The following is a 54927-nucleotide window of genomic DNA, read 5'->3' as shown; positions in this document are numbered from 1 at the left end:
GTCGAGGTTCTCATGACGCGCACGCTTCGGTCCCGCGTCGGATACGCTTTGGGTCGGAGCGACCGCCGCGGTCGGCGGTCGCTGCGGCCGCCCCGACCGAAACGACCATTCCGCGTCCGGCCGACCGTCGCGTATGCACGTGGTCGTCAACGCGGCCCAGAGCGTCGACGGGAAGCTCGCCACCCGCCGCCGGGAGCAGCTCCGCATCTCCGGCCCCGAGGACTTCGACCGGGTCGACCGCGTCAGGGCGGCCGCGGACGCGGTGCTCGTCGGGGTCGGAACCGTCCTCGCGGACGACCCGCACCTCACGCTCGACGAGGAGGACCGCCGCGTCGAGCGCCTCCGGAACGGGCGGCCCGGCGACCCGGCCCGCGTCGTGATCGACTCGACCGGGCGGACGCCGACCGACGCCCGGATCTTAGACGACGCGGCCGCGACGTACCTGCTCGTCTCGGCCGCGACCGACCGGGAGCGCCGCGAGGCGCTCGCCGACGCCGGCGCGGAGGTGATCGTGGCCGGCGACGAGCGCGTCGACGTGGCCGCGGGGCTCGATGCGCTCGCCGAGCGCGGGGTCGACCGCCTGATGGTGGAGGGCGGCGGCGAGGTGATCTTCTCGTGTTTCGAGGCCGGCGTCGTCGACGAGCTACACGTCTACGTCGGATCGCTCGTGATCGGCGGCCGCGACGCGCCCACCCTCGCGGACGGCGCGGGCTTCACGGAGGAGTTCCCCGATCTGACGCTCACGGGCACGGAGCGGTTCGACGACGGGATCGTCCTCTCGTACGCGGTGGGGGAGGACGGCGACTCGTAGGCGAGTCGTGTGAACGGTAACCACGGAAATCGCGGGGTACACGCGCCGTGGCACCGGTACGCACGAAAATCACCGAAGTATTTATGTATCGCCCGGGGGTAGTTGCGGGTACCAGAACGCCTCTGGCGCTGGTGGAATCGCACGCTGAAATGAACGGGAGTTCTTGCAGACGGCCCGACGCACCACAGCGAGCGTCCGCTATCGCCGGAGCGGTGATGGAGAGATAACAAATGGTAACGAAAGAAGAAGTCATCGAGCAGTACGACGTGGAAGCGATGGACGAGGCGGACAACGTGGACCTTTCTGAGGACGACCTGGAGAACGGCTCCAAGGGTCAGCTCATCAAACGCGCCGGCCAGCTGCGAGACCGACGCAACGAGCTGAACCAGATGGCGTCCGAGCGCGCCTCCAAGCGCGACGACCTCAACGCGAAGACGCGAGAGAAGGTCGACGAGGCCCAGGAACACCGCGAGAAGCGCGACGAGCTCAACGAGCAGGTCCAAGAGCACAAGGACAAGCGCAACGAGCTCAACGCCGAGGCCAACGAGCTGTTCGACGAGGTCGAGGAGCTCAAACAGGACCTCGAACTCGGCTCCGGCAAGTCCATCGAGGAGCTCGAAGAGGAGATCGAGGACCTCGAGTTCCGCCAGCAGACTGAGGTGCTCGACGCGGAGGACGAGCGCGAGCTCATCGAGAAGATCGACGACAAGCGCGAGAAGCTCGCCGAGAAGAAGGAGAAGGTCGACGACACGAGCGAGCTTGACGAGCTCGTCGAGAAGGCCGAGGAGGTCCGCTCCGAGGCGTCCCAGCACCACCAGAAGGTGACGGAGCTCGCCGACAAGGCCCAGGAGCACCACAACCAGATGATCGAGGCCTACCGCGAGGCCGACGACATCCGCGACGAGGCCGACGAGATGCACGAGCTGTTCGTCGAGGCCCAGGAGGCGGCCGACCGCCACCACGAGGACTTCGTCCGCGTCCAGAAGCGCCTGCGCGAGCTCGACAAGAAGGAGGAGGAAGAGCGGCAGGACGAGCGCGCCGAGAAGCGCGAAGAGGAGAAGGAAGAGGCCGAGGAGATCTATCAGAAGTTCAAGGAGGGCGAGACGCTCGACACCGAGGACCTGATGAAGCTCCAGAAGACCGGCCTCCTGTAAGCCGGGCGAGACGCGGTCCGCGGTTTTCTGCGGTTTTCCACGGTCGACAGCGTCGCGTCCGTCGAGCGCGGACGGTCGGTCCCGGCGACCGACGGCGCCCACGACAGCATATAAACGGGTGCGCCGCCAACCGTCGGTATGGACGACGCGCCGGCGAACGGACGGAAGGGGTTGCTCGCGGCCGCCGCGGTCGGCGCGGCGACGACGATCGCGGGCCGCGCGGTTCTCGCGCGGCTCACGGGCGGGCGATTCGGTGACGCGGACGAGTACAACGTCGCGAAGGTGACGGTCTCGGGCCCGATCCGCCGGAACCAGGGGCGGCCGTCGCCGCTTTCCGGCCCCGGCGGGGCGACCGCGGACGACGTGGTCGAGCAGATCGAGGCGGCCGACGAGGACGACGACGCCGAGGCGCTGCTCGTCGAGCTCAACACGCCCGGCGGCGAGGTCGTGCCGAGCGACGACATCCGGCGGGCCGCCGCCGACTTCGACGGGCCGACGGTCGCGTACGCGACCGACACCTGCGCCTCCGGCGGGTACTGGATCGCGAGCGGCTGCGACGAGCTGTGGGCGCGCGAGGCGAGCCTCGTCGGCTCCATCGGCGTCGTCGGCTCGCGGCCGAACGCGAAGGGGCTCGCGGACAAGCTCGGCATCTCCTACGAGCAGTTCACCGCCGGCGAGTACAAGGACGCCGGCGTCCCGCTGAAGGAGATCGAGGAGGACGAACGGGAGTACCTCCAGGGGATCATCGACGGCTACTACGAGCAGTTCGTCGAGACCGTGAGCGAGGGCCGCGACATGGACCCCGAGGCGATCCGGGAGACCGAGGCGCGCGTGTACCTCGGCGACGACGCCGCCGAGCTCGGCCTGGTCGACGAGCTGGGCACCGAGGACGACGTGGAAGACCGGCTCGCCGACCTGATCGGGGCCGAGCCCGAGGTCCGCGAGTTCACCCCGGAGCGCGGGCTCGCGGAGCGGCTCGGCATCGGCGCCGAGCGCGTCGCGTTCGCCGCCGGGAGCGGGGTCGCGGGCGTGTTCGCCGACGACGGCGGCGACATCGACGTGGAGTTCCGGTAGCGGCGGGCGGACTGCCGCCGAGACGAAGGGGCGGCCGGCGACCGACGGGGAGGATTTTTGTCCGGCCGCGGTGTGAGACGACACGTGACGACGCTGGTCATCTGCGTCGACCGCTCGGGGGCGATCGGTCGCGCCACCAACGTCCCGATGCCGGTCGCCGGCTGGGAGGCCGTCCGGTCGCTGGTCACGGACGCCGGGCTGGACGACCCCGAGGACGCCAGCGTGAACTGCCTGCTGGAGTCGCTGCGCGTCGCGCGCGACCTCAGGGACGAACGCGAGGAGTCGGTGGTGGCGGTCGTCTCCGCCGAGAGCGACACGGCGGTCGGTGCCGACCGCTCCATCGCCTCCCAGCTCGACGACCTCGTGGAGCGGTACGACCCCCGGGCCGCGATCGTCGTCGTCGACTCCGCGGAGGACGAGCGCGTCCTCCCGGTCGTCGAGTCGCGGATCCCGGTCGACTCCGTCGACCGCGTCGTCGTCCGGCAGGCCCGCGACATCGAGTCCACCTACTACCTCCTCAAGCAGTTCCTCGCCGACGAGCAGCTACGGTCGACGGTCCTCGTGCCGTTCGGCGTCGCGCTGCTCTTGGTCCCCGCGCTGTTCTACTGGTTCTCCGCCGGCGAGGCGGTCGCCGGCGTCGCCGGGCTGCTCGGCGCCGCGCTGCTGTACAAGGGGCTCGCGGTCGACCGGCTCGTGGCCGGGCTGCCGGAGCGCGTCCGCGAGGCGCTGTACGCCGGCCAGGTGTCCGTCGTGACGTACGTCGTCGCCGGCGGGCTCGCCCTCGTCGGCGGGTTCTTCGGCTTCCTCGCCGCCTCGAACCTGACCCCCGGATCGGCGCGGCTCGTCGAGGTCGTGGAGTTCACATACGCCGCGGTCCCGTGGTTCGCGGTCGCGGGCGTGACCGCGGCCGTGGGGCGGCTGCTCGACGAGCTGATCCGCGACGAGGGGATCCGGACCCCGTACCTCAACCTCCCGTTCGTCATCGCCGCGGTCGCGCTCGTCGTCCGCGGGTTCGCCGGGTACTTCCTCGCGCAGGAGGCGATCCACGAGCCGCTGTCGGCGTACGGGATGACGCTGACGCCGGTCCAACAGCTCGCGGCGTTCATCGTCGGGGGCATCGTGGTGTCGCTCGTCGGCGTCAAGGTCGCCAGCGACGTCGGCACCGAGACCCTCGAAGACGTCATCGACGCGGAGCGGGACGCCGACGGCCGGCGGGAGTGAGAGGGGCGAGGCCGGCGGGAGCGACCCGACGACCGACCCGCTTTTGTCGGTCGCGGCCGCGTGAGCGGGCATGGACGTGTACGGACTGATCGGGAACCCGGTCGGCCACTCGCTGTCGCCGCCGATGCACGAGGCGGGCTACGAGGCGCTCGGGATCGACGCGCGCTACGTCGCCTTCGAGCCGGACGCCGACGCCGCGGCCGCGGCGATAGCGGGCGCGGCCGACCTCGGCGTCGCGGGGCTCAACGTGACGGTCCCGTTCAAGCGGGACGTTCTCGACGCGGTCGACGCCGCTCCGCTCGCCGAGCGCATCGGCGCGGTCAACACGGTCGACTACGGCCCGGTTCGGGCGGGCGAGGCCGAGCAACCGCGCGGCCACAACACCGACGCCGCCGGAGTGACGCGGGCGCTCGAACACCACGGCGTGACGGTCGACGGCCGCGACGCGCTCGTGGTGGGCGCGGGCGGCGCGGGGCGGGCGGCCGCGTTCGCGCTGGCGGACGCCGGCGCGTCGGTCCACGTCGCGAACCGCACCGCGGAGCGGGCGGTCGAACTCGCCGAGGAGGTGCCGGGAGCGACAGGCGGCGGCCTCGACGACCTCGCTACCCGCGTCGCGGCCGCCGACCTGCTCGTCAACGCGACGAGCGTGGGGATGGAGGCGCCCGACGAGACCCCGGTGCCCGGCGAGCACCTCCACGGCGACCTCGCCGTCCTCGACGCGGTGTACGCGCCGATCGAGACCCGGCTGCTGCGGGAGGCCGCGGCCGCGGGCGCGACGACGGTCGACGGCGCGTGGATGCTGCTGTACCAGGGCGTCGAGGCGTTCGAGATCTGGACCGGCGAGGACGCCCCGGTCGACGCGATGAACGCGGCGCTGCGGGCGGAACTGGAGTGAACGGCCGGAGGACCCGGCGGCCGCTCAGAAGAGCGCCGGGCTCGCGAGCAGCCCGGCGGTGACGATCAGACCGAGGGAGACGGCGGACGCGCCGTAGAGGAACGGCTTGGCCTCGCGGGCGGGCTCGCGGAGCTTGTCCGCGTCGAGCCCGTCGGCCAGCTTCGAGCCGGCGACCTCGACGAGCCCGGTGCCGACGAACCACAGCCCGAGCATCGTCAACACGAGGTGGCCCCGGGGCGTGCCCGTCAGCGCCTCGAACGTGTACAGCGTCCCGGCCATGTGGCCGCCGGAGAGGACGAACGCGACCGCGCTGATCCGAGTGATCCAGCGCAGGCGACCGACGACCGAGCCGAGCGCGGTCGTCCCGATCTCGCCGCGGAGCGCGGGCGGGAGGACCGCGAGGGTGACGAACAGCACGCTGCCGACCCAGAGGACGGCGAAGCCGACGTGGACCGACCACATGACCGGGTTGATGACGTTCATACGACCGCGACGGCCCGGCGTCACTTATAAACAGGCGTGACGGGGCCGGCGGTCGATTGCGGCGGAGAGGGTTTTTAAATATCTCGCACGTGTAGCCGCCGGCAATGGCTCTACTCCAGAAGCTCAAAGAGAAGCTCGGATTCGGGAGCGGTTCGGGCGAGCGCGAGGCCGGCGAGACGGAAGTGACGGTGGAGCGCGAATCGGAGCCGGCGGCCGAGCCGCCCGCGGCCGACGAGCCCGCGGCCGGCGATTCGGTCGAGCCGGACGACGCGGATCCGGCGGAAAGCGAGTCGAGCGACCCGGAACCGGCGGAGAGCGGGGCGGACGACGGCGACGAGGAAGCGGTCGCCGCGGAGACGGAGGCCGCCGCCTCGACGGAGTCGCTCGTCGACGACGAGGGCGCGGGGGCGGACGAGGCGGCCGAGCAGGCGGAGGCCGCGGCGGGCGAGGCCGACGACGTCGCGGTCGACGACGACGACCGCGGGCCGAGCGTCGAGGAGATCAAGGGGATCGGCCCGGCGTACGCCGAGCGGCTCGCCGAGATCGGCATCGAGACGGTGGCCGACCTCGCCGACGCGGACGCCGCCGAGGTGGCGGAGGGCACGAGCGTCGGCGAGAAGCGCGCCGCGACGTGGATCGACCGCGCGGGCGAGTTCTGACGGCCCGGTCGGGCGACCGCAACTGTTTCGTCGCGCCCGCCGAACGGAGTCCCATGAGGCGAACGGTACACACCGACCGGGAGCGGTTCCGCGCGGTCGCGGCCGCGGCGCCGGACGGCGCGCGGGTCCCGGTCGAGCTCCGGGTCGCCGTCGACGACCCCTTCGACGCCTACCGCCGGGCGCGGGACGGCCCCGGCGGCGTCTTCTACGAGACGACGGGCGGCCAGTCCGGGTGGGGGTACTTCGGCGTCGACCCGGTCGAGCGGCTGACGGTCGCCGGCGAGGCGGTCGTCGCCGGCGCGGGCGACGCGGACGGAGCGGAGCGCGGCAAAGGGGCGAGCAGGGCCGTCGACTACCGGCGCCCGTCGGCCTCGCTTTCGGCCCTGGAAGGCGTCCTCGACGGCGAGACGCTGGCGCGCGGCGACTGCGAGGTGCCGTACCCGTGCGGCGTGTTCGGCTGGCTCTCCTACGACGTGGCGCGCGAGTTGGAAGCGTTCCCGCCGGCGCCGCCCGCGGGCCCCGGCGCGGTCGACGACCGCGGGCTCCCGCGGCTCCAGGCCGCGCTCTTCGACCGGATCGCGGCCTGGGAGTGTCCGGTGGACGCCGAGGACGGCGACGACGGCGACGGGACCGTCACGCTCCGCGTGACCGCCTGCCCCCGCGTGCCGGCGGGGCTCGACGACCCCGAGGCCGACCGCGAGGCGCTCGACGCGCTGTTCGACGAGGGCCGGGCGCGGGCCGCCGACCTGATAACCCGGATCGAGACCGGGGACGCGGCCTCGGGGGCGCCGCCCGACCCGACCGCGGAGAGCGCGACCTTCGAGAGCGACGTGGGCCGCGAGGGGTACGCCGACGCGGTCCGGCGGGTCAAGGCGTCCGTCCGCGACGGCGACACGTTCCAGGCGAACGTCTCGCAGCGGCTGACCGCGCCGGCCGCGGTCCATCCCGTCGAGGCGTACGACGCGCTCCGCGAGGTGAACCCGGCGCCGTACTCCGGGCTGATCGAGTTCGGCGACCGCCCGACCGGCGGCGACCTCGTGAGCGCGAGCCCGGAGCTCCTCCTGGCGCGCGAGCCGACCGCCGACCCCGACCGCGGCGCGCGCCTCGTCACGGAGCCGATAGCGGGGACGCGGCCGCGGGGGGACACGAAGGCGGCCGACGCCCGGCTGGAGGCCGAGCTGACCGGCGACGAGAAGGAGCGCGCCGAGCACGCGATGTTGGTCGATCTGGAGCGCAACGACCTCGGCAAGGTGTCGCGGTTCGGCACGGTCGAGGTGAGCGAGTACCGACGGGTGGACCGCTACAGCGAGGTGATGCACCTCGTGAGCCTGATCGAGGGCGAGGCCCGCCTGGACGTGGGGCTCGCGGACGCGGTCGCGGCCTGCTTCCCCGGCGGGACCATCACGGGCGCGCCGAAGCCGCGGACGATGGAGATAATCGACGAGCTGGAGCCGACGCGCCGGGGGCCCTACACCGGGTCGATGTTCGCGGCCGGGTTCGACGGCCGCGCGACGCTGAACATCGTCATCCGGACGCTCGTGCGCCACGCCGCCGAGTACCACCTCCGGGTCGGCGCGGGGATCGTCCACGACTCGGACCCGGACGCGGAGTACGAGGAGACGCTCGCGAAGGCCCGCGCCCTCGTGAGCGCGGTCGACGAGGCGCTCGCCGCCGGCGACATGGCGGTCGAGCCGGAGGACGGGCCCGCGCCGGAGGAGGTGACCGAGCGATGACGGGCGACATCGACGGCGGCGGCGTCGACGCAGCGGCCGACGGCGGGAGTAGCGACGCGGCGGCCGCGGCGGCCAACGCCGACGCGCGGGGCGGCTGGCGCCCCGGCGCGGGAGACGCCGACGCCCGGGTCCTCGTGGTCGACAACTACGACTCGTTCGCGTACAACCTCGTCCAGTACGTCGGCGAGGTCGCCGGCGCGGTGACGGTCCGGCGGAACGACGCGGTCGACCTCGCCGGGATCCGCGCGCTCGACCCGGACGGCGTCGTCGTCTCCCCCGGCCCGGGGACGCCGGCGGAGGCCGGGGTCTCGACCGCGGTCTTCGAACTCGACCGGCCCGTGTTCGGCGTCTGCCTCGGCCACCAGGCGCTGTGCGCGAGCGGCGGGAGCCGCGTCGGCCACGCGCCGGAGGTCGTCCACGGGAAGCCGTCGACGATCACCCACGACGGCGAGGGCGTCTTCGCCGGGCTCCCCGACCGGCTTCGCGTCGGACGGTACCACTCGCTGTGCGTCGAGCGCGAGGACCTCCCCGACGAACTCGTCGAGACCGCCCGCACCGACGAGGAGCGCGAGGTCGTGATGGGCGTGCGCCACTGCGAGAAGCCGCACGTCGGCGTCCAGTTCCACCCGGAGAGCATCCTGACGCCCCGCGGGAAGCGCATGGTCCGGAACTTCGTGGAGGTGTGTGAGGATGCGTGAGGGAGGCGAGGGTTCGGACCGCCTGTACCACGTCGACGGCGACCTCGTCCCCGCCCCGGAGGCGACCGTCTCCGTGGAGGACCGTGGGTTCGCCTACGGCGACGCCGCCTTCGAGACGATGCGCGCGTACGGGGGCGCCGTCTTCCGGTGGGACGCGCACGCGGACCGGCTCCGGGACACCTGCGAGACGCTCGGGATCGACCACGGGCTCGCCGACGCGGACCTGAAGCGCCGGGTCGACGAGACCCTCGCCGCGAACGACCTCGCGGACGCGTACGTGAAGCTCTCGGTCACTCGCGGGGTCCAGCCGGGGACGCTCGACCCGAAGCCGGCGGTCGACCCAACGGTCGTCGTGATCGCGAAGCCGCTCGCGCGCGGCGGCGTCGGGAGCGACCCGGCCCACGACGGGCCGGCCGCGCTCCAGACGACGAAGACGCGCAAGCCCGCCGACCGCGCGATCCCGGCCGCGGCCAAGACCCACAACTACCTCAACGGAATCTTGGCTCGACTCGAACTCCGGGTCACGGGCGCCGACGAGGCCATGCTGCTCGACCCGGACGGCAACGTCGCGGAGGGCGCGACCGCGAACCTCTTCTTCGCCGACGGGACGGCCCTGAAGACGCCGTCGCTCGACGGCCCGATCCTCCCCGGCGTCACCAGGGCGACCGTGATCGAGGTCGCGGAGGAGGAGGGGATCCCCGTCGAGGAGGGGACGTACGCCCCCGACGCGGTGCGCGAGGCCGACGAGGTGTTCCTCACGAACTCCACCTGGGAGGTCCGGCCCGTGGCGACCGTCGACGGCATCGCGGTCGACGGCGACGGCGAGGGGGTCGCCGGCCCGCTCACGACCCTCATCTCCCGGCTGTTCGACCGGCGGATCGAGGAAGCTCACTACGACGGCGAGCGGCTCTGAGGTCGGCGGGGGACCACAGCGTTCAAATCGGCCCCATCCCACCGGACGATATGGACGAGAGCCGCCGGATCGCCGGCGTCGAGGAGGTCCCGGAGGAGAGCACGCTGCTCGCGACCCTGCGCCCGGTCGACCCCGAGACGGTCGACGAGGGCGAGGGCGACCTCGGCGAGGGCGAGGACGGCGCCCCGGAGGTCGAGGCGATCCTCACGCGGGCCGCCGGAGAGGTGCGCGCGTTCCGGAACTACTGTCAACACTGGACCGACGTGCGCCTCGACAAGGACGACGGGGCGTTCGTGCGCAACGGCGAGGTGTTCTGTCAGACGCACGGCGCCACCTTCGAGGCTGACGGCGGCTACTGTAACTTCGGTCCCTGCGAGGGCGCCGTCCTCGAATCGGTCGGCGTGACCGTCGCGGACGGTGCGGTGTACCTCGACGACGACGCCTACGAGTTCGTCCGGCTCGGCCCCTCCGCGGGGAAGGGCGACGGCGGCGGCTCGCGGATCGACTTCACCGGGAACTGAGCGCGGCCGGGGGCCGCGACCGCGCCCCTCGCCGGCGGTCAGAACCGCGTGCGACCGCTCCCGCCGCCGGCGTCCTCGCGCCCGAGCGCCTTCTTCAGGAAGTTCATCCAGCGCTTCTGGTCGGCGGCCTCCTGGCGCTTGGCCTCGGTCTCCGGGTCGGGGGCGTCGAGCCCCTCCAGCGCCTCCAGCGCGCGGTCGATGCCGATGATCGACGCCGCCAGCCGCTCGCCCTCCTCGTAGCTCACCTCGTTGTCCTCGATCGGCGCCAGGCGGTCGAGCCGCTCGCGGCGGAGGTTCCGCTTGGCGCGCTCGACGCGGTCGCGCTCGCCGGGCGGGACCGAGTCGCGCCGCTTGATCTCGAAGACGAACGACCGGAGGTCGATCGCCTCCCCCTGGATCTCGATCGACTCCGGGATGTCGACGCCGATCGTCGACGACTCCCGTTCGACCCGCTCCAGGAGCTGTTTTCGCTCGAACTCCTTCACGCTCGATCGGTAGGTCGCGGGCGCACTTCGCTCCTTCGCCGCGGGGCGGGCGGGGCGGCTTCAGCGCAGGGCGAAACGCCCCGTTCGCCCGAAACATCGCGTCTAGATACGGTTATCACCTCACGTCGCCTCCAGACGGATCGAATGCGTCTGCGAGGAGTTATCACGTGGGAGGTTGCCGCGGTGCTGTCGCTGATCGCGGTCGCCGTCCTCGGGCTAGCGCTGCTGCTCCCCCGGGAGCTGCTCACGCTCGTCCTCGCGGTCGGCGCGATGTCGGTCGTGTACTTCAGCGGCGCCGTCTACCTGCTCGGTCGCCCCGCGTGGATCCCGGACCGGCTCGACTGGCTCCCGGTCGCGCTCGGCGTCGGTTTCCCGGTCGTCGTCGTCGGCGTCGTCGGCTACTCCTACCGGGCGCTGCTGACGCCCACGGCCGTTGTGTTCGCGCTCGGGCTGCTGTTCGTCTTCCTCTACTACTGGCTGGTGGTGCCGCTGGCGCTGTTCCAGAAGATACGACACGCGAGCGAGACGCCCGCGCCGGACGAGTGGCCCCCGGTGACGGTGCTGGTCCCCGCGTACAACGAACAGCACTACGTCGGGGACTGCGTCCGCTCGATCCAAGCGTCGGACTACCCCGGCGCGCTGGCGGTCCTCGTCGTGGACGACGGCAGCACCGACGGCACCTTCGCGGAGGCCGCGGCGGCGGCGGACGACCGGACCCGCGTGGTTCACACCGGCAACGGCGGGAAACACGCCGCGTTGAACCTCGGCCTCACCTACGTCGAGACGGGCATCGTCGTGTCGGTCGACGCCGACTCCACGATCCATCCCTCCGCGCTCGCGGAGTTGGTCCGTGACTTCGAGCGTCACGAGAACGTCGGAGCGATCGCCGGCAACGTCAAGGTCGTCAACCGCGGGTCGCTGGTGACCGACCTCCAGGCGCTGGAGTACGTCGTCGGGATCAACACGTTCCGACGGGCGTTCGACCTGTTCGGCGCCGTGACCGTCGTCCCCGGCTCTCTCGGGGCGTTCCGACGGGACGTCCTCGAAGCGGTCCAAGGCTACAGCGCCGACACCGTGACCGAGGACTTCGATCTCACGATCGCGATCCTCAAAGCCGGGTTCTCGATCCACGCCAGCGAGGGGACCGTGTACACCGAGGCGCCGGACACCTGGCGCGACCTCTACGCCCAGCGCCGCCGGTGGTTCCAGGGGAACCTCCAGACCGTCGTCAAACACCGGGACGTGTTCACCGACAGCGGGTACGGGCTCCTCCACCGGGTCGCGTTCCCGTACGTGTTCCTGTCGATGTCAGCGCTACCGCTCCTCGGCGTGGTCATCCTGGCGTTGATTGCGGTCTCGCTGTTCACCGGCGGCACCGGACTGCTCATCCAGTTGGCGGGGTTCTTCGTCATCCTCCAAGTGCTGCTATCGGCGCTCGCGGTCCTGATCGAGGACGAGGACCTCCGGCTCGTCCTCCTCGCCCCCTTCTCGCTTTTCGGGTACAAGCAGTTCCAAGACGCCGTGCTGCTCCGGAGCCTCAGTGCCCTGCGCCCCGGTCGCCGGAACGAGTGGCTGAAGCCGACCCGCGTCAAGCAGCGAGCGACCGACGAGCCGGCCGAGACGGCCGTCGCCGAGGCGGACGGGTCGGGAGACGAACGCGACGTCGACGCCGGCCGCGAGGAACGGTGTTAACACGGTCGACCGCGTTCGATCGGGCATGAAGTCGCTCGAAGCCGATCTCGACGCGGCCCGCGACCTCGCGGTCGCGGACCTGGCGGACGCCATCGAGTCCATCGGCTTCGAGTGCACGCGCTGCGGCGGCTGCTGTACGGGCTACGCCCCCGACGAGCCGGGCGGCGCGCCCGCGGGAGCGGGGGCGGACGAGACCGGAGCAGATGCGGCCGGAACGGACGGCGACGAGGGCGACGCCCCCGACTGCCACGACGGCGACGACGCCGACCGCGAGCCGCACACCGCGACCGTCTTCCCGGACGAGGTCCGGCGCGTCGCCGACGCCGCCGAGGACGAATCTGGCAAGGCGTACGACTGGCGCGACGTGGCGCGGCCGATGCCGTTCGGCCTCGACGCCGACGGGGACGGCGACCCGGTCGGCGAGACGTTCGAGTGGGCGCTCGCGACAGACAGCTGCGGCGACTGTACCTTCTACGAGGAGTCGGGCGGGGAGGGCGCCTGTACCGTCCACGACGCGCGCCCGCTCATCTGCCGGACCTACCCGTTCAGCGTCGCCCTGGAGGGAACGAGCCAGCCGATGGGCGAGGCGGTCGACGAGGCGGGGGTCGTCCGCGCTCACGAGTGCGAGGGGCTCGGCCGCGACATCTCCCGCGAGGACGCCGAGGAACTGGCCGCGGCGCTGAAGGAGCGCGCGGTTCGCGAGCTTGAAGAGGCCATCGGCGTGCGCGACGGCTACGACCCGACGGCGCGCGAGCGGGCCGACGGGGACGTCGTCGTCTTCGACTCCGAGGGCCCGAAGGAGGCCGACGGGACCCCGATCGGCGGGGAGTAACGGGAGCGGAGACGGGTCTCGGTCGGGGCGTTCTCAGACCACGTCCAGCGCCGCGTCCACGTCGTCCCGGATCGCCTCGCGGGCGGCCTCGTCCGGGAGCGTGAGCGGCGGGCGCACCGCCGGGTCGGGGATGAAGCCGCGGTGGGCCGCCGCCACCTTCGTCGCGGGGGCGAAGCCGTGGTCGGCGCAGCGGGCGAAAAGCGGCGCGACCGCGCGGCGGTGGAGCGCCAGTGCCCGCTCGTCGTCGCCGTCGCGGATCGCCTCCCCGAGCGCGTCGAACACCTCCGGGATCGCCTGCGAGAGCGCGTGGATCCCGCCGTCGACGCCGAGGCTCGCGCTCGGGTACAGCTGGGCGTCGACGCCCTGGAAGACGGCGAAGTCCTCGGGCGTGCCGCCGATCTTCGCCTCCAGGCCGGTGAGGTCGCCGGTCGTGTCCTTCATCCCGATCACCGACTCGTGGCTCGCCGCGTCGGCGAGCGCGTCGAGGTCGATGCCCTCGCCGACCGTCGCCGGGATGTCGTACAGCAGGATCGGGAGGGGAGCGTCGTCGGCGACGGCCTCCAGGAACGCTCGCTGCCCGTCCGGGTCCGTCGACGTGTGGTAGTAGGGAAGCGTGACGAGCCCCGCGTCCGCTCCGGCCGCCGCGGCGGCCGACAGGTGGTCTCGGACCCGCGAGACGGCGGTGTCGGCCGCGCCGGCGATGACCGGGACTCGGTCGTCGACCGCGTCGACGACGGTCTCGATCACGGTCCGTCGCTCGCCGTCGTCGAGGCTCGCGAACTCGCCGGTCGTTCCGCAGGGGACCACCCCGTCGATCCCGGCCTCGACGAGCGCGTCGACGTGGCTCGCGAGGGCGTCGGTGTCGACTTCGCCGCCGGGGGCGTCGGCGCCGGCGGCGAACGGCGTCACTATCGGGGGCGAGACGGCGGCGCGCGGGAGATCGAGGATCGGCATAGGCGGGCCTTCGACCGATGGAGACAAAGTCGTTGGTTCCCGCCGAACGCTTGCCGCCCGGCGCCCTAACAGTGTCGGCGGTACAACTATACTGGCCCGCTTCCAGTCTTCGATGGAGTCTACTATGGAAATCTCCGAGAAGCTCCTCTGTCTGTTCAGCGCGGAAGTTCGCGAGGCCGACGACGGCGAGTACGTCGTCGACGTGCCCAACCGAGAGATCGAGACCGGGTCGCTGGAGCCGGGCGAGACGTACCGCGTCGCGCTCGTCGCGCGCGACGGGGCCGCGGCGTCGACGGACGACGCCGACAGCGCCCCCTCCCGGAACGACGACGGACCGCAGCCGCCGGTCGAGCCCGGCGAGATGCGGTACGTCGAGATCGAGGACCTCGGCAAGCAGGGCGACGGGATCGCCCGCGTCGAGCGCGGCTACGTGATCATCGTCCCCGACACCGAGGTCGGCGAGCGCGTGAAGATCGAAGTGACCGAAGTGAAGTCCAACTTCGCCGTCGGCGAAGTCGTCGAAGAGGCGGGCTGAAGCGACGGCGAAGCGCGGCGGCGGTTTCTGACGGCGGGACAGGCGACGAGCGGCGGCGCGCCGCTCACTTCCCGTCCGGTACCCTGGCGTCCCAGTACGACACCGAGGCGACGTAGTCGCCGGGGATCGTGTCGCCCGCGAGCTCGTCGAGCGCCCGGAACGGCCGCGCGACCGCGCCCGGCAGCTCGCGGTAGAAGCCGTACGGCAACACGAAGTCGTGCTCCTCGTTCGCGAGCGTGAGCCCCGCGTCGCCGAGCATGGCGGCGACCTGCCGCTCCGAGTAGAGCCGCGATCCCATCGGGAGCAGCCAGGTGTACAGCGTCCGCAGGCTGCGGCTGTTGAACGTGTCGAAGAACACCTGGTCGCGGCTGACCCGACGGAGCTCCTTCGCGAACGGGACCGGGTCGTCCATCAGGTGGAAGAATCGCATCGCGACGACCGTGTCGAAGTGGTCGTCCGGGAACGGGAGCCGCGAGGCGTCGCCGCGGAGGAACTCGACGGCGTCGGCGTGCCCGGCGGCGGCGACTTTCTCGCGGGCCTGTTCGAGCATCTCGCGGGAGACGTCGAGCCCGACGACGTCCGCGCCCTGGTCGGCGAGCATCGTCGTGAACCGCCCGGTGCCGCAGGCGACCTCCAGCACGCGGTGACCGGGATCGATGGGCCCCAACGCGGCGAGGACGGCCTCCTTCTCCCGGCGGTCGATGAGCTGTCCGCCGCCGGAGAAGCGGACGTCGTCGTACTCCTCGGCGACCTCGTCGGCCTGGTACCAGTCCTGTCCCTTCACGTTGTCCGTGGTGGACGCCGGACCGACAAAACCGTACTGGAAGCGGTCCGACGGGGACCTCGGTTCGGGCGGTCCGAGCCGTTCGGACGGCGGTCGTCGGTCACCCGCTCGTGGCGACGTTCTCGGCGGGGATCTTCACGATCACGCGGGCGCCCTCCTCCTCGTCGTGGTGCGGGTACTCGTCGACGCCGAAGTACCGGCGGGCGAGCTCGTCGATGTGGTCGCGCGCCCCCTCCTCCGTCAGTTCGGCCTCGCCGCGGACGGAGACGTAGCGGTACGGGTCGTCGGGGTCGAGCACGCTGACGCCGACCTTCGGGTTGTTGCGGACGTTCCGCTCCTTGCGTCGCCCGCGGGCGGTGTTCACGAGGACGTACTCGCGGTCCTCGTGGTCGACCCAGACCGGCGTGACGTGGGGGAGGCCGTCGGGCCCGACAGTCGCGAAGTGCGCGTACGACTCGGCTTCGAGGATGTCGACGTGGGACTCGGGGATCACGAGCCGGCGTACGGGCCGCCGCCGGAAAACACGCCTGATCGATCGTGTATGAGAGCGAGCCGAAGAGTGATATTAACACATTATATTATCACAGGCGGATTCCCCTATATGTAGCCAACCTTTACCACTACCCACGGGATTCGTGTGAGACATGAGTACCAGTCCCGCGGAGACCGCTGACCAGGACCGCCTGTCGGAGAGCGAGTATCGCGACCGCCTGCGCGAGCTGCCCCCGAGCGCGAAGCTCGTCGCGAAGGTACTGGAGGGGGACGCGCCCCTCTCGCAGGGCGGCCTCGCCGAGGAGTCGCTGCTGCCCGACCGCACCGTCCGCTACGCGCTCAACCGCCTCGAGGAGGAGGGCCTCGTCGACTCGCGGTACAGCTTCAAGGACGCGCGCAAGCAGGTGTACTACCTGACGATCTGAGCGGCCCTCGGACCGTTATCGCCGGCCGCGGCGTCGGGTCGGGCCGATCGAACGCACACGTTGCCCTTTTTACCTCCTCGCCCCGATAGCGGGTCGTATGGACCTCTCGGTCGTCGTCCCGACGCTCAACGGTCGGGACCGGTTGGCCGCCTGCCTCGACGCGCTGGCGGCTAACGCCCCCGACGCCGAGGTGATCGTGGTCAACGGTCCCTCGGCCGACGGCACGACCGGCATGGTTCGCGACCGCGACGACGTCGACGTGCTGGTCGAGATCTCCGACCGGACGGTGAACGTCGCCCGCAACGCCGGCATCGAGGTGGCGACGGGCGACGCGGTCGCGCTGGTCGACTACGACAACCGCATCGAGCCGGGGTGGCGCGACGCGGTCGCGGACGGCCTCGACGCGGCCCCGGTGGTCTCGGGCCCGGTGACCCCGATTCCGCCGAGCGAGGCGGACGCGGACCGCGCGGCCGACGCGGCGGTCGACGACCCGAGCGAACCGGAGCGCAACCGGATCGCCGGCCGGGACGTCACCTACTTCGAGGGCGGGAACGTCGCGTTCCGGCCCGAGGCCCTCCGCGACCTCGACGGCTTCGACGAGTACCTGCGGGTCGGCGGCGCGCGCGACGCGGCCCACCGACTGGCGCGCATGGACCGCGAGGTGGCGTGGCGGCCGGAGATGGCCGCGCGGAAGGAACTGCCGACCCCGACCGCCGCGGACGGCGGACGCAGCGCCCACGAGTGGGGCTGGAAGTACCGCGGGCTCGCCTATCGCCTTCTGAAGAACTACGGCGTGCGGCCGACCGTCCTCTTTCGGACGGGGTCGCACGCGGTCGGCGACGCCGTAGGCGCGGCGCGGGACGTCGTCCGCGGCGAGTCGACCCCCTCGCGCTGGGCCGCGACGGGTCGCGACGTGATCGTCGGGCTCACCCGGGGCGCCTCCGACGGGATCGTCGCGCGGCGGCGGGACCGGAGCCCGGCAAAGAACCCGAACGGCGTCTCGACGCGCGCGGACCGCGCCGTCGCGAAGTACGACCGACGAGGGGAGGCGGGCCGCGACGAGGACGCGGCGGCCGGCGACGCGGTCGACGCGGCCGGCGCGACCGACGCCGAGTGAGCCCCGCGCCTTTTAACCGACGGCGCGGTCTACGCTTCGCCAACGAATGGGACTCACGAAGCGCATCATCCCCTGTATCGACGTCGACCTCGACGACGACGGCGACGCCGCGGTGTACACCGGCGTCAACTTCGAGAACCTGGAGTACACGGGCGACCCCGTCGAGCTGGCGAAGAAGTACAACGAGGCGGGCGCCGACGAGTTCGTCTTCCTCGACATCACCGCCAGCGCCGAGGGGCGGGAGACGATGCTGGACGTGGTGAACGCGGTCGCCGACGAGTGTTTCATCCCCCTGACGGTCGGCGGCGGGATCCGCACCAAGGCCGACATCAAGGAGACGCTCCGGGCCGGCGCGGACAAGGTGTCGATCACGACCGGCGCCTTGGAACGCCCCGAGCTCATCGAGGAGGGCGCGGCCGCGTTCGGCAGCCAGTGCATCGTCATCTCCGTCGACGCCCGCCGCCGGTACGACGACGAGGGGGACCACTTCTACGAGGACGAGGACGGCGAGACGGTGTGGTTCGAGTGCACGAAGAAGGGCGGCCGCGAGGGCACCGGCATCGACGCCGTCTCGTGGGCGAAGGAGGCGGAGGAGCGCGGCGCGGGCGAGCTGTTCGTCAACTCCATCGACAAGGACGGGACGAAGGACGGCTACGACATCCCGCTGATGACGGCGGTGGGCGAGGCCGTCTCCACCCCACTCATCGCCTCCTCCGGCTGCGGGGGCCCCGAGGACATGTACGAGGTGTTCACGGAGGCGAACGCCGACGCCGGGCTCGCGGCCTCCATCTTCCACTTCGGCGACTACTCCATCGAGGAGACGAAGGCGTACCTCGACGAGCGCGGCGTCCCGGTGCGGCGCTGAGGGCGGACCGGTGCGGGAGTAACTACGCTCGTAGTTTCTATTTTTGCGCGACTGAAACCAACAGTTATTATCCGACCGAGCGCGAATCGTGACGTATGTCCACGTCCACGTCATCCGCGCGTGTTCACGACGGGTCGCCCGAACTCGTCTGTAAACGGACGGACGGCGACGACGGCGGCGAGGTGACGTTCTTCGAGCGGGACGTCGACCCGGACGAGCGGACCACGCGGTGGATCACGGTCCGCGAGTCCGACTGCGTGCCCCGCGACGAGTGGCGATAAGAGCGGTTTGGCTGTGTTTTTCGCGGTTATTTATGGGTCGTCGTGAGCGGAGCGGCGGCGAACACCTCCAAAGCCCCAGCCGGGAGGCGGGCGCACGCTCGCTGCGCTCCTCACTCGGTCGCTCACTCCGTTCGCTCCCTCGTTCCGGTGCTTGCGTCGCCTGCGCCCGCCTCCCGGCTGCCCCTTTGAGTCCCGCCCGACCGCAACCGTACAGCACCTCACGCCTCCCCAGCCTCGTCAGTCGCCTTCACTTCGCTCCGGCGACTGACTCCCTCGCACCGGCGGTTCACGGCCCTTCGGGCCGCTCACCGGGGCGCGCCGACCGCAACGTGGTCGGTTATAAATAGCCGTCCGAGGTCGGTCAGTCGTCGTCCGCGGCGGCGCGGTCGGCGAACTGCGGCAGTTCGTCGTCGAGCAGCGCGACCGTCGCCAGTCGGATGGCGTGCGGCCAGCCGAGCGGGGTCGCGCTGTCGGGCGTGCCGTCGTCGAAGAACTGCTCGGGGAGGTACGTCGTCGGCTCGCACAGCGAGCCGCCGGGCGAGACGTGCGCGAGCAGGTCGCGGGCCCGGGCCGTCATCTCGGCGGCGCGCGGGTCGTCGTGCGCCGCGAGCAGGGCGGCGAGCTCCGCGCAGGCGTTCGCGCCCCACGCGGTCGAGACGGTCCACACCTTCTCCGAGAGCTGGTCCGCCCGGCGCCAGCCGTCGCCCTCGTAGCGGATCAGGCCGGCGATGTCGTCGGTCTCGTGAGAGAGGCCGTCGACGACTGTCTCCACGTGTGAGACCAGCCGGTCGAGGCGCTCCTCGTCGACCGCGCCGCCCTCGCCCGAGCCGAGCGCGTCGAACGAGCGGTGCGCGGCCGCCAGCGCCAGCGTCGCGGAGTCGAGCCGGTCGTCGATGCCGCCGTCGAGCGTCTCGCGGACCGCGTAACAGCCGCGCTCGGGCACCCACAGGTCGTCGAGCGCCGCGTACACCTCGCGGGCCCGGTCGCGGGCGTGCGCGGCGAGGTCGTCCGGCAGCGACGCGGCGCCGGGCACGGCGTCGGGGTCGTCGAGCGCGTCGACCGCGAGCCCCTCGCCGTGCCGGGCGAGCTCGCTGTACGCCTCCAGGAACGTCGCGGCGGTGTGCGCGAACCGGCCCGCCGAGTCCTCCCACGCGTTCTGACAGACGACGGGGCGGCCGTCGGGTTCGAGCGTCCGGTCGAGGCCCGCGAGCGCGGCGACCAGCGTGGCGTCGAGGCCGTCCACGTCGACGCCCGCCGCCCGCGCTCGGGCGAGGTACGCGACGACGCTGCCGGTCTGGTCGGCCTGGTAGTCCACGTCCGGGCCGTCCTCGATGCGGGCGTTCGCCCACCCGGGGGCGAGCGCGCCGTTCCGCGGCCACACCCGGTGGGGCCAGGAGCCGTCCGGGCGCTGGGTGTCGACGTACATGCGGGCGGAGCGGGCGTGCCAGTCGTCGAGGTCGAGGCCGACCGCGTCGGCGGCGCCGAGCAGGAACCCGGATATCTCCGCGTCGTCGCGGAACCACGTGTAGCCGTAGCCGCCGGAGTGCTCGTAGTAGGGGTCGAAGTCGGGCCCCGCGATCCGGAGCCCGGACGGCGCGGAGAGCAGCGAGAGGACGCGTAAGTCCGCGACGACCGACTCGCGGGCGGGCGCCGACTCCGGCACCGACGGGAGCGCGTCGGCGGCCGCCTCGGCGAGCGCGTCGACGCCGTCGAGGTCGGCGAAGAGTTCGTCGAGGCGCTCGCGGGCCGCCTCGCGGTCGGTCTCGGCGCGGTCGGTCAGGAGCGTGGCGACGGTCGCGACCCCGTCGTCGAACGGCACGTCGGCGATGACCTCGCCGGAGAGGCGCTCCTCCTCGTAGCGGTCGCCGTCGCGGTCGCGCGGGAGCTCGGTGGGGTCGTCGTCGAGCAGTTCGGGGAACGTCGCCGGGAGCTGGCCTCGGAGGTCCGCGAAGCCGGTCGCGCTCGCGAGGAAGTCGTGCTCGTCGGCGTGGTACACCTCGACGGCGTCGTCGTAGCGGAGCTGGCCGACGCGGTCGTCGCGGCCGTCGGGCGCGAAGCGGGCGTAGACGACGAGCGAGGCGTCCGCCGGGTCGACGTCGCCGTCCGCGAACTCGACCGACGCCCGGGTGAGGTGCGCGTCGCCGAGCGTGAGGTCGTGGCGGGTCATCGTCGCGCGCGGCGTCTCGTGGACCGTCTCGACCAGCGCGGTGTCGCCGACGTACCGCTGGCTCGTCTCGGCCTCGTCGAGCCAGGCCACCTCGTCGCCGACGGCGAGGCCGATCCGGGATCGGACGAGCCCGGTCCGGCCGGTGAGCGGGTAGCCGAAGTCGCGGAGTTCGCCGTCGTCGCCGACGTGGACGAGCCGGCCGTTTCCGCCCGAGAACCGGCCGGAGACGGTGCGCCGCTCGCCGGGGAAGCGCGTCCCGTCGCCGGCGTGGCGCTTGTAGTCGTCGAGGGCGTCGCGGAGCTGCATTACGCGAACACACGCCACCGGCCGGTATGAACCTTTGGTGTAATTATTGTTCATTCGTTTGGGAAACGGAAACCCTCAAACCGCGGCGCGACGAGAGGCGGAGCGTGCACGAACCCGGCCCCCCGCGAACGACGAGCGTCGGCGAGCCAGTCGAGCTGGCGCCGCGGTCGCCCGACCCCGACGGCAGCTACCGCTGGACCGTCCGCGACGCGCCCGCCGACAGCGACCTCTCCCCCGGCGACGGCCCCGACCCGACGGCGACCGGCCCGCCGAGTTCGGCGACGACGGTCGCTCCCGACGGCACGGCGGCGACGGACGCACCCGCGCCCGACGGGCCGGCGGCGGTGCTGCGGGCCGGCGAGACGGGCCGCGACGACGACCCGGTCGTCCACCTCGCGCCCGACGCCCCCGGCACCTACGTCCTCGCGCTCGACGCGCCCGACGGGACCCACCGGCAGCGCGTCCGCGCCTTCCCCGACGAGCGCCGCGAGGCGGAGATCCGCGTCCCGGCCGACGACCTGGGCGTCGAGGACGGCGCGGTCGACCGCGTCTCCCTGCTGTGGCCGCACAACGAGAACCGGCTCGCGCTCGACCGCGCCGAGCGCGACGGCGACGAGTGGGTCGCCTCGGTCCGCGTCCCGCCGGGGCGACACGGGTTCGGCTTCGTCCCGGACGGCGACCGCTCGGCGGCGTACCACGGGGAGTGCGAGGTGCCCGGTCCCGGTCGGCCGCGGCTCTCGCTCGACGCGTCGGTCGTCGAGGCCGACGACCCGGCGGGGAGCGACCGGCTCCGCCTGACCGCCGCGGTCGAGCCCGCGCCCGCGGTCGACGGCGTCGAGCGCGGCGGCGACCCGGACGCGCTCGACGCGACGTTCCTCGTCGACGACCGCGACGCCGACCCCGAGACGGTCGCGGCGATCGAGTCGCGGGCGGACGGGCGGACGCTCTCGGTCCCGCTCGACGACCTCCCGGGTTCGGTCCGGATCCACGCGGTCCCGCACGGCGAGCGGTACGGGGCCGCGGAGACGGTTCGGATCGAGCGGGAGGGCGCGGAGTCCGGCGGCGACGGACCGGTCGCGGTGCGCGACCCGAACCCGGCGCCGGAGTGGGCCGAATCGCCGACGATCTACGAGGTCTTCGTCCGCTCGTTCGCGGGCGACACGCTCCCGACGACGTTCGCGGAGATCGAGCGCCGAGTCGAGTACCTCGACCACCTCGGCGTCGACGCGCTGTGGCTCACCCCCGTCCTCGCGTCGCCGACCGAGCACGGCTACCACGTCACCGACTACTACGACACCGCCGCGGACCTCGGCTCCCGCGAGGCGTTCGCGTCGCTCGTCGACGCCTGCCACGACGCTGGGATCCGCGTGGTCTTCGACCTCGTGATCAACCACACCTCCCGCGACCACCCCGCGTTCCAGCTCCACTCGGCCGGGGTCGACGCGTACGCCGACCACTACCGCCGGACCGACGCGGCCGCCGACGTGACGGGGATCGACTGGGCAGAACTCGGCGACGGGGACGCCCCGGACTACTACTTCGAGTGGGGCCGGATCCCGAACCTCAACTACGACAGCCCGGCGGTCCGCGAGTGGCTGCTCGACGTGGTCGACGAGTGGGCCGGCGTCGTCGACGGCTTCCGCGCCGACGTGGCGTGGGGCGTCCCGCACGGCTTCTGGAAGGAGGTCGCCGACCGCGTCCCCGACGACACCCTCCTGCTCGACGAGACGCTCCCCCACGACCCGTTCTACGGCGAGGGGGAGTTCCACCGCCACTACGACACGTCGCTGTACGAGACGCTGCGCGCAATCGGCGGGGGCGACGAGCCGGCGGACGCGGTCGAGACCGCCCTCGCCCGCGGCGAGTGGCTCGGCTTCGACGACCCCGCCGCGCAGATGCGCTACGTCGAGAACCACGACGAGGACCGGTACCTCGCGGAGCACGGCCGCGAGGCGCTCCGCGCGGCCGCGGCCGTGACGTTCACGCTGCCCGGCGCGCCGATGATCTACGCGGGCCAGGAGCGGGGCAACGAGACGTACCGCGGCCCGATCCGGTGGCACGACGGCGACAACGACCTCACCGATTTCCACCGCGAACTGGCCGCGCTGCGCGACGCCGAACCGCTCCTGCGCCGCGGCGGGGTGTCGTTCGACGGCCGCGCGGCCGACGCCCGCGTCGTCGACGGCGACGCCGAGCGCGTGGTCGCCTACGAGCGGACGCCGCCGGCGGGCGAGGGAGCCGGTGACGCCGCAGCGAGCGGCGACGCCGACCCCCCGCTCGTCGTCGTTAACTTCGCCGCGGAGCCGGCGACCGTCGCCGTCCCCGGACCGGTCGAGGCGGACCTGTTCGGCGGCGGGAGCGCGGTCGAGGGCGACGGCGAAGGCGAGGTCCGAGTCGCGGTCGACGCCGTCGCCGTGCTCCGATAGCGGTCGACGCCGTCGCCGTGCTCCGATAGCGGTCGACGCCGTCGCCACGCTTCGGAGAGGGTCGGGCGTCGCCGACCGGCGGCGCGGCGAGGTCGCCCGGTACCGACCCTTATAAGTGTCGCTCGGAAGAGGCGTTCGTATGGACGACCGGACGCTGACCGACCTCCTCCGTCGCTTCGGGCTCTCGGACAAGGAGGTCGACACCTATCTCAGTCTGCTGGAACACGGCGAGGCGAAGGCGAGCACCGTCGCCGACGCGGCGGGCGTCTCGAAGCGGTACGTCTACAGCGTGAGCGAGTCGCTGGCGGAGCGCGGCTTCGTCGAGGTGAACGACCACGTCGTGCCGACGACGATCCGCGCCAACCCGCCGGACGAGGTCATCGACCGGCTCCGGTCCGACGTGGACGCAATGCGGCCCGGGCTGGCGGAGCGGTACTCCCGCGTCGAGCGCCAGGCCGAGCAGTTCGAGGTGATCAAGTCGCGGGCCACCGTCATCAAGCGGATCCGCTCGCTGCTCGCGGACGCCGAGAGCGAGGTGGCGCTGTCGATCACCGCCAAGCAGCTCCCGGAGGTGAAGGAGGCGCTCGTCGACGCGGTGGACCGCGGCGTGCTCGTCCTGCTCGTCGTCTCCGACGCGGCCGCGGACCTCGACGCCGACGACCCCGGGCTGGCGGGCGTCGCGAACGTCGTCCGGACCTGGAGCGAGGCGATGCCGACCCTGCTCACCGTCGACTCCGCGGCCGGGGTCGTCTCCCCGCCGGAGCTGCTCCGCCGGTCGACCACCGACCGGCAGGCCATCGCGTTCGCGCAGGAGCAGCTCGCGCCGGTGATCGTCGGCTCCTTCCTCGGGAACTACTGGCCCGCCGCGACCGAGCTGGCCGTCGCCGACCCGGCGCCGCTCCCCGCCGAGTACACCGACTTCCGGCACACCGTCCTCCAGGCGACGCTGCGGCTCCGCGCCGGCGACCCGCCGCGGGTGACCGTCGGCGGGCGGTGGACCGACGACGACGAGCCCGCCGAGGTCGTCGGGCGCGTCGTCGAGACGAAACAGGGGATGGTGGAGCCGACGAACAACGAGTTCCCCGTCGAGCACTCGCTCGTCGTCGCGACCGACGACGGCGAGGTCACCGTCGGGGGGCAGGGCGCGTTCGTCGAGGACGTCGAGGCCGACCTGGTGCGGATCGAGCCGGACGAGGAGTAGGGCGGGAGAGTCAGTCCGCCGACGGGACCGACGCGGTCGACGGGCCGCCGTCGAGGGCGGGCGCGTCCGGGTCGACCCGGACCCACCAGTCGGAGCCGGTCGCATCGCCGGCCGCGCCGAGGAGGGCGATGCCGGCGATCCGGCCGCGCGAGTCCCGGCGGCACAGCTCCAGCGCGGCCGGGAGCGTCGCGACCCGCCCGTCGGCGGGCGACAGCGCGTACCCTGAGACCCGGACCGTCGCGTCGTCGGCCGGAGCCCCGGGTCGCGCGGCCGACCCCGCCTCGTCGGCGCGCTCGTACCCCTCGACGAGACCGACGGCCGCGAGGCGGTCGAACGCCGCGTCGACCGGGTCGGCGGCGGCCGGCTCCGACGGCTCGGGGAGGCGCTCGGCGGCGTCGGCCAGCACCGACGCCTGCGCGCCCGGGTCGAGGTGCCGGTCGAGCGCCGTCGCCATCGCTTCGAGCAGGCAGAGACAGAGGTCGTCGGGGTCGGCGACGCGCTCGGCGAGCGAGAAGTACGCGTTCATCACGGCCGACTCGGCGCGGTCGTGGCCGCCGGCGGAGAGCACCTCGAACGTCGCCGCGGCCGCCGCGTGGCAGAACTCGACGCGGTCGCGGGCCCGGCCGCGCCCCCCGGCCTCGTCCGCGCGGCGGCGGTCCGTGGGCGCGTCGCCCCCGCCGGGCGCCCGGCGGGCGGTACCGTCAACGATCCGGTCCGCCAGCTCCGCGGGCGGCGACCCGCCCTCACCGGGGGCGAACGTCGGGCCGCCGTCGTCCCGCTCCGTCGACTCCGACGGCGGCTCCGCGAACTCCTGTCTGACGATCACGTCGTAGAAGGGGAGTTCGGGGTCGTACCGCCGGAGGGTGTCGCGGTACTGCTCGGTCGCCCGGGCCGCCGCGCGGGCGGTCTCGCGGCTCTCGAAGCGCAGCCCCGCGGCCGGCACGGGCCGGTCGCCGTACCGCGCGCAGACGAGCGAGAACTCGCCGTCGTCGGCCGCGAGCGATTCGATGTGGTCCGCGATGTCGAGTAGGGTGGTTCCGATCACGTGTCGCTCCTGGTCGCTGGGTCGGTCACTCCTCTAGGCTCGGGTGCGTCTCCTGCGGGTCGGGGTGCGGCTCGGCGAACCGCTCGCGGGCCGCGTCGAGCGCGGCCGCCTCGCGCGCCTCGCGCTCCGCGGCGTCGATCTCCTCGCAGCCCGGCGGCACCTCGCGGTCGCGGTCGGTGAAGTACCCCTCGGGCGCGACCCAGTCGTGGTAGAACGGCACGTCCGCCGCCTCCAGCAGCGTCACGGCGACCTCCGCGCCGTGGCCCGCGCACACCGCCGCCTGGTGGGGCTTGCGGGCGAGCCGCCCGGCCGCGTACAGCCCGTCGACGCCGGTCCGGCCGCGCTCGTCGGCGTCGACGTACGCCTTCCCGCGGTCGACGATGTCGACGCCGTCGAGGTCCTCTAAGTACCCGACCTCGTTTTTCGTCGCCGCGACGACGTGGCGCGCCCCGATCCGGTCGCCGTCGTTGGTGGTCACGGCGAATCGGGCGGCCGCGTCCTCGCCGTCCGCGTCGGCGGCGTTGGGTTCCCCGTCCGCGAGCGCGACCCGCGTGACGCGGGCGTCGAGGCGGTCCGCGCCGGCGATCTCCGCCTGCTCGCCGAGCAGGTCCAGCAGCCGGCGCGCGTCGACGCCGAGCGGGAAGCCGGGGAAGTTCTCCAAGCGCGCGTTGCGGCGGAGGATCGAGCCGCCGGGGTCGACGACGAGCGTGTCGAGGCCCTGTCGGGCGGTGTAGACGGCCGCCGAGAGCCCGGCGACGCCGCCGCCGACCACGACCACGTCGCGGGAGTCGGTCGCGGCGGCTGGTGAGCCGTCCGCTGGTCCGGTCATCGGTCGCCCTCCGGCCGGGCGCCTGCCGGCCCGGCGGTCGACTCCTCGGACCGCCCGCCCGTCGGTTCGGTCGGGTCGATGTCGGTCTCGGCGACGTACGCGCCGATCACGTCGTCGTCGAGCGCATCGAGGAGCCGGCGCTGTCCCCGCCGGTCCCGGCGAGAGCACTCTTCCGGCGTCACGCACCGGCCCAGGAACTCGGCTTTGAGGTCCTCGCGGGCGCGCTCGACGAGGGACTGGTCGAGGTCCCCGTCCGCCGGGAGCATCTCCCGCTCAAACCACTCGTCGACGTGGGCGTCCCAGCCGTCGCCCCCGTACCGACCGTCGTGGACGACCCAGTCGACGTAGCGCTCGCCGACCGCGGGCCAGTACCGCTCACTCATGTCGTCGCGAGCGAGCGCCAGTCCGACCTGCGCGCCGTGACCCACACTCACCGCGACCTGGTGGACGGTCTCGTCGCTCATCCAGCCGGCAACGTACAGTCCCGGAACTTCGGTGCGCCCCCCATCTGTGGGGACGAACGGCTCGGGCGGCGACCAGTCGGCGTCGTCAGACGCCTCCGCGTCCGCGTGTGTGTCTGCGACCGCATCGGCAAGGGGGTCCAGCACCTCGCCGTCGTACGCGGCGGCGACGACGACGCGGTCCGCGATCAGCTCTCCGGACGTCGTCTCCACGACGAACGCGTCGGGCTCGCTGCCGTCGGAGTCCGCCGGCCGGACCGCGGTGACGCGCTCGTCCACCACCTGACCGCCCTCGGTCTCGACCTGCGTTCGACCCAGTTCGAGGAGTCTGTCGGGGGCGATCCCGGCGGGGAATCCGAGGTAGTTCTCGACGTGAGCGCACTGCGTGATCGCCGCCTTGCCGCCGTCGAAGACGGTCGTCTCCAGGCCGTACCTGGCGACGAAGGTCGCCGCGGACAGCCCCGCGGCGCCGCCCCCGACGACGGCCACGTCGGCGTCGATCCGCGAGTCCGGGTCCGCGGCTGGCGTGGTGTCGGGACGGGTCGTCATCGGCGCACCTCGACCGGTCTGTCGGCTGTGATGAACGGCTCGTCGGCGTCCGCCGCCGCGAACGCGACCGCGCCGTCGGAGCCGCGCGCCACGCGCCACTGCGGGAGGGCGGGGACGCCGTACTCCGACGGATCGCCGTACGTCGCCGCGACGGTCCACTCTCGCGCGCGCATCAGAGGTCACCCGCGATGATGTCGTTGACACGGTCGCGATCGAACAGTCGGTTCTCTTCCGGGACCTCGGGAAAGGCCTCGGGGTCGAACTGTCCGAACTCCTCGGGGTACAGCTGCTGGGCTTTCATTTCGGTTTGGAGCAGGTTGACGATCGGTCCCTGTTCACCGTACGCACCGGGATACACGCGGCCCTCGATGACGGCCGTGAGCTCGCTTCCGACCTCGTCCTCCTCCATCGGCGTCACGTACTGCTCGCGGAACGCGGAGGCGGAGAAGGAGTCGGTGTCGCCCGTCGTGCCGATTCCCCAGTGTACGACGATGATCTCCGGGTCGACCTCCAGCAGTCGCTCGTAGCCGATCGCGCCGCTCTCGGCGAGTTCCTCCGAGAAGGCGCTCTTCACTTCGAGATCGCGGTACGGCTTCATCTCGTACCCCTCGTCGCGGGTGTACAGCGGATATATCTCACCGCTTGCCGGGTTGGATCCCCCGTTAATGAGTCCGACCTTCGGCCGCTCCTCCTCGGGCGGCAGCCGAGAGGCGATCTCGGTCTGGAGCTCCTCGTGGACCGCCGCGAGCGCCTCGTAGCGCTCGCGCTCTTGGAACAGGTCGGCGAGCCGCTCGAACCCCTCGTAGAGCCCGTACAGCTCGTAGTCGTGGAATCCGCGGCGACGCCGCATGTTGTTGCCGAAGAACGGAGCGACGTTCTCGCGGATCTCGGCGGTGTCCGCTTCGCTCCACGAGCTGTCCCAGCCGGTCCCGTGGAGGTAGTTCGGGTCGATGAGGAACACGTCGGGGTCGAGCTCGTAGAAGCTCTCCTTGTCCCAGCCGCCGTCGGCCCACATGGACGGTAGCTCGTCCTGCGAGGGCACGTCGAGGTCGAACGGCTCGAAGAAGAACGACGGGATCATGTTCCCCGCGGTGAGGAACCCGTCCTGCTGGCCGAGGGCGAACGCCATGTCCGCCCAGCCCCCGTTGTACACGGCGTACGTCTCGGGGACCGACTCGAAGGTGAGACAGCCGACGGGTTCGATACAGGCCTCGTACGGGGCCGTCTCGTCGCCTGAGGCGTCACCGTCGGAGCCGTCTCCGTCGCCATCGGCCGACGATCCGTCGTCCGTCGTCGAGGGCTGTGACCCGCCGCTGTCGGACGGCCCGCCGCCAGTACAGCCGGCGAGCAGGCCGCCGAGCGCGACCGCCCCGCCGTACCGGAGGTAATTGCGCCTGTCGACGCGCTCAGACAGATCGGTCTCTTCGGTCATCTTAGTAGTCCCCGTTGATCGCGTCCGCGACCCGCTGCCGGTCGAACAGCCGCTCCGCCTCCGGGATCTCCGGGTACGGCCCCTCCTCGTAGCGGGGCCACTCGCCGAACGCCTCGGGGTACAGCTGCTTCGCGGTCATCTCCAGTTGGAACAGGTTGAGGATCGGCCCCTGGTACCGGGCGCCCTGCGGGTGGACTCGGTCGTTCCTGACCGCCGACACCTCGGAACCGACCGGGTCGTCCTCGAAGGCGGCCCGCCGGCCGGCCATGTCGGTCCCGGGCTCGAAGCCGCCGAGGTAGAGGATCACGTCGGGGTCGGCCTCCAGGATCGTCTCGAAGTCGACGACCGTGCCGGACTCGACGCTCCCCTCGAAGGCGTCGCGCGGGCCGAGCGGGCGCGTGTGCGACGTGAGGAAGCCGGGGTTGCTCAGCGTGTACGCGTATATCTCCTCGACGTCCGCGGCGGCGATCATGATCGCGGTCGGGCGCTCCGACTCCGGCGGGAGCCCCGCCTCGATCGTCGCGAGGAGGTCCTCCCGGACGCCCGCGAGCGCCTCGTAGCGCTCGCGCTCCCGGAACGCGTCGGCGACGATCTCGAACTGCTCCCACAGGCCGTAGTACTGGTAGCCCTCGGCCCACTCCGCGGGCGGCTCCTGGTGCCGGTCCGAGAGCGAGTTGCCGAACCACGGCGAGACGCGCTCGCCGATCTCGTCGATGTCGTCCCGGCTCCACGCGTCCTGTCGCGTGATCCACGCCGGGTCCGCGAGGTGGACGTCGCTGTTCAGTTCGTACAGCTTCTCCTTGTCCGGCTGCCACGAGGAATAGAGCCCGGACCAGTCGAGCGAGACGCCCGGGAGGCGCTCGACGAACTGGTTCCAGAGGCCGTCGTAGTAGTCCGGAGCGTGGAGGGCGGTGACGTCGTTCCCGCGGCCGAGCGCGAACGCCATGCCGGCGTGGTGCGTGAGCCGGGTGAACACCGTCTCCGGCGGCGACTCGAACGTCACCTCGCCCGTCGGCGAGATGGACGCGGTGTAGCTCCCGTCGTCCGCGGAGGAGTCGCCCGATCCGTCCGAGCCGCCGTCCCCCGAGCCGGCCTCGTTCGTCGCACCGTCGTCGGTCGAGTTCGGGTCCTCCGGCGACTCGCTTCCGGCGCAGCCTGCGAGCGCTCCCACGCCGGCGACGCCGCAGTACCTGATCGCGTCGCGTCGGGTCGCCCCGGACCGCTCTGCGTCTGAGTCCATGTGGTTTAGGCCACCCTAAAGAAATAAATCGGTTTCGAATCTTAGGCGAGCCTAAAGAGTTCGGCGAGTCGGGGGAAACCGCGCCGGAACCGGCCGGTCGAGGCGGTGGTCGAGCGCGGTCACGGGGACCGGTCGGGGTCCGTGGTTCGAGCGCTCTCCCCGAAGACGGGGACGGACTCGTCCGGTTCCCCGGTCAGAACGGCGGGCTGTAGTCCTCGTACTCGTCCATCTCGTCCATCTCGTCGGTCTTCGACGGCATCACCGCGGCTCGCGGACCGCCGGACCGCACGACTTCGACGTCTTCGAGACCGTCGACGCTCTCCGGCAGGCGGCGCTCGATGGCCTTCATCGTCATCGGGGCGATACCACAGCCCGAACACGCGCCGCCGATGGCGACGGTCGCCGTTCCCGCCTCCTCGTCGACGTCGCGTATCTCGAAGCTGCCGCCGTGCTGCTGGATCTGCGGGACTTCGTTGCTCAGGTAACTCCGCGTCTGCCGTTCGAGTCCTTCTGCGCTCATTGCGTTCTCACGTTCGACGCATAGTATCATAAAACTGTGGTATTAGGGTACCCTAAAAACACGCGATAGAGCCTATATATAGGATATATACCGATATCCCGCTGATAAGTAATTACGTTCTGTTATTTTTCGCACCGCCTAAAACGGGACGGCGGTCGGTGCCGGTCTGCCGGATTCGACCGGGGTGAGGGCGCGTCCGGGCCTGGGTCAAGACCGCTCGTCGTCGGTCGTCGCCGACGCGTCGTCCGCGTCGGTTCCCGGGCCATCGCTCGTCTCGACGGGGAGCGTCTCCGCGAGGCGTTCGGCGACGCTCGGACTGACGAGCCCCGCCACCCGCATCGCCTGACCCTCCGAGTCGTCGAGGTCCAAGACGCTCCGGAAGAACCACGAGACGGTCACGTAGGTCTCGTGAAGCTCCGCGGCCCGCTCGCGTCCCGCGTCCGTCAGCGTCGCGCCCTCGTACGGCCGGTACTCGACGAGGCCGTCATCGTCGAGCCGCTGGAACGTCTCGGTGACCGTGGCCGGCGACCGGTCGAGCGCCTCGGCCACCGCGCTCGTCCGGATCGGCTCCCCGTCCCGATGTCCGAGGATGTACACCGCCAAGAGGTACTGCGGGGCGCCGGTCATCGCTCGCCCCCTCGCGTCCCGCCGTCGACCCCGCTCGACGACGGTCCGTCGGCGTCGTCGGCGCCGTCCCCTTCCTCACGCCCGTCACCGGGACCGAAAGTCGCGAGGTACGTCCAGGCCCACGCCCGAGCGCGCCGACCTCGCGGTCCGCTTCCCACAGTCATACCCTCCGGACGAGGTGTCTCCGCACCGCTCGCTGGCAGTCGTCACACGTCGCGTCGAGCGTCGCGACCGTCGACAGGACGGGGTGATCGACGGGGAAGTCGCGGTAGAGGTACGGCGGAAGCCGCCGGTGAGCGACGGCGGCCTCGGCCCCGTTGCTCGTCGTGCCGTTCAGAAACTCCTGTCGGCGCCGCGCCAGGTCCGCACACCGCGATCGGAGCTCGTCGAGCGTCTCGTGTCGCGTCTCGAGCGCCCCGAAACCGAGCGCCGTGAGCGGCGTCTCGTCGAGGGCCGCGAGGCGCTCGACGACGGCGTCGACGGCGTCGGCGGCGTCGGACAGGTGCGCCGCCTCGCGGGCGAGCGCCCCCTCGAGCGCCTTGACCTCGTTCCGACGGGCGGCCGTCTCGGCGACGATCGTTCGCTTCAGCTGCGGACTGAACGAGGCGTCGGTCGCCGGCGAGAGCGCCAGCGCGATCGACTCGGTGAGCTCCGAGCGGACCGTCTCCAGCAGCGACTCGTCGCCGGAGCCCTCGACGTCGTCGAGGCTGTGTGGCCGGACCGTCTCCTCGAACGCCCGACGGACGTCTCGGCAGCGGGCGTCGCCCGCCGGTTTCACGCGCTGTTCCGTTCCGGTGACGGCGGCGCCCGTCGACGCGACCGGCGTCGGATCGGCCGATATCGACCGAACGCGGCGGTCGAACCGCTCGAACGCCGTCCGTTTCGCGTCGAGGGCCTCCCGCTCCGTCCGAACGCGGGTCCGAGCTCGTTCGACGTACGTGTCGACGCTCATCTCAGGGCCCCTCCGTCGACGGCGGCGACCGCGTGGCCGCGCTCGTCCGCCCGACAGTGTCGGTCCGTACCATGGTTCAGGTGTGGTCCGTACGGCCGGCCTCGGTCCGCCGACCGGGCGACGTGCTCGCGCGGATTCGAACGGCCCTCCGAGTCGATCCGGTGTCGGTGCGGTTCCCTCCGAGCATATGTTTTAGGCCAGCCTAAAAACACAAGAAAGTACCGGTCAGCACGGCCCCGAAACGGGGCGCGTCGCCACGGTCCGCTCCACACGGAGTCCGCGCTCGCGACCCGGCCGCGGGCCGGTCCCCCCCAGGTGTGACCGCGGCGCGGAAACGTCCGCCCGCGGTCAGGCGTCGCCGGTGACGATGGCGCTCACCGCGTCGCGGTCGAACAGCTCGCCGCTGTACGTGTCGGGGTACAGAAGCGTCGCGAACCGCTCGGTCAGGAACAGGTTCTGGATCGGTCCCTGATATATCGGGCCGCCGCGGTACACCGCGCCGCTCTCGACGGCCGTCAGTTCGCTTGCGACGCTGTGTTCCTTCATGAACGCCAAGACGGTGTCCTCGAACTCGGCGCGGGTCTTGGTCTCGTGGCCGCGAACGAACAGCGCGTCGGGATCGACCTCCAGCATCGTCTCGTAGTCGATCTGCCCGCGGTCGTCCGTCGAGAGCCCCTCGACGCCCGTTCCGGAGAGCGCGTCCGAGACGCCCAGATCGCGGAAGTGCTTCTTGTTAGTCCCCTTGTCGGTGAGGCGGTACGGCGAGAACTTCTCGGGCGCATCGGACCCGGCGAAACACAGCAGCCCCGCGGGCCGGGCGTCGGCCGCCGGGAGGTCCGCCTGGACCCGCGCGAGGAGGTCGTCGTGGAGGGACGCGAAGGCCCGGAAGCGGTCGCCCTCCCGGAATATCTCCGCGACCTTCTCGAAGGCCTCGTACATCGTGTAGTACCGGTAGTCGTGCCACGGGTCGGTCCGACGGAAGTTCGCGTTGCCGACGAACGGCGCGACGTTCTCGGTCAGCTCCGTCACGTCGCCCTCGTCGAGACCGAAGAAGGAGTTCTTGAGCAGCCACTGCGGGTCGGTGATGTGAACGTCGCTGTCGAGCTCGTAGTACAGCTCCTTGTCGATCCCCTCGTCGTACAGCTGGGTGATCTCGCCTTTGTCGACCGAGACGCCGTCGAGCTCGTCGTAATACTCCGTGTGGTACCGCGATTTGACGCCGACCGCGGTGAGCCCGTCGGCCTGTCCGAGCGCGACGCCCATGTCGGCGTAGCCCGGGAAGTACGACTCCCACGTCTCCGGCACGGCGTCGAATGCGACCTCGCCGACGGGCGACATCTCGACGCTATAGCCGGCGTCCTCAGTCGACTCGTCGGTGCCGTCAGAGTCCGCGGTCTCGTTCGTCGCACCGCCCGTCTCGTTGGCCGGGGGCGTCGAGTCGTCGTCGGAGCCGCCGGTACAGCCGGCGAGCAGCCCGCCGCCGACGACCGCGCCGCCGAACTTCACGTAGTCCCGCCGGGTCGATTCTCCGGTCGTGGTGATATCGTCGTCGCTCATGTCAGGCGTCTCCGTTGATGATGTCCGCGAGTCGCTGGCGGTCGAACAGCCGCTCGTCTTCGAACCGGTCCGGGTAGAGGCCGGTGGCGTACCGGTCGATCATGAACAGGTTGTGAAGCGGCCCGGCGTATATCGGCCCGCCGCGGAACACCCGACCCTCCTGGACGGCCGTCAGTTCGCTGCCGAGGTCGTGGTCCTCGAGGTACGCGACGACCGTCTCCTCGAACTCCGAACGGCTCATCCCTCGCCCGTGGTACCGGAGCAGCAAGGCGTCGGGGTCGATCTCCAGCAGCGTCTCGTAGTCCAGCGATTCGGAGCCGGTGTACCCCTCGACCCCCGTCCCCTCGAAGGCGTCCTCGATGCCGACCGCGTGGAAGTGTTCCTTGTTCGCGCCTTCACCGCTGATCCGGTAGGGCGTGAACTCCTCGGGCTGTTTGCCCGCGAACATGAGCGCGGCGTCGGGGCGTTCCGCCTGCGGCGGCAGTCGGTCCCGAACCGTCGCGACGAGGTCGTCGTGTATCGATCGGATCGCCTCGAAGCGCTCTCGCTCCTGGACGGCGGCGGCGACCTTCTCGAAGGCCTCGTACAGCGAGTAGTACCGGTAGTCGTGCCAGTCGTCCGTGCGGCGGAAGATCAGGTTCCCGAGGAACGGGGCGACGTTGTCCCGGACCTCGTCGACGTCGGATTGGTCCCAGGCGGCGAGCCAGTCGGTCAGCGAGTGCGGATCGATGAGGTGGAGGTCCGCGTCCATCTCGTAGAACAGCTCCTTGGACACGCCGTCGTTCCACAGCTGGGTGAGACCGTCGAGGTCGACGGAGACGCCGTCGAGCTCGTCGTAGTGGTTCGTCTTGTACCGACCGCGGTACCAGATGGACCGGACGGCGTCGGCCTTGCCCAGCGCGACCAACATGTCGATGTAGTCGGCGGTGAACGGCGCGATGGTCTCCGGGACGGACTCGAACTCGACGGTCCCCATCGGCTCCATGCTCACCGAGTAGCTCGCGTCCCGGGCGCCGGAGTCCGCACCCGTGTCCGATTCGCCGGAGTCCGCACCGGAATCCGACTCGTCGGAGGGCCCCGCGCAGCCGGCGAGGAGGGTTCCGCCGACGACCGCGCCGCCGTACGTCAGGTAGTCGCGCCGGGTCGATTCTCCGGTCGTGGTGATGTCGTCGTCGCTCATGTCAGGCGTCCCCGTTGATGATGTCCGCAACGCGCTGTCGGTCGAACAGCCGCTCGCCGTCGGGGATCGCGGGGTAGGTGTCGCCGTGGTCGTAGCCGGGCCACTCGCCGAACCGCTCCGGGTACAGCTGCTTCGCGGTCATCTCCAGCTGGAACAGGTTCATGATCGGGCCCTGAACCGGGTTCCCGGACGGGTAGAACCGGTCGTTCTCGACCGCGGCAAGTTCGCTCGCGACGGGGTGGTCCGCCAGCTCCTCGCGGACCGCGCCCACGTCGTAGTAGGAGGCGATCCCGAACTGGTGGAGGATGACGTCGGGGTCGACCTCCAGCAGCGCCTCGTGGTCGTACGTCGTCTCGTAGGTGACCTCGTCGCCGGCGAAGGCATCGGGAGCGCCGAGCGGTCGGACGTGCGCGTTCGCGAACCCGGGGCCGTCGGTCCGCGAGGGGTAGTAGGTCCCGTCCATGTAGATGAGCGTCGCGACCGTTGGCCGGTCCTCGGCCGGCGGGAGGTCGCTCCGGACCGTCTCGAGCAGGTCCTCGCGGACCGCGTCGAGCGCGGCGAACCGCTCCTCCTCCCGGAAGACGGCGGCGACGCGCTCGCCGATGTCCGGGAGCGCGTAGTACTCGTACCGGTCCCGACACGGCTCCGGCGGCTGCGAGCGCCGCCGGCTGTAGATGTTCCCGAACCACGGCCCGACGTTGTCGCGGATCTCGGCGACGTCGTCCTCGGTCCACCCGTCGAAGGAGACGAACAGGCAGGGATCCGCGAGGTGGAGGTCGCTGTCGAGCTCGTAGAGCAACTCGCGGTCGACGGAGATGCCGCCGCCGGAGCCCGTGTTGAGCTGCGCGAGCCCGTCGCGGTCGAAGGAGACGCCGTCGAGGTCGGCGTAGTAGGCGTCCAGCGTGTTCCCGCCGGCGTCGGCGTCGAAGCCGAGCGAGTTGACCGCGTCACCGTGGCCGAGCGCGACGGCCAGGTCGGCGTACAGGAGGCTGTAGACCATGACGTCCTCCGGGACCGCGTCGAACGCGACTTCGCCGGCCGGAGCCATGGTCGCCGTGTAGCCGGGGTCGGCCGTCGAGCCGTTCGAGTCTCCCGTCGCGTCGGACCCTTCCGTCGCGTTCGACCCGCCGGTCGTCTCGTCGTCGGTCGCGTTCGACCCGGGGCCCTCGGAGCCGCCGGTACAGCCGGCGAGCAGGCCCCCGCCGACGACCGCGCCGCCGTACGTCAGGTAGTCGCGTCGGGTCGGAGCGTCGTCGCGCATCTCAGTAGTCCCCGTTGACGATGTCCGCGACGCGCCGGTAGTCGAACAGCCGGGCCTCGGGGTCGGAGAGGGTCTCGATCCCGTTCCACTCGCCGAAGGCGTCGGGGTAGAACTGCTTTGCGGCCGCCTCCGTCTGGAAGAGGTTGATGAGCGGCCCCTGATACGACGTGCCGCCGCGGTAGAGGCGGTCGTTCTGGACCGCGGTCAGCCGCTTGCCGACCGGGTCCTCGCGCATCGCGTCCATGCGCCGCTCGAACTCCTCGGCCGAGACGTGCGAGAAGCCGTACTGGAACAGCAGGGCGTCGGGGTCGACCTCGAGGATCTGCTCGTAGTCCCACTCGGCGTAGCCCCCCTCGATGGCGTCGTCGAAGGCCCCGCGCATCTCCACGTCCCGGTACTGCTTGTGACCGTTGCCGTCGTTGACCGGGTACGCGTAGAAGGTACCGTTCTCGAAGTCGGAGTTGACCGAGAGGAGCCCGACGGTCGGCCGCTCGGCCTGGTCGGGGAGTCGCGACTCGATGTCCGCGATCAGCCCGTCGTGGACCGACTTGAGCGCCTCGTAGCGCTCGCGCTCTTGGAACACGTCGGCGACGACCTCGAAGGCCTCGTACAGCGAGTAGTACCGGTAGTCGTGCCAGTCCTCGCCGCGGCGACGGATGGAGTTGCCGACGATCGGACCCACGTTCGTCGCCACCTCCTCGTAGTCGGCGTCCGTCCACGTGTCGTCGAGGAGGCTGATGAAGTTCGGGTCCATCAGGTGGACGTCGGCGTCCAGCTCGTAGAACGACTCCTTGTCGATCCCGCCGTCGCCCATGAGCTGGGCGACGCCGTCGAAGGAGACGTCGACGTCGGGGAGGTGGTCGAAGAACCCGAGCGGCCAGTTCTCGGTGAAGATCAGCCCCTGAAGCCCGTCGAGCTGACCGAGCGCGATGCCCATGTCGCCGTACGTGCTGAAGTACGCCATCCAGCGCTCGGGCACCGCGTCGAACGCGACCTCGCCCATCGGGGCCATCTCGACGGTGTAGCCCGCGTCGGCCGTCGACTCGGCCGCGGCGTCGTCGTCCGAGCCCGCGGTCCCGTTCGTCGCGTCGGACGTCTCGTTGCCCTCGGGCGCCGAGCCGTCGTCCGAGGTGCCCGCGCAGCCGGCGAGCACTCCCGCGCCGACGACCGCGCCGCCGTACTTCACGTAGTCTCGCCGGGTCGGCGCCCGACGCTGGCTTCGTTCGTCTGCCATATTTTTAGGCTGACCTAAAAATTGAAAAGGATTCTGATCCGTCGATTCCCGACGGAGCGCCGTGCGCCACCGACCCGGGATCGACCGCGACGGTCGCGAGCCTACTCGTCGCCGCCGTCGGCACGTGCGACGCGCTCGCTCGGGCGCTCGCGGTCGTCGTCGTGCCGGGCGCGGAGCGGTTCGATCCGGGGCCCTCGCGGCGTCCGGTCGACCGCGGCGTCGATCTCGAACACCTCGGCGAGCAGGTCCTCGGTGACGACCTCCTCCGGCGTGCCGCGGGCGCGGATCGCGCCGTCCTTGAGCGCGACCACGCGGTCGGCGACCCGCGCCGCCTGCTCGATGTCGTGGAGGACGACGACCACGGTGACCTCGCTCTCGTCCCGGAGCGTCTCGATGATCTCCATCACCTCCATCTGGTGGTGGAGGTCGAGGAACGTCGTCGGCTCGTCCAAGAGGAGCACGTCGGTGTCCTGCGCGAGCGCCATCGCGATCCACGCGAGCTGTTTCTGCCCCCCGCTCAGGCTGCCGACCTCGCGGTCCCTGAGGTGACCGCAGCCCGCCAGCTCGATGGCGCGGTCGACGGCCGCCTCGTCCTCGTCGGTCGTCGTCTCGAAGAACCCGCGGTGCGGGTAACGTCCGTGGTACACCAGGTCCTCGACGGTGATGCTGTTCGGAGACGTGCTCTCCTGCGAGAGCAGCCCCATCGTCCGTGCGAGCTCCTTCTTGTCGAACGAGCCGATCTCTCGGCCGTCGACGAGCACCGAGCCGGCGTCGGGCGCGAGCTGGTCGGCGAGCCCCTTCAGCAGCGTGCTCTTGCCGGACCCGTTCGGACCCACGAGCGCCGTCACCGCCCCGCTCGGGGCCGTGATCGACTCGCCGTCGACGACGGGCCCGTCGCTCGCGGGGTACGAGAGGACGAGGTCCTCCCCGTCGAGGCGACCGTCGGCCTCGGCGTCCCGGCCCGCGTCGGCCTCGGTCTCGGTCGGGCGCTTCGACTCGCCCGCGGTCGGTTCGAGCGCCATCAGATCTCACCCATCCGTTCCTGTCTGCGCATCAGGTAGAGGAAGTACGGTCCGCCGACGAGCCCGGTCACGATGCCGACCGGGATCTGCGCGTCGGAGCCGACGAGCACCGCCATGCCGAGGCGCGCGCCCACGTCGGCGGCGACCAGCAGGGCCGGGCCGGCGAACAGGCAGCCGATCACCAGCTTCCGGTAGTCGCTCCCGACGATGTTGCGCACCATGTGCGGGACGATCAGCCCGACGAAGCCGACGATGCCCGCCACGGCGATGCTCGCGGACGCCGCGAGCACCGCGACGCCCGAGAGGGCGAACCGGACCTTCTCGACGCTCATCCCGAGCGAACTGGCCGTGCGCTCGCCGAGCAGCAGGACGTTCAGCTGCCGGGAGCTGACCAAGGCGAGCAGCATCGCGACGGCGGTCCACGGCAGGGCCATCCGGACCTGCTCCCAGTCGGTGCCCGTCAGCGACCCAGTGGTCCAGGAGATGGCCGACTGGACGACGCCGATGTCGTCGGCGAAGAAGAACAGCGCCGTCTGGAGGCTGCTGAACACGGTCCCGACGATGACCCCCGCGAGCACGAGCCGGACGGGCGAGGTGCCGTTCTTCCACGCGATGGCGTAGACGACGAGGAACGCGACCGCGCCGCCGACCGAGGCGATGAGCGGGAGGAACGCCGCCAGCCCCGAGAACACGACGAGCGTCAGCAGGATCATCAGGCCCGCGCCGGAGGAGACGCCGAGGATGAACGGGCTCGCCAGCTCGTTGCGCGTGACGGCCTGGAAGATGGCGCCGGAGACGGCGAGGTTCATCCCCACGAGCATCGCGACGAACACCCGCGGCAGCCGGATGTTCCAGACGATGAGGCTCTGTTTCCCCATCTCCGGGAGCTCGGCCCCGAGGAGGAACGCTCGCCACGCCTGCGCGTCGAAGACGACGCGGGGGTCGAACACCGCCTGCCACGCGTCGACGATCGTCATCGAGAACGCGCCGAAGCTCACCTGGGCGAGCCCGCCGAGGACGACGACCGCGAGGCTCGCCGCACACAGCGTGAACAGCGAGCCGTCGAACCAGCCGAACCACTGCTCGCGCCAGCCGGCCGCCCCGGCGGAGGTTCCCGTCGCCACGGTCAGGATCCCCCCCGCGTCGCGCCGAGTTCGGCGGCGCGGTCCCGAACGCTGTCCTCGTCGACCGCATCGAGCAGCGTCTCGTCGTCGACGCCGTCGAGTAGCGTTTCGGTGTCGACGGCGTCCAGCAGCGTTTCGGCGTCGAGGGCCCCGGCCACTCGGTCCGCGTCGAGGTGCGACGCGAGCGCGGCCTGCCCCTCGGCGGCGCGCTCCTCGATCTCGTCCGGCTCGACGTACGACGACAGCGACTCGTCGATGGCCGCGGCGCGGACGCGCCGGTAGCGGTCGGAGTCGGTGTCGACGGGCGCGTCGTCGCCGTAGTGGTCGTCGAACCACTCGGTCCACCGGTCGCGGTCGTTCCACTCGTCGTCGAGTTCGGCCTCTCGGCGCACCCAGTCGACGCCGTCCGCGACCGCTTCCCACCAGCCGTCGTCGATCCGGGCGTCGGCGATGACGCGGTGGGCGACGCGGGCGCCGCGGCCGGCGGCCATGATCGCCTGCGTGTCGGCCTCCTCCGAGGGCGAGGCGACGTAGAGCCCGTCGACGGGCGTCGTCCCGTCGTGTGCGGCGTACTCGCGGTCGAACCAGTCGTGCTCCTCGCCGCCCTCCTCGTACGTCTCGAACATCGCCGCGCCGTCGTCGAGCCCGCGCAGGTACGAGCCGTCGTAGCGCGTCGCCGCGATCACGCGGCGAGCGGTGACCGGGTCGCCCTCCTGCGGAGTGACGACGAAGCCCTCGCCGTCGTCGGCGCGGTCGACCGACTCGACGAGGTCGGAGTCGATCTCGCAGCCGGCGGTCTCGGCGTGGTCGTGGATCAGCCCGTACAGCGTCTCGATGTCGATCCCGGCCGGGAAGCCGAGGTAGTTTTCGAGGTGCGCGCAGCGCTTGAGCGACGACCGGCCGCGGTCGAAGACGACCGTGTCGAGCCCCTCGCGGGCGCAGAACACGGCCGCGGAGCAGCCGGCCGGGCCGCCGCCGACGACGGCCACGTCGCGGTCGCAGTCGTGTGTCGCTTCGGGATCGGTGGTGCTCATCGGTCAGATGTCGCCGTTGACGATGTCCGCGACGCGCTGGTGGTCGAACAGCTGTTCGTTCTCGGGCACGTCGAGTGGCGCCTCCGTGTCGACTTCGCCGAACTCCTCGGGGTAGAACAGCCGGGCCGTGAGCTCCGTCTGGAAGGCGTTGACCAGCGGGCCCTGCTCGGCGGTCGGACCGGGCACGACGCGCCCCTCTTCGACCGCAGTGAGTTGGCTCCCGACCTCGTCGTTTTCCATCGGCGCGACGAACTTCTCACGGAACCGCTCGGCGTCGAACGCCCCGTCACCGCCGAAGGTGACCGACCCCGTGGTGACGCCCCAGTGGACGACGATGACATCCGGGTCCACTTCGAGCAGCGTCTCGTAGTCCGTCTTGCCGTACTGGCCGGTCTCGACGCCGGCGAAGGCGTCAGCGCCGACGAGTCCGAGGTCTCGGTAGGGCTTCATCTCGTAGCCGTTGTCCTCCAGATACAGCGCGTAGAACTCGCCGTTCTCGGGCGAGGAGCCGGAGTTTATCAGGCCGATGGACGGTGTCTCGCCGTCGTCGGGGAGCCGCGATTCGACCTCGGACTGGAGGTCCTCGTGGAGGTCGAGCCACGCCTCGGTCCGGGCCCGTTCGTCGAGCACAGTTCCGACCTTCTCGAACGCCTCCAACATCGACGGGGCCCGTTCGGGGTAGCCCATCTCCTGTTGCCAGTCGCTTCTGATGCGACGGTTGTGGCAGCCGAAGAACGGCCCGACGTTCGATTCGATCTCCTCGACGTCGGAGTCGTCCCAGTTGTCGTCCCAGGCCTGGATCAGGTTGGGGTCGATGAGGAACGCGTCTGGGTCGTGTTCGTAGAGTACCTCCTTGGGGATCCCGCCGTCCTGCCACAGCGGTGGCCAGTCGTTGTCGTAGTCGATGTCGAGCCGGTCGTAGAAGAGCGTGGGCGCGCTCAGTCGGTTCGTCTGGAGTTTGTCCGCCTGACCGAGCGAGACCACCATGTCGGCCCACCCCATGTTGTACGTCGTGACCGCCTCCGGGACCGACTCGAACTCCACCTCGCCGACGGGGAACATCTCGACCGAGTACGAGCCGTCCTCGGCCGTGTCCGCCGACCCGTCGTCGGTCGAGGACCCCGTCTCGTTCGTCGAGCCCGTCTCGGTGCCGTTCGAGTCCGGCGTCGAACCGGACTTGGATCGGCCCGCGCAGCCGGCGAGCAGGCCGCCGCCGACCACCGCGCCGCCGTACTTGACGTAGTCGCGTCGGCTCGGTGCCGTCGTGTCGGTGTCGTCGTCGGTCATGATTAGAACTCTCCGTTGACGATGTCCGCGACGCGCTGCGGGTCGAACATCTCACCGAGTCCGCCGGTGTTTCCGGGTTCCGGCGGCTCGCCGAACAGGTCGGGGTAGATCTGTTTCGCGGTGAGTTCGATCTGGAAGATGTTGATGATCGGTCCCTGGAACGCGTCGCCGCTCGCGTAGAGGCGGTCGTTCTCGACCGCGGTGAGTTCCTTCCCGACCGGGTGCTCGTCGAGGGCGAAGAACGCCTCCGTCGCCCCGTCCGGATTCTGCCAGTCCGAGAAGTGGAGGAGCACGTCGGGGTCGGCGTCGAGCATCGCTTCCATGTCGATGAGCGCGCTGTCGGACCAGCCGCTCCGGGGACCGCTGTCGAACTCGGAGAGCGCGTCGTTCGCCCGCAGCGGCCGGGTGTGCGCGTTCTGGAATCCCGGCTCATTCAGGTGGTACACCCAGAAGGATTCCTTCTTCTGATCGTACCAGACGACGCCGACCTCGGGCCGCTCCGACTTCGGCGGGAGGTCCGCCCGGATGTCCGCGACCATCTCGTCGCGGACGGCCTTCAGCTCTGCCCCGCGCTCCGGCACCTGATACGCCTGCGCGTACTTGTCGACCAGTTCCCAGATGGTGTAGAACTGGTAGTCGGACGCGCTGTCGGGCGCGATGTTCGTCCGGCTGTGGTAGTTGGCGAAGAACGGGGCGATGTTGGACTCGATCTCGTCGAAGTCGGACTCGTCGAACGAGGACCAGCCGCTCATCCACACCGGGTCGATGTGGTGAACGTCGCTGTCGAGCTCGTAGAACACTTCCTTGTCGACGCCGTCGTCGTAGAGCTTCGTCAGGGCGCCCGTGTCGAGGGAGACGCCCGGGAGCTCGTCGTAGTACTGCGCGCTGTAGTTCTCGGGGAAGCCCAGCGACGAGATGACGTCGGACTGGCCGAGCGAGACGAGAATGTCGGCGTCGTGGTTGGAGTACACGGCCGCCGTCTCCGGGACCGCGTCGAACTCCACCGTACCGGCCGGCGACATCGTCACCGAGTACCCGGTGTCCTCGGTCGACTCCTCGGCGCTCGTCGCCCCGCCGTCGTCCCCCTCCGTCGTCTCGTTTTCCGTCTCCGGGTCGTCGTCCGTCGGCCCCGACGAACTTCCGGCGTCGGACGTACAGCCGGCGAGCAGGCCGCCGACCCCGACGGCGGCGCCGTACTTGACGTAGTCCCGTCGAGACGATTCCAGCCGGTCAGGCCGTTCATCTGCCATACGTTTTAGGCTCGCCTAACTATTCAAAAGAGTTCCGAATCTTTAGGCTGACCAAAATTGTCAGCGAGGCGTCCCGCAGCGCGGGCACATCGGCGGGCCGCCGTCGGCGAAGTCGAGGCCGCAGTGCGGGCAGGCGCCGTCGTCGGGGGCCGTCATCGCCGCAACCGCGTCGGCCGTCCCCTCGCGGACCGACTCGACGGTGCCGACGCCGGACACCGGATCTGCCGCCGGATCGGCCAGTCGGCGCCGGCAGAACTCCGCGCGGTCGAGTAGGAAGGACGGCGCCGCGTCGGCGTCGACCTCGTCGAGCGCCTCGTCCACGTCGACGCGTTCGCCCGGCGACTCGGTTCCGGCGAGCAGGCCGAGCGCCTCGGCGGCGCGGCCCCTAACGTACGCGCTCTCGTCGCGGAGGCGCTCGCCGAGGGCGGCCTCGGCGGCCGTCAGCCGCTCGGGGTGTTCACAGCCTATGGCGACCAGCGCGGTACAGAGGTGGTAGCGCACGAGCTCGTCGTCGGCGTCGAGGTGCTCGGCGAGCGAGTCGACGTGGTGGCGGAGTCGACCGGGGTCACCGAGCGCGACGTGCGCCAGCGCCTTCGCGAGCTTCTCTTTCACCTCCGGTTCGTCGAACTCCAGTCCGACGCGGAGGTCGGCCAGCGTCGCCGGGTCCGCGACCGCCTCGGGCGACTCGACGGCGACGTACCCGAGCGCCTCGGCGCAGCGGGCCCGGACGTAGTAGAACTCCGCGTCGTCCGCTAGCCGCGCCCCGAGCGAATCGACGGCGGGGGTCACGGCCTCCGGGGCCGTCCGCGCGAGCGCGACGAACAGCTTCGCGGCCGTCAGCCGAACCGCCCGGTCGTCGTCGGTCAGGAACGAGGTCAGCGGCTCGGCGGCCGCCTCACCGAGGCGGGTCCCGTCGTCGACCGCGTCTCTGACGGCGCGCAGCGCGCGCTTCCGAGTCTCGACGTCGACCCCCTCGAGGCGCGCGACGGCCGCGACGACCGCCTCGGCGTCTCCCTCGGTAATCCGGGCGGCGAGGCGGTCGGGGTCCGAGTCCTCCATGAGCTGTTCGGGAGTCTCGCGAGCGACCGGTTTCAACGCGGTGGTTCCGCGTCGGGCGGGACCGTCGTCGTACTGCCCGATAGAAATTGTATATCGCGCTATCCGATTTATCGGTCGTCGAACGCTCGGACGCTGTCGAACGAGCCGTCGGCGATAGCGGCGGCGATACCGTCGATATCGGCCTCTCGGGGCACTTCGTGGGGATACTTGCGAGCGAAGTACCGCGTGAGGTTCTCGACGTCGCGTTTCAGGAAGTCGCGCGCGTTCTCGTGGTCGACGGGCACGGCCTGCGGCCAGTCGAAGATGGTCACGCCGCTCTCCGCGACGGCGACGTTGTGCTCGGACGCGTCGGCGTGGACCCAGCCCAGGTCGTGTGCGGTCGTCAGCTCCCGGAGGATCAGATCGAGGACCCCGACCGCCTGCTCCGGGTCGAGCTTCGCGCGCGACAGCTCCACGCCCGGGAACTTCTCCATCACGATGGCGTGCCGGTTGTGATCGACCGGCCGCGGGACGCTCACGTCGGGGTACAGTTCCTCCATCGCCTCGTACTCGCGTTCGGCCGCCTTGCGCGCGGTGTAGAGCCACGAGACGTGGTCGCGGTCGGCGGTGTACTCGCGCTCGCGGTTCACCTCGCGGAAGTTGGTGTACCCCTCGCGGTGGTACTTCAGGGCGAGCGGCCGGAACGACTGCGCCTCGTACACGTCGCCCTCCTTGCCGAGCCCCAGGGGCGACCCCACGCCGTCGATGGTCTCGCGCTCGGCGAACGTCCGCAGCGCCAGAGCGTCGTACCCCTCGAAGGTGAGCTGGTACCCCTCGTACTGGATCGTCTTCCGCTCGATCAGCTCCCGGTCGAGACACCGGTCGATCCGGTAGTCGACCTCCTCGCGCGTCAGGTCCGCGTAGTCGGGGAGCTTGTCGCGGCGCACCCACTCCGAGAAGCGCATCCCCTGCTCGACGCCCGAGAGGAGGTAGAAGTCCTCGGGGTCGAGCTCCGCCATGTCGCCGGCGACGTTTCGCACCATACGCGCCCCTACTCCGGCGATTCCTAAAAGGGACGCGCGTTCGGGATCGGTGGCCGATAAATCGCATACTGCGATAGCAAATCCGTATCTCGCCGCTCGCGACGCCGAGCGCAACCGCTTTCGGAGCGGCGCCCCACGGGAGCGGTATGACCGCGCCCGCCGTCGACTGGCGGCTGATCCGCGAGGAGGCCCGCCCCGGCCCGATGCAGATGGCGTTAGACGAGGTCGCCGCCGAGACCGCCGCGGCGGGAGGGCCCGCCACGCTCCGCGCCTACCGCTGGGAGCCGAGCTGTCTCACCCTCGGGCGCCACCAGGAGCCGGAGACGGTCGACTGGGGCTTCTGCGAGCGCGAGGGGATCGACGTGACCCGCCGGCAGACGGGCGGGGGCGGGATCTACCACGACGGCCGCGGGGACGTGGCGTACTCGATCGCGGTCCCCGCGGACGACGTGCCGGGCGAACTGCTCGACTGCTACCACCTGCTGTGCGAGCCCGTCCTCGACGCGTTCGACCGGCTCGGGATCGACGCCGACTACGTCGAGGGTCCGCTGCCGGAGCTGTACCACCCGGCGTGTTACCTCCGCGAGCTTCACCCGGCCCACGACGTGGTTGCCGACGACGGCCGCGCCGGTCCGCGCAAGATCGCCGGCAACGCGCAGTACCGCAAGCGCGAGGCGGTGATCCAGCACGGGTCGCTGACGTTCTCGGCGGAGGCGGACCGCCACCTGGGCGTCTTCGACGGCTCCCCGGTGACTCCCGAAGGGTTCCGGGAGCGCGTGGTCGGGATGGACGAACTGGTCGACGTCGACCGGGCCGACGCGGTCGCGGCCGTCGAGGCGGCGCTGGCGGACTGGGCGGGAGGAGCGCCCGACGCGACCGTGGAGACGGAGGGCTCGTGGACGGACGCGGAGCTGGAGCGGGCCGAGGAGCTCGTCGCGGAGAAGTACCGCGACGAGGGGTGGGTCCGAACGCGCCCCGGCGGCGGGGCGTAGCGGCCTCGGCAGGCGGAGCGGGGATTCCCGGTTCCGAAGGGGCTTTTTCGGCCGCCTCCGTGTAGCCGGTATGAGCCTCAAGGTCGGCGCGCACGTCTCCATCGCGGGCGGCGTGGACAACGCCGTGGCGAACCAGGTCGAGGTCGGTGGCAACTGCGGACAGATATTCACCCACTCGCCGCAGGTGTGGCAGGACCCGGACATCGGCGACGACGAGGCCGAGCGGTTCCGCGAGGGGACCGAGCGCGACCTGGAGGGACCGTGGGTGATCCACACCTCCTACCTCGTGAACCTCTGTACGCCGAAGGAGGGGCTCCGGGAGAAGTCGCTCGACTCGATGCAAAAGGAGGTCGACGCGGCCGACAAGCTGGGCATCCCGTACGTCAACGTCCACCTCGGCGCGCACACGGGCGCCGGGGTCGAGGGCGGCCTCGACAACGCCGCGTCGGTGATCGACGACCTCGACGTGCCCGACGGCGTCACGGTCCTGATCGAGAGCGACGCGGGCGCGGGGACGAAGCTCGGCGGCGAGTTCGAGCACCTCGCGGGGATCATCGACCGCACGGAGACCGACATCGACGTCTGCGTCGACACGGCCCACGCGTTCGCGGCGGGCTACGACCTCTCGACGCCCGAGGCGGTCGACGAGACGGTCGCGGAGTTCGACGACGTGGTCGGGTTAGAGCACCTGAAGTACATTCACCTCAACGACTCGAAACACGAGTGCGGCACCAACAAGGACGAACACGCCCACATCGGCGAGGGGCACATCGGCGAGGCGGGGATGGAGCGGATCCTCAACCACCCCGATCTGGTCGACGTGCCGCTGGCCTTGGAGACGCCGACGGAGGACGGGAAGAGCTTCGCGTGGAACATCGACCGGGTGCGGGAGCTGCGTCACGACTGAGACGGGCTCTGCGACGCCGAGCGCCGTCGGCTCCGAGGACGCCGTCCGTCCGACGCGGTTTTAAGTGACCTCGCGATCGATCCACGGACATGCCCACCACGAAGGCGTTGCTGTTGGGACGCCGCCGCGGCCGCGCGGTCGGACTGGTGGTCGGGTTCGCCGGCGCCGTGGCGCTCGCGCTCGTCGCCGCGTTCCTCGCCGAGTCGGCGGGGGTGACGACGGCGAGCGCCCTGACCGACCGGCTCCTGCCGCTGCTGGTGTTCTACGCGCCCGGGCCGCTGGCCGCCGCCGGCGCGTACGCGCGGTGCGGGGGCCCGGCGTGCCTGACCGTCGGCGTCGTGCCGGCGGCCGTCCTCGGCGGGTTCGTCCTCCTCGGGACGGTGGTCGGCGTCCCCGGGATCAACGGGGGGAACCCGGCGATCGGCGACGTGACGGTGAGCTTCGCCGCGGTCGGGGTGACCAGCGCGTTCGTCGGCTACTGCGCCGGCGTGACCGCCGTCCTCGCCGCCGACCTGCTCGGGGTCGGGTCCGGTAGCGGGAACAGCGAAAGCGGCGACGCGGAGTGAGGACGCGGGGTCGCACGCGACCGATCTCCTGACGTTTATTTCCGCCCGCCGCGAAGCGGGCCCGTGCGACGCTTCTCCGCAGAGTACCTCGAACACACCCGCCGCGGGATGTGGGACGACGGCCGCGACGCGCTCGCGGACCTGGACCTGGGGAGCCGCGAGCGCGTCCTCGACGTGGGCTGCGGCACGGGGGAGCTGACCCGCGTGCTGGCCGCGGAGGCGGACGCGGCGGGCGACGCGGACGCGACCGTGATCGGCGTCGACGCCGACCGCGACCTCCTCGGGGTCGCCCGCGAGGAGAGCAACGGGCGGATCGGCTACCTAGCGGGGGACGCGACGCGGCTCCCGGTCGGGGACGACGCGGTCGATCTGGCGGCCTGTCAGGCCCTCCTGATCAACCTCCCGGACCCGACAGCGGCGGTCCGCGAACTGGCCCGCGTCTCGAGCGACCTCGTCGCCGCGGTCGAGCCCGACAACGCTGACGTGCGAGTGGCCTCGACGGTCGACGCCGAGGAGCGCTTAGAGCGTGAGGCCCGCGAGGCGTACGTCGACGGCGTGGACACCGACGTCGCGCTCGGCGACCGCGTGCGCGAGGCGTTCGACGCGGCCGGGCTGACGGACGTGCGCACCCGGCGGTACGTTCACGAGAAGCGGACCGAGCCGCCGTACGCCGAGGCCGCGCTCCGGTCGGCGGCGCGGAAGGCCTCCGGCGCGGGCCTGGCCGACCACCGCGAGGAGCTGGTCGCCGCGACATCGGAGGCGGCCTACGACGACCTCCGGGGGCGCTGGCGCGAGATGGGCCGCGAGGTCGTCGACGCCATCGGCGCCGAGGAGTACGAGCGCGTCGAGTACGTCCCCTTCGACGTGACCGTGGGGCGCGTGCCGGACGGCGGCTGACCCCCGTTTCCCCGGGAGCCGGTTCAGACCATGTCGCCGCGCACGGACGCCCCCTCCTGTTCGGCGCGCTGCCGTTTGAGCACGTCCGCGGCCGCGTTCGCGGCGTCCTCGTCGGCGCCGAGCATCCCGAGCGCGGCGGGCAGCGTCGGCATCGCCAGCGAGGCCTCGCGGAGGCGGTCGAACGCCTCGTCGTCGTGCTCCCCGTCGACCCACAGGCAGACCCCGCGGGGGTCGAGCACCTCCTCGTAGGCGTCGCGGGCGAGCGCGCCCTTCAGCCGCTGGCGGACGTTGTCCTCGAAGCCCGCGTTACACACTTCGAGGTGGATCGGCTCGTCGTCCTCCACGAGTTCGGCCGCGAGACACTTCTCGGGCGCCGCGTAGCCGTTGTCGCTCGTCCGGACGCGGTCGGGGTTCGCCTCGGCCCAGTCGGCGTCGACCGTGGTGCCGACGCCCTTCACGCCGTACTCGGCCTCGAAGGCGGCGGCCGCGTCGCCGTCGCCGCCCATGATCACGTCCTTCGTGAGGTAGACGTCGAGCCGGTCGACCGGGTCGAGCCCGAGCGCCACGTCGCCGAACGCCCACACCTCGCGGACGGGCACCGGCATCGGCTCGCGCTCGACGCGGTCGACGAGCGACTCCAAGCGGTCGACGGCCCGTTCGCGTTCCATTACCGACCGGTACGCGGCGGGCGGGCAAACCGGTTACGCTCGGGCCGCCGGGCGGGTCAGAGCCCGTCCAGCCGCGCCGCGGCGTCGTCCCAGTGGCCGCCCTTCCAGAACCACTGCCCGCACTCGGCACAGCGCCATCCGGGTCGGTCGCTCCCCACGTCGTCGGGGACGTAGTCGGGACGGTCGGTCGGAGCACGGTTCGCCTCGGGGTCGACGCGCTCGACGGGACCGTTACACGAGCCGCACCGGGAGGGCTCGTCGGCGAGTTCGACGGCGAATCCCGCCGCGTCGAACTCGCGGAGCTGGTCGAGCACGTCGCGCTCGGCGAGGAGGACGGCCTCGGGGGAGCCGTCCGCCGCGTCGGCCCGCGCCGCGAGTTCGCGGTCGCGGGTGACCAGGGTCCGCCCCTCGTCGGCTGCGAGGTCGAGGAGCCGGTCGTCGGCCTCGACGCCGCGGTCGAGCGCGTAGGCGGCGTCGTAGCCGCACAGGCGCAGGTAGGTGGCCAGCTTCCCGCACATGACGTCGAGCAGGACCGGCGGGTTCCCCCCGGTGGTGGGGCCCGGACCGTCGGGCGCGTCGCCGCCGTCGCCGCTCGTCATTCGAGCAGGAACGAGCGGACCCCGTTGAGCGAGCGGGCGTTGAGCACGTCGGCGGCACGCGCCCACCCCCGCCGGGCGGTGTGGATCCCGTAGCGCGCGTTGTCGAGCTCGCGCGGGGCGTGCGCGTCCGTGTTGACGGCGATCGTCGCGCCCGCCTCGATGGCGGCCCGGACGAACTCCCCGTCGGCGTCGAGCCGGGCGGGGTTCGCGTTCACCTCGATCGCGGTGCCGGCCGCCGACGCGGCCGTCGCGATCGCCTCCACGTCCGGGTCGAGCCCCGGCCGCTCGTTGATGAGGCGGCCGGTTGGGTGGCCCAGCACGTCGACGTGGGGGTGTTCGACCGCGTTGACCAGCCGCTCGGTGGCCGCCTCGCGGTCCTGTCCCAGGGCGGCGTGCGGCGACGCGACCACCAGGTCGAGCGCGGCGAGGGTCTCGTCGTCCGTCGAGAGCCCGCCGTCGGCGTCGATGTTGGCCTCGATCCCGTGGAAGATCGGGATTCCGACCTCGTCGGCCGCCTCGGCGACCGCCGCCGCCTGCTCCTCGATGTCGGACTCGTCGAGGCCGACGCCGCCGACCATCCCTGGCCCGGTCGCGTGGTCGGTGACGACGTGGTAGTCGTACCCGCGCTCGTCGGCCGCCCGCGCCATCTCCGCGATCGAGAAGCCGCCGTCGGACCAGTCGGTGTGGGTGTGGAGGTCGCCGCGGAGCTCGCCCTCGCCGATGAGGGGCGGGAGCCGGTGCTCGGCGGCCGCGTCGACCTCGCCGCGGTCCTCGCGCAGTTCGGGCGGGACCGGCTCCATGTCGAGCGCGCGGTACACCTCGTCCTCGCTCTCGCCGGCGACGCGCTCGCCGGCGCGGGTCGAGTCGGCCTCGGCGGCGTCTCCGCCGTCGTCCGCGTCGGCGGCGGGGTCCTCGTCGAGGTCGCTCACGTCGAAGAGCCCGTACTCGTTCAGCTTGAGCCCGCGGTCGATCGCCCGGTTGCGGACGGCGACGTTGTGCGCCCGCGACCCGGTGAAGTACTGGAGCGCGGCGCCGAACTCGTCGGGGTCGACGACCCGGAGGTCGACGCGGGTGCCGTCGGCGCGCACGCTCGCCTTTCCGGTGCCCGCCTCGATCGTCGCGTCCGCGGCGTCCCAGTCGGTGAACGCCTCGACGATCGGCTCGCGCTCCTCGCTGGCGACGAGCAGGTCCACGTCGCCGATCGTCGGCTTCCAGCGCCGGATCGAGCCGCACACCTCGACCGCCTCGACGGCGTCGCGGTCGGCGAGGTACCCGAGCGCGTCGTCCGCGACGGGCCGGGCGTCGCCGAGGCGCGTGCGCTCGCGGGCCTCCCGCGCGAACGGGACGTTCTCGAGGATGTTCTCCTCCGTCTTGGCGCCGAACCCGGACACTTCCTGGATCTCGCCGGCCTCCGCGGCGGCCTCGAGCTCGTCGAGGTCGGAGATGCCGAGCGCGTCGTACAGCGAGCCGACCGTCTTGGGGCCGACGCCCTCGACCGCGGTCAGCCCGGCCATGTCGACCGGCAGCTCCTCGCGGAGCTCGGTCAGCTCCTCGATCTCGCCGGTCTCGACGTACTCGACGATCTTCGCGGCGATGGCGTCGCCGACACGGTCGATCTCGGCGACCGCGTCCTCGCCCTCGGCCGCGAGCCCCTCGATCGGCGCGGGGTGGTCGCGGACGTTCTCGGCCGCCCGTCGGTAGGCGGTCGGCTTGTACTCGACGCCCGTCGCCTCGAGGAGGTCGGCGAACTCCTCCAAGCGGGTCGCGACCTCGTCGTTCCGGCTCATGCCGCGACCGTTCGACGGCGCGGCACTTATACGGCCGGCCGAACGCCCGACGGCCGCCGGGCGGCGACCCGCCGGTCGCTTATCCCGTCGGCGGCCGAACACCGTTCCATGTCGACCGACGACTCCGACGAGCGCAACGTCTTCGGCGGCGACTTGGCCCCCTGCGGCGGCGAGCCGACGACCGGCTACCGCCGCGACGGGTACTGCCGCGACGTCGACGGCGACGTGGGCGAACACACGCTCTGTGCGGTCGTCACGGCCGATTTCCTCCGGTACAGCCGCGACCGCGGCAACGACCTGATCGCGCCGCGCCCCGAGTTCGACTTCCCCGGGCTGGAGCCGGGCGACCGCTGGTGCCTCTGCGTCGGTCGCTGGACGGAGGCGGCCGGGGCGGGGGTCGCGCCGCCGGTCGTCCTCGAGGCCACGAACGAGTCCGTGCTGCGCGCGGTCGACGCCGACCGGCTCCGCGAGCACGAGTTCGACCCGGAGACGTTCGATCCCGGGAGCCTCGACTGAGTGCCGCGGGCGCGGTCAGGGACCCGATCAAGGGCCCGGCGGGCGCCTTACTCCGTCACCCAGAGCCCGGCGGCGACGATCGCCGCGAGCCCCATCGACCCGGCGAGGAGGGCGAACGCCGGCCGGAACCCGACCGCGTCGGCGACGACGCCGACCGCGCTCGGCGCGAGGGCGCCGGCGCCCATCAGCAGCGTCCGGACGACGCCGAGCCCGCCGCCCGCCAGCCGCTCCGGGAGCAGTTCCATCAGGTAGGCGCTGCGCACCGGCTGGAACCCGTGCGAGCCGAAGCCGAAGAGGGCGACGGCGACCGCGGCCGCGACGGCGCCGGCACCGAGGCTCGGCAGCGAGACGAGCGCGACCAGCGCCGCCGCCGCCAGCCCGAGCGCCGCGACCATCACCGGGAAGCGGCCGACGCGGTCGGAGAGGTCGCCGGTGACCAGCTGGACGAACGTCACCGCGAACACGAGCGAGTACAGGAGGTTCGCGGTCGCGGCCGCGAGGCCCGCGGCCTCAGAGAGGTACAGCGGGAGGAACGCGACCAGCCCGTTGTGCGCGAACGAGAACCCGACGGTCACCAGCACGAACGCCGAGAAGCGCGGGTTCCGGAACAGCCGGAGGTACTCGCCCGCGCCGGGCGAGTCGCCGTCGCTCGCGGTCGCGCCGGTCGCCGCCGGCGACCCGGAGAGGCGGACCGCGGTGGCGACCGCGAGCCCGACCGCGAGGAGGCCCGTGAGGAGGAACGGCGCGCGCCAGTCGGCGCCGGGGAGCCGCGCGAGGACGGCCGCGAGCGCGGGCGGCGCCGAGAGGACGGCGACGACGACCGCGGGCGCGGCGACGCCGCCCATCGCGCCGAGCGTGTCGTGTGCGCCGAGCATCCGCCCGGTGCGGGCGGGGTAGACGCGGGCGATCAGCCGCACCGAGACGGTCTTGTGGACGCCGGTGCCGGCCCCGATGACGAGCATCGCGGCGACCAGCGCGGCGAAGGGCGCGTCGACGACGACCGCGAGCGACCCCGCGCCGGCGACGAGCGCGCCCGCGACGATCACCCGGACCGGTCCGAGCCGGTCGGCGACCGCGCCGCTCGGGAACTGGAGGAGGGCGTACACGATCATGAATCCCGTGAACGCGGTCCCGACGACGGCGTTGCTCACGCCGTAGGCGCCCTGGATCGACTCGAACAGCGGGGGGAAGAGGTAGCGGACGAACTTCCCGAGGAACCAGACGAGCGAGACGAGGATCAGGGCGTCGTACTCGCCGATCCGGTCTCGGTTCATCGGGGGAGGGTAGCCCGGTCACCCGTATAAAGGGCCTGAAGCGCTCGGGGGCTGCCGGTACAGGTCGATCTCGTCATCTCCATTTTCCCCGGTGGCGCGTGCCTGCGAGCGGCCGTCCTCGGCGGCCGCGAGTCAGCACGCGCGAGGGAGTCGCTGGCTCCCGAAGCGAAGCGGAGGGTGCCAGCGACGAGGCTGGGGAGGCGTGAGGTGCCGTGCGGTCGCGGGCGGGGAGGGACTCAAAGGGGCAGCCGCGAGGGCGGCGCAGGCGACGTAAGCACCACAGCGAGTGAGCGGAGCGAACGAGCGAGGAGCGCAGCGAGCGTGTGCCGCCCTCGCGGCTGGGACTTTGGAGGTGTTCGCCGTCGGTCCGCAATCAACTATTTATATATAAACAGCTGGCTTTGGAGGCGTTCTCCGTCGATCCGCAATCAGCTATTTGTCTCTGTTGAAATCCCATTCTACAGACATGTTCTCGCCTGAAAGGGCTGGTCGCTGAAGAGTGCTTATTGAACCCGGCCATAGAGTACCTGCTCGTTTTGGGTACTATCTATATGTCCAATTTCCCGCGACCTTCTCGATGAAACCTTATACAACCAGAGAACCGTCATGGTCCATGGACTCGCGGTTAGAATCGCTTCTTCTTGGGAAGTCGTTGAACCTATCGCTTCGGTATCTCGGCTACTCGGTCATTCTCATGGCCGTGTTCTTCGGTCAACTCTATCTTGTCGGAAGTTCCGGTATGGGAAACTCATTTCTTGGAGCCACGGTATCAGCGATTATTCTGGCAGGGATACACACGTATCGCAACGCCGGAATACTCGTGAGTATCGCCGTCGCCGTGATCGTCATAAGCGGCTCTGCCCTGTATAGTGTCATCTCGCTCAATAACCCTCAACCTGACTATGGACTTTTAACCGGCGTGGGGGGAGCAATGTTATATGGCGTCCCAATAGGGATTGTATCCTCCACTGTTGCGTTTGCTTTACGGCGATTTGGCCCGAGCCAATCAGGTGTCGTATCTGAGGAAAAATAGGAATATAACGACTCCTCCACTGAGTAAACCCCAGAAACCTTCAGTGGTTCACCTGTATTGACCGCAAGCGGGTCAGAATGTGTCACCTATTGAGGATTTCAACAGAGCCAGCCATTTATAACCGGGTAGATAGGTGCCTGAAAAAATCCGCCGTCACCAGCGAGAGCAACGGTCGATAACCGATTCGCGGACGAGATACTATTTAAAACGGCCCCTTGCCGCCACCCATCATGTCGCCGAGGCCGCCGCCCTCGCCGCCCATCTTCTTCATCATGCGCT

General features: G+C 71.3%; 56 protein-coding genes (1 of these 56 only partly in view). 25 read left to right on the top strand and 31 right to left on the bottom strand.

Translation table 11 applies throughout. From position 1 onward, the window contains the following. A protein-coding gene (locus EXE44_RS20770; RefSeq protein ID WP_199241201.1) for a transporter crosses the window boundary here: on the bottom strand, nucleotides 1-14 show its 5' portion. It extends 112 nt beyond the left edge of the window; the window shows 14 of its 126 coding nt (coding positions 1-14); it begins with the start codon at nucleotides 12-14; its stop codon lies off the left edge, out of view. Nucleotides 15-133: 119 nt separating this feature from the next. Here EXE44_RS20770 and EXE44_RS10465 point away from each other — a divergent pair, with 119 nt between their 5' ends. The 5 genes from EXE44_RS10465 (at nucleotide 134) to EXE44_RS10445 (ending at nucleotide 5155) form a co-directional block, all read left to right on the top strand. Then, a complete protein-coding gene (locus EXE44_RS10465; RefSeq protein WP_137717097.1) occupies nucleotides 134-811 on the top strand; it encodes a 2,5-diamino-6-(ribosylamino)-4(3H)-pyrimidinone 5'-phosphate reductase in 678 nt (225 codons plus the stop codon). Between the two features lie 230 nt (nucleotides 812-1041). After that, on the top strand, nucleotides 1042-1965 hold the full coding sequence (locus tag EXE44_RS10460; protein ID WP_137717096.1) for a coiled-coil protein: 924 nt from the start codon (nucleotides 1042-1044) through the stop codon (nucleotides 1963-1965). Nucleotides 1966-2103: 138 nt separating this feature from the next. Then, the gene (gene sppA, locus EXE44_RS10455) at nucleotides 2104-3039 is read left to right on the top strand and encodes a signal peptide peptidase SppA (RefSeq protein ID WP_053771713.1); all 936 of its coding nucleotides are present in this window, start codon (nucleotides 2104-2106) and stop codon (nucleotides 3037-3039) included. An 84-nt stretch (nucleotides 3040-3123) separates the two neighbouring features. Continuing rightward, nucleotides 3124-4260, top strand: coding sequence for a DUF373 family protein (locus tag EXE44_RS10450; RefSeq protein ID WP_137717095.1), 1137 nt, complete (start codon nucleotides 3124-3126; stop codon nucleotides 4258-4260). 70 nt (nucleotides 4261-4330) lie between these two features. Then, entirely contained in the window at nucleotides 4331-5155 is an 825-nt protein-coding gene (locus tag EXE44_RS10445) for a shikimate dehydrogenase (RefSeq protein WP_137717094.1), read from the top strand. Between the two features lie 24 nt (nucleotides 5156-5179). On the opposite strand, the gene EXE44_RS10440 is transcribed toward EXE44_RS10445, so the two are convergent. Next, entirely contained in the window at nucleotides 5180-5638 is a 459-nt protein-coding gene (locus EXE44_RS10440; RefSeq protein ID WP_137717093.1) for a transporter, read from the bottom strand. Between the two features lie 104 nt (nucleotides 5639-5742). On the opposite strand from EXE44_RS10440, the gene EXE44_RS10435 reads away from it, so the two are divergent. From EXE44_RS10435 to EXE44_RS10415, 5 genes are read left to right on the top strand one after another with little or no spacing between them, the layout of a single operon-like run. Further along, nucleotides 5743-6297, top strand: coding sequence for a helix-hairpin-helix domain-containing protein (locus EXE44_RS10435; protein ID WP_137717092.1), 555 nt, complete (start codon nucleotides 5743-5745; stop codon nucleotides 6295-6297). A 53-nt stretch (nucleotides 6298-6350) separates the two neighbouring features. Then, nucleotides 6351-8030, top strand: coding sequence for an anthranilate synthase component I family protein (locus tag EXE44_RS10430; RefSeq protein ID WP_137717091.1), 1680 nt, complete (start codon nucleotides 6351-6353; stop codon nucleotides 8028-8030). Continuing rightward, entirely contained in the window at nucleotides 8027-8728 is a 702-nt protein-coding gene (locus EXE44_RS10425) for an aminodeoxychorismate/anthranilate synthase component II (protein ID WP_241991811.1), read from the top strand. The genes EXE44_RS10430 and EXE44_RS10425 overlap by 4 nt, the downstream gene beginning before the upstream one ends. Then, nucleotides 8721-9641 carry an aminotransferase class IV gene (locus tag EXE44_RS10420; RefSeq protein ID WP_137717090.1) on the top strand — a complete coding sequence of 307 codons (921 nt, stop codon included), beginning with the start codon at nucleotides 8721-8723 and terminating at the stop codon, nucleotides 9639-9641. The genes EXE44_RS10425 and EXE44_RS10420 overlap by 8 nt, the downstream gene beginning before the upstream one ends. 50 nt (nucleotides 9642-9691) lie before the next feature. Further along, nucleotides 9692-10162, top strand: coding sequence for a Rieske 2Fe-2S domain-containing protein (locus tag EXE44_RS10415; protein ID WP_137717089.1), 471 nt, complete (start codon nucleotides 9692-9694; stop codon nucleotides 10160-10162). 38 nt (nucleotides 10163-10200) lie between these two features. On the opposite strand, the gene EXE44_RS10410 is transcribed toward EXE44_RS10415, so the two are convergent. Beyond that, on the bottom strand, nucleotides 10201-10647 hold the full coding sequence (locus EXE44_RS10410; RefSeq protein WP_137717088.1) for a DUF5788 family protein: 447 nt from the start codon (nucleotides 10645-10647) through the stop codon (nucleotides 10201-10203). Between the two features lie 144 nt (nucleotides 10648-10791). On the opposite strand from EXE44_RS10410, the gene EXE44_RS10405 reads away from it, so the two are divergent. Together EXE44_RS10405 and EXE44_RS10400 are read left to right on the top strand one after the other, a co-directional pair. After that, nucleotides 10792-12339: a glycosyltransferase gene (locus tag EXE44_RS10405; RefSeq protein WP_137717087.1), complete on the top strand. Its 1548-nt coding sequence runs from the start codon at nucleotides 10792-10794 to the stop codon at nucleotides 12337-12339. A gap of 25 nt (nucleotides 12340-12364) precedes the next feature. Then, nucleotides 12365-13171, top strand: coding sequence for a YkgJ family cysteine cluster protein (locus tag EXE44_RS10400; protein ID WP_137717086.1), 807 nt, complete (start codon nucleotides 12365-12367; stop codon nucleotides 13169-13171). A gap of 33 nt (nucleotides 13172-13204) precedes the next feature. Here EXE44_RS10400 and EXE44_RS10395 read toward each other — a convergent pair whose 3' ends face one another. Further along, complete coding sequence (locus tag EXE44_RS10395; RefSeq protein WP_137717085.1) at nucleotides 13205-14125, bottom strand: dihydrodipicolinate synthase family protein; 921 nt, start codon at nucleotides 14123-14125, stop codon at nucleotides 13205-13207. A 124-nt stretch (nucleotides 14126-14249) separates the two neighbouring features. Here EXE44_RS10395 and EXE44_RS10390 point away from each other — a divergent pair, with 124 nt between their 5' ends. Then, a complete protein-coding gene (locus EXE44_RS10390; RefSeq protein ID WP_137717084.1) occupies nucleotides 14250-14660 on the top strand; it encodes a TRAM domain-containing protein in 411 nt (136 codons plus the stop codon). Nucleotides 14661-14724: 64 nt separating this feature from the next. Here the strand turns inward: EXE44_RS10390 and EXE44_RS10385 are convergent, their stop codons facing one another. Together EXE44_RS10385 and EXE44_RS10380 are read right to left on the bottom strand one after the other, a co-directional pair. After that, a complete protein-coding gene (locus EXE44_RS10385) occupies nucleotides 14725-15444 on the bottom strand; it encodes a class I SAM-dependent methyltransferase (protein ID WP_137717083.1) in 720 nt (239 codons plus the stop codon). A 100-nt stretch (nucleotides 15445-15544) separates the two neighbouring features. Continuing rightward, entirely contained in the window at nucleotides 15545-15937 is a 393-nt protein-coding gene (locus EXE44_RS10380) for a PPOX class F420-dependent oxidoreductase (protein ID WP_137717082.1), read from the bottom strand. A 151-nt stretch (nucleotides 15938-16088) separates the two neighbouring features. Here EXE44_RS10380 and EXE44_RS10375 point away from each other — a divergent pair, with 151 nt between their 5' ends. The 4 genes from EXE44_RS10375 to EXE44_RS10360 all read left to right on the top strand — a co-directional run bounded on the left by EXE44_RS10375 (nucleotide 16089) and on the right by EXE44_RS10360 (nucleotide 18624). Continuing rightward, the gene (locus EXE44_RS10375) at nucleotides 16089-16361 is read left to right on the top strand and encodes a helix-turn-helix domain-containing protein (RefSeq protein WP_053771729.1); all 273 of its coding nucleotides are present in this window, start codon (nucleotides 16089-16091) and stop codon (nucleotides 16359-16361) included. A gap of 97 nt (nucleotides 16362-16458) precedes the next feature. Then, complete coding sequence (locus tag EXE44_RS10370; RefSeq protein WP_137717081.1) at nucleotides 16459-17478, top strand: glycosyltransferase; 1020 nt, start codon at nucleotides 16459-16461, stop codon at nucleotides 17476-17478. A gap of 46 nt (nucleotides 17479-17524) precedes the next feature. Next, entirely contained in the window at nucleotides 17525-18343 is an 819-nt protein-coding gene (gene hisF, locus EXE44_RS10365; RefSeq protein WP_121561720.1) for an imidazole glycerol phosphate synthase subunit HisF, read from the top strand. 95 nt (nucleotides 18344-18438) lie between these two features. Next, nucleotides 18439-18624, top strand: coding sequence for a hypothetical protein (locus EXE44_RS10360; protein ID WP_121561719.1), 186 nt, complete (start codon nucleotides 18439-18441; stop codon nucleotides 18622-18624). 361 nt (nucleotides 18625-18985) lie between these two features. Here EXE44_RS10360 and EXE44_RS10355 read toward each other — a convergent pair whose 3' ends face one another. Next, nucleotides 18986-21097, bottom strand: a complete 2112-nt coding sequence (locus tag EXE44_RS10355; protein ID WP_137717080.1) for a glucan 1,4-alpha-glucosidase — start codon at nucleotides 21095-21097, stop codon at nucleotides 18986-18988. 104 nt (nucleotides 21098-21201) lie between these two features. On the opposite strand from EXE44_RS10355, the gene EXE44_RS10350 reads away from it, so the two are divergent. Together EXE44_RS10350 and EXE44_RS10345 are read left to right on the top strand one after the other, a co-directional pair. After that, a complete protein-coding gene (locus EXE44_RS10350) occupies nucleotides 21202-23523 on the top strand; it encodes an alpha-amylase family glycosyl hydrolase (RefSeq protein ID WP_137717079.1) in 2322 nt (773 codons plus the stop codon). Nucleotides 23524-23662: 139 nt separating this feature from the next. Continuing rightward, a complete protein-coding gene (locus EXE44_RS10345; protein ID WP_137717078.1) occupies nucleotides 23663-24724 on the top strand; it encodes a TrmB family transcriptional regulator sugar-binding domain-containing protein in 1062 nt (353 codons plus the stop codon). A 10-nt stretch (nucleotides 24725-24734) separates the two neighbouring features. On the opposite strand, the gene EXE44_RS10340 is transcribed toward EXE44_RS10345, so the two are convergent. The 20 genes from EXE44_RS10340 to EXE44_RS10250 all read right to left on the bottom strand — a co-directional run bounded on the left by EXE44_RS10340 (nucleotide 24735) and on the right by EXE44_RS10250 (nucleotide 45409). Further along, nucleotides 24735-25769, bottom strand: coding sequence for a hypothetical protein (locus EXE44_RS10340; protein ID WP_137717077.1), 1035 nt, complete (start codon nucleotides 25767-25769; stop codon nucleotides 24735-24737). A 25-nt stretch (nucleotides 25770-25794) separates the two neighbouring features. Further along, on the bottom strand, nucleotides 25795-26598 hold the full coding sequence (locus EXE44_RS10335; protein ID WP_137717076.1) for an NAD(P)/FAD-dependent oxidoreductase: 804 nt from the start codon (nucleotides 26596-26598) through the stop codon (nucleotides 25795-25797). Next, the gene (locus EXE44_RS10330; protein WP_137717075.1) at nucleotides 26595-27608 is read right to left on the bottom strand and encodes an FAD-dependent oxidoreductase; all 1014 of its coding nucleotides are present in this window, start codon (nucleotides 27606-27608) and stop codon (nucleotides 26595-26597) included. The genes EXE44_RS10335 and EXE44_RS10330 overlap by 4 nt, the downstream gene beginning before the upstream one ends. Further along, nucleotides 27605-27781 carry a hypothetical protein gene (locus EXE44_RS20765; protein WP_199241200.1) on the bottom strand — a complete coding sequence of 59 codons (177 nt, stop codon included), beginning with the start codon at nucleotides 27779-27781 and terminating at the stop codon, nucleotides 27605-27607. Before EXE44_RS20765 ends, EXE44_RS10330 begins: the two co-directional genes overlap by 4 nt. After that, a complete protein-coding gene (locus EXE44_RS10325; RefSeq protein WP_137717074.1) occupies nucleotides 27781-29040 on the bottom strand; it encodes an ABC transporter substrate-binding protein in 1260 nt (419 codons plus the stop codon). The genes EXE44_RS20765 and EXE44_RS10325 overlap by 1 nt, the downstream gene beginning before the upstream one ends. Nucleotide 29041: 1 nt before the next feature. Further along, entirely contained in the window at nucleotides 29042-30280 is a 1239-nt protein-coding gene (locus tag EXE44_RS10320) for an ABC transporter substrate-binding protein (RefSeq protein ID WP_137717073.1), read from the bottom strand. Between the two features lie 193 nt (nucleotides 30281-30473). After that, entirely contained in the window at nucleotides 30474-30800 is a 327-nt protein-coding gene (locus EXE44_RS10315; RefSeq protein WP_053771741.1) for a NifU family protein, read from the bottom strand. Nucleotides 30801-31007: 207 nt separating this feature from the next. Continuing rightward, on the bottom strand, nucleotides 31008-31427 hold the full coding sequence (locus tag EXE44_RS10310) for a metal-dependent transcriptional regulator (protein ID WP_137717072.1): 420 nt from the start codon (nucleotides 31425-31427) through the stop codon (nucleotides 31008-31010). Between the two features lie 160 nt (nucleotides 31428-31587). Beyond that, nucleotides 31588-32379, bottom strand: a complete 792-nt coding sequence (locus EXE44_RS10305) for a hypothetical protein (RefSeq protein WP_137717071.1) — start codon at nucleotides 32377-32379, stop codon at nucleotides 31588-31590. Nucleotides 32380-32727: 348 nt separating this feature from the next. Further along, nucleotides 32728-33936 (bottom strand): ABC transporter substrate-binding protein, encoded by a 1209-nt coding sequence (locus tag EXE44_RS10300; protein WP_137717070.1) that lies wholly within the window; start codon nucleotides 33934-33936, stop codon nucleotides 32728-32730. A 1-nt stretch (nucleotide 33937) separates the two neighbouring features. Then, nucleotides 33938-35116, bottom strand: a complete 1179-nt coding sequence (locus tag EXE44_RS10295) for an ABC transporter substrate-binding protein (RefSeq protein WP_121561708.1) — start codon at nucleotides 35114-35116, stop codon at nucleotides 33938-33940. Nucleotide 35117: 1 nt separating this feature from the next. Continuing rightward, nucleotides 35118-36377, bottom strand: coding sequence for an ABC transporter substrate-binding protein (locus EXE44_RS10290; RefSeq protein ID WP_137717069.1), 1260 nt, complete (start codon nucleotides 36375-36377; stop codon nucleotides 35118-35120). Nucleotide 36378: 1 nt separating this feature from the next. Further along, entirely contained in the window at nucleotides 36379-37611 is a 1233-nt protein-coding gene (locus EXE44_RS10285; RefSeq protein WP_137717068.1) for an ABC transporter substrate-binding protein, read from the bottom strand. A gap of 101 nt (nucleotides 37612-37712) precedes the next feature. Next, a complete protein-coding gene (locus tag EXE44_RS10280) occupies nucleotides 37713-38633 on the bottom strand; it encodes an ABC transporter ATP-binding protein (RefSeq protein ID WP_137717067.1) in 921 nt (306 codons plus the stop codon). Continuing rightward, nucleotides 38633-39763 (bottom strand): iron ABC transporter permease, encoded by a 1131-nt coding sequence (locus tag EXE44_RS10275; RefSeq protein ID WP_173230779.1) that lies wholly within the window; start codon nucleotides 39761-39763, stop codon nucleotides 38633-38635. Before EXE44_RS10275 ends, EXE44_RS10280 begins: the two co-directional genes overlap by 1 nt. Next, complete coding sequence (locus EXE44_RS10270) at nucleotides 39760-40791, bottom strand: NAD(P)/FAD-dependent oxidoreductase (protein WP_137717065.1); 1032 nt, start codon at nucleotides 40789-40791, stop codon at nucleotides 39760-39762. Before EXE44_RS10270 ends, EXE44_RS10275 begins: the two co-directional genes overlap by 4 nt. Nucleotides 40792-40794: 3 nt before the next feature. After that, nucleotides 40795-42078, bottom strand: a complete 1284-nt coding sequence (locus EXE44_RS10265; protein WP_137717064.1) for an ABC transporter substrate-binding protein — start codon at nucleotides 42076-42078, stop codon at nucleotides 40795-40797. Nucleotides 42079-42080: 2 nt separating this feature from the next. After that, on the bottom strand, nucleotides 42081-43328 hold the full coding sequence (locus EXE44_RS10260; RefSeq protein WP_137717063.1) for an ABC transporter substrate-binding protein: 1248 nt from the start codon (nucleotides 43326-43328) through the stop codon (nucleotides 42081-42083). A 60-nt stretch (nucleotides 43329-43388) separates the two neighbouring features. Further along, on the bottom strand, nucleotides 43389-44387 hold the full coding sequence (locus EXE44_RS10255) for a HEAT repeat domain-containing protein (RefSeq protein WP_137717062.1): 999 nt from the start codon (nucleotides 44385-44387) through the stop codon (nucleotides 43389-43391). Between the two features lie 107 nt (nucleotides 44388-44494). Further along, complete coding sequence (locus EXE44_RS10250; RefSeq protein WP_137717061.1) at nucleotides 44495-45409, bottom strand: serine/threonine-protein kinase RIO2; 915 nt, start codon at nucleotides 45407-45409, stop codon at nucleotides 44495-44497. Between the two features lie 146 nt (nucleotides 45410-45555). On the opposite strand from EXE44_RS10250, the gene EXE44_RS10245 reads away from it, so the two are divergent. The 4 genes from EXE44_RS10245 (at nucleotide 45556) to EXE44_RS10230 (ending at nucleotide 48771) form a co-directional block, all read left to right on the top strand. Further along, nucleotides 45556-46401 carry a lipoate--protein ligase family protein gene (locus EXE44_RS10245; protein WP_137717060.1) on the top strand — a complete coding sequence of 282 codons (846 nt, stop codon included), beginning with the start codon at nucleotides 45556-45558 and terminating at the stop codon, nucleotides 46399-46401. Nucleotides 46402-46471: 70 nt separating this feature from the next. Further along, on the top strand, nucleotides 46472-47308 hold the full coding sequence (locus tag EXE44_RS10240) for a deoxyribonuclease IV (protein ID WP_121561699.1): 837 nt from the start codon (nucleotides 46472-46474) through the stop codon (nucleotides 47306-47308). An 89-nt stretch (nucleotides 47309-47397) separates the two neighbouring features. Then, nucleotides 47398-47874 carry a hypothetical protein gene (locus EXE44_RS10235; RefSeq protein ID WP_137717059.1) on the top strand — a complete coding sequence of 159 codons (477 nt, stop codon included), beginning with the start codon at nucleotides 47398-47400 and terminating at the stop codon, nucleotides 47872-47874. A 63-nt stretch (nucleotides 47875-47937) separates the two neighbouring features. Next, nucleotides 47938-48771, top strand: a complete 834-nt coding sequence (locus EXE44_RS10230) for a class I SAM-dependent methyltransferase (protein ID WP_137717058.1) — start codon at nucleotides 47938-47940, stop codon at nucleotides 48769-48771. A 23-nt stretch (nucleotides 48772-48794) separates the two neighbouring features. Here the strand turns inward: EXE44_RS10230 and EXE44_RS10225 are convergent, their stop codons facing one another. Genes EXE44_RS10225 through EXE44_RS10215 form a run of 3 tightly spaced genes read right to left on the bottom strand, consistent with a single transcriptional unit; the run spans nucleotide 48795 to nucleotide 51825 of the window. Further along, a complete protein-coding gene (locus tag EXE44_RS10225; RefSeq protein ID WP_137717057.1) occupies nucleotides 48795-49439 on the bottom strand; it encodes a hypothetical protein in 645 nt (214 codons plus the stop codon). Between the two features lie 56 nt (nucleotides 49440-49495). Then, nucleotides 49496-50038, bottom strand: coding sequence for a Mut7-C RNAse domain-containing protein (locus tag EXE44_RS10220; RefSeq protein WP_137717056.1), 543 nt, complete (start codon nucleotides 50036-50038; stop codon nucleotides 49496-49498). After that, complete coding sequence (locus EXE44_RS10215) at nucleotides 50035-51825, bottom strand: helix-hairpin-helix domain-containing protein (protein WP_137717055.1); 1791 nt, start codon at nucleotides 51823-51825, stop codon at nucleotides 50035-50037. The genes EXE44_RS10220 and EXE44_RS10215 overlap by 4 nt, the downstream gene beginning before the upstream one ends. Nucleotides 51826-51933: 108 nt before the next feature. On the opposite strand from EXE44_RS10215, the gene EXE44_RS10210 reads away from it, so the two are divergent. Beyond that, a complete protein-coding gene (locus tag EXE44_RS10210) occupies nucleotides 51934-52341 on the top strand; it encodes a DUF2237 family protein (RefSeq protein WP_137717054.1) in 408 nt (135 codons plus the stop codon). 47 nt (nucleotides 52342-52388) lie between these two features. On the opposite strand, the gene EXE44_RS10205 is transcribed toward EXE44_RS10210, so the two are convergent. Further along, complete coding sequence (locus EXE44_RS10205) at nucleotides 52389-53615, bottom strand: MFS transporter (protein WP_137717053.1); 1227 nt, start codon at nucleotides 53613-53615, stop codon at nucleotides 52389-52391. A gap of 613 nt (nucleotides 53616-54228) precedes the next feature. On the opposite strand from EXE44_RS10205, the gene EXE44_RS10200 reads away from it, so the two are divergent. Continuing rightward, nucleotides 54229-54648 (top strand): hypothetical protein, encoded by a 420-nt coding sequence (locus EXE44_RS10200; RefSeq protein ID WP_137695093.1) that lies wholly within the window; start codon nucleotides 54229-54231, stop codon nucleotides 54646-54648. Nucleotides 54649-54927: the final 279 nt, after the last annotated feature.

The sequence above is a fragment of the Halorubrum sp. SS7 genome (assembly GCF_005435055.1).
Taxonomy (GTDB): Archaea; Halobacteriota; Halobacteria; order Halobacteriales; family Haloferacaceae; genus Halorubrum; species Halorubrum salinarum.
This window is presented reverse-complemented; position numbering and strand designations above follow the sequence as displayed.

Bases quoted from the DNA above. Each gene is read 5' to 3' on its own strand.
- EXE44_RS10315 (WP_053771741.1), bottom strand. From the start codon at position 30,800: ATGAGCGCAGAAGGACTCGAACGGCAGACGCGGAGTTACCTGAGCAAC.
- EXE44_RS10425 (WP_241991811.1), top strand. From the start codon at position 8,027: ATGACGGGCGACATCGACGGCGGCGGCGTCGACGCAGCGGCCGACGGC.
- EXE44_RS10285 (WP_137717068.1), bottom strand. From the start codon at position 37,611: ATGGCAGACGAACGAAGCCAGCGTCGGGCGCCGACCCGGCGAGACTAC.
- EXE44_RS10205 (WP_137717053.1), bottom strand. From the start codon at position 53,615: ATGAACCGAGACCGGATCGGCGAGTACGACGCCCTGATCCTCGTCTCG.
- EXE44_RS10460 (WP_137717096.1), top strand. From the start codon at position 1,042: ATGGTAACGAAAGAAGAAGTCATCGAGCAGTACGACGTGGAAGCGATG.
- EXE44_RS10225 (WP_137717057.1), bottom strand. From the start codon at position 49,439: ATGGAACGCGAACGGGCCGTCGACCGCTTGGAGTCGCTCGTCGACCGC.
- EXE44_RS10250 (WP_137717061.1), bottom strand. From the start codon at position 45,409: ATGGTGCGAAACGTCGCCGGCGACATGGCGGAGCTCGACCCCGAGGAC.
- EXE44_RS10280 (WP_137717067.1), bottom strand. From the start codon at position 38,633: ATGGCGCTCGAACCGACCGCGGGCGAGTCGAAGCGCCCGACCGAGACC.
- EXE44_RS20765 (WP_199241200.1), bottom strand. From the start codon at position 27,781: ATGCGCGCGCGAGAGTGGACCGTCGCGGCGACGTACGGCGATCCGTCG.
- EXE44_RS10255 (WP_137717062.1), bottom strand. From the start codon at position 44,387: ATGGAGGACTCGGACCCCGACCGCCTCGCCGCCCGGATTACCGAGGGA.
- EXE44_RS10295 (WP_121561708.1), bottom strand. From the start codon at position 35,116: ATGAGCGACGACGACATCACCACGACCGGAGAATCGACCCGGCGCGAC.
- EXE44_RS10325 (WP_137717074.1), bottom strand. From the start codon at position 29,040: ATGACCGAAGAGACCGATCTGTCTGAGCGCGTCGACAGGCGCAATTAC.
- EXE44_RS10240 (WP_121561699.1), top strand. From the start codon at position 46,472: ATGAGCCTCAAGGTCGGCGCGCACGTCTCCATCGCGGGCGGCGTGGAC.
- EXE44_RS10300 (WP_137717070.1), bottom strand. From the start codon at position 33,936: ATGAGCGACGACGATATCACCACGACCGGAGAATCGACCCGGCGGGAC.
- EXE44_RS10210 (WP_137717054.1), top strand. From the start codon at position 51,934: ATGTCGACCGACGACTCCGACGAGCGCAACGTCTTCGGCGGCGACTTG.
- EXE44_RS10335 (WP_137717076.1), bottom strand. From the start codon at position 26,598: ATGACCGGACCAGCGGACGGCTCACCAGCCGCCGCGACCGACTCCCGC.
- EXE44_RS10415 (WP_137717089.1), top strand. From the start codon at position 9,692: ATGGACGAGAGCCGCCGGATCGCCGGCGTCGAGGAGGTCCCGGAGGAG.
- EXE44_RS10360 (WP_121561719.1), top strand. From the start codon at position 18,439: ATGTCCACGTCCACGTCATCCGCGCGTGTTCACGACGGGTCGCCCGAA.
- EXE44_RS10330 (WP_137717075.1), bottom strand. From the start codon at position 27,608: ATGACGACCCGTCCCGACACCACGCCAGCCGCGGACCCGGACTCGCGG.
- EXE44_RS10420 (WP_137717090.1), top strand. From the start codon at position 8,721: ATGCGTGAGGGAGGCGAGGGTTCGGACCGCCTGTACCACGTCGACGGC.
- EXE44_RS10440 (WP_137717093.1), bottom strand. From the start codon at position 5,638: ATGAACGTCATCAACCCGGTCATGTGGTCGGTCCACGTCGGCTTCGCC.
- EXE44_RS10220 (WP_137717056.1), bottom strand. From the start codon at position 50,038: ATGACGAGCGGCGACGGCGGCGACGCGCCCGACGGTCCGGGCCCCACC.
- sppA (WP_053771713.1), top strand. From the start codon at position 2,104: ATGGACGACGCGCCGGCGAACGGACGGAAGGGGTTGCTCGCGGCCGCC.
- EXE44_RS10375 (WP_053771729.1), top strand. From the start codon at position 16,089: ATGAGTACCAGTCCCGCGGAGACCGCTGACCAGGACCGCCTGTCGGAG.
- EXE44_RS10310 (WP_137717072.1), bottom strand. From the start codon at position 31,427: ATGACCGGCGCCCCGCAGTACCTCTTGGCGGTGTACATCCTCGGACAT.
- EXE44_RS10405 (WP_137717087.1), top strand. From the start codon at position 10,792: ATGCGTCTGCGAGGAGTTATCACGTGGGAGGTTGCCGCGGTGCTGTCG.
- EXE44_RS10430 (WP_137717091.1), top strand. From the start codon at position 6,351: ATGAGGCGAACGGTACACACCGACCGGGAGCGGTTCCGCGCGGTCGCG.
- EXE44_RS10445 (WP_137717094.1), top strand. From the start codon at position 4,331: ATGGACGTGTACGGACTGATCGGGAACCCGGTCGGCCACTCGCTGTCG.
- EXE44_RS10355 (WP_137717080.1), bottom strand. From the start codon at position 21,097: ATGCAGCTCCGCGACGCCCTCGACGACTACAAGCGCCACGCCGGCGAC.
- EXE44_RS10435 (WP_137717092.1), top strand. From the start codon at position 5,743: ATGGCTCTACTCCAGAAGCTCAAAGAGAAGCTCGGATTCGGGAGCGGT.
- EXE44_RS10320 (WP_137717073.1), bottom strand. From the start codon at position 30,280: ATGGACTCAGACGCAGAGCGGTCCGGGGCGACCCGACGCGACGCGATC.
- EXE44_RS10270 (WP_137717065.1), bottom strand. From the start codon at position 40,791: ATGAGCACCACCGATCCCGAAGCGACACACGACTGCGACCGCGACGTG.
- EXE44_RS10370 (WP_137717081.1), top strand. From the start codon at position 16,459: ATGGACCTCTCGGTCGTCGTCCCGACGCTCAACGGTCGGGACCGGTTG.
- EXE44_RS10290 (WP_137717069.1), bottom strand. From the start codon at position 36,377: ATGCGCGACGACGCTCCGACCCGACGCGACTACCTGACGTACGGCGGC.
- EXE44_RS10465 (WP_137717097.1), top strand. From the start codon at position 134: ATGCACGTGGTCGTCAACGCGGCCCAGAGCGTCGACGGGAAGCTCGCC.
- EXE44_RS10305 (WP_137717071.1), bottom strand. From the start codon at position 32,379: ATGAGCGTCGACACGTACGTCGAACGAGCTCGGACCCGCGTTCGGACG.
- EXE44_RS10215 (WP_137717055.1), bottom strand. From the start codon at position 51,825: ATGAGCCGGAACGACGAGGTCGCGACCCGCTTGGAGGAGTTCGCCGAC.
- hisF (WP_121561720.1), top strand. From the start codon at position 17,525: ATGGGACTCACGAAGCGCATCATCCCCTGTATCGACGTCGACCTCGAC.
- EXE44_RS10400 (WP_137717086.1), top strand. From the start codon at position 12,365: ATGAAGTCGCTCGAAGCCGATCTCGACGCGGCCCGCGACCTCGCGGTC.
- EXE44_RS10260 (WP_137717063.1), bottom strand. From the start codon at position 43,328: ATGGCAGATGAACGGCCTGACCGGCTGGAATCGTCTCGACGGGACTAC.
- EXE44_RS10265 (WP_137717064.1), bottom strand. From the start codon at position 42,078: ATGACCGACGACGACACCGACACGACGGCACCGAGCCGACGCGACTAC.
- EXE44_RS10200 (WP_137695093.1), top strand. From the start codon at position 54,229: ATGGACTCGCGGTTAGAATCGCTTCTTCTTGGGAAGTCGTTGAACCTA.
- EXE44_RS10235 (WP_137717059.1), top strand. From the start codon at position 47,398: ATGCCCACCACGAAGGCGTTGCTGTTGGGACGCCGCCGCGGCCGCGCG.
- EXE44_RS10390 (WP_137717084.1), top strand. From the start codon at position 14,250: ATGGAAATCTCCGAGAAGCTCCTCTGTCTGTTCAGCGCGGAAGTTCGC.
- EXE44_RS10395 (WP_137717085.1), bottom strand. From the start codon at position 14,125: ATGCCGATCCTCGATCTCCCGCGCGCCGCCGTCTCGCCCCCGATAGTG.
- EXE44_RS10245 (WP_137717060.1), top strand. From the start codon at position 45,556: ATGACCGCGCCCGCCGTCGACTGGCGGCTGATCCGCGAGGAGGCCCGC.
- EXE44_RS10345 (WP_137717078.1), top strand. From the start codon at position 23,663: ATGGACGACCGGACGCTGACCGACCTCCTCCGTCGCTTCGGGCTCTCG.